The organism is Crateriforma conspicua (assembly GCF_007752935.1).
Classification (GTDB): domain Bacteria; phylum Planctomycetota; class Planctomycetia; order Pirellulales; family Pirellulaceae; genus Crateriforma; species Crateriforma conspicua.
The window spans coordinates 5,730,590-5,788,260 of sequence record NZ_CP036319.1 but is presented as its reverse complement, the minus strand read 5'-3'; the positions used below and the strand labels follow the sequence as shown (position 1 = coordinate 5,788,260).

General features: G+C 56.8%; 40 protein-coding genes (1 of these 40 cut by a window edge). 21 read left to right on the top strand and 19 right to left on the bottom strand.

Annotated elements, in window-relative coordinates; translation table 11 throughout:
* The 5 genes from fabD to Mal65_RS21160 form a co-directional block, all read right to left on the bottom strand.
* Positions 1-768, bottom strand: partial view of an ACP S-malonyltransferase gene (gene fabD / locus Mal65_RS21180; protein WP_145302262.1) — the 5' portion only. It extends 156 nt beyond the left edge of the window; only the first 768 of its 924 coding nucleotides appear in the window; the start codon lies at positions 766-768; its stop codon lies beyond the left edge, outside the window.
* Positions 769-943: 175 nt separating this feature from the next.
* Complete coding sequence (gene rpmF / locus Mal65_RS21175; protein WP_145302258.1) at positions 944-1,126, bottom strand: 50S ribosomal protein L32; 183 nt, start codon at positions 1,124-1,126, stop codon at positions 944-946.
* A 179-nt stretch (positions 1,127-1,305) separates the two neighbouring features.
* A complete protein-coding gene (locus Mal65_RS21170) occupies positions 1,306-2,322 on the bottom strand; it encodes a methyltransferase domain-containing protein (protein WP_145302255.1) in 1,017 nt (338 codons plus the stop codon).
* A 90-nt stretch (positions 2,323-2,412) separates the two neighbouring features.
* Positions 2,413-3,420, bottom strand: a complete 1,008-nt coding sequence (gene aroF, locus Mal65_RS21165; RefSeq protein ID WP_145302251.1) for a 3-deoxy-7-phosphoheptulonate synthase — start codon at positions 3,418-3,420, stop codon at positions 2,413-2,415.
* 139 nt (positions 3,421-3,559) lie between these two features.
* Positions 3,560-7,762, bottom strand: coding sequence for a PVC-type heme-binding CxxCH protein (locus tag Mal65_RS21160; protein ID WP_145302248.1), 4,203 nt, complete (start codon positions 7,760-7,762; stop codon positions 3,560-3,562).
* A 416-nt stretch (positions 7,763-8,178) separates the two neighbouring features.
* On the opposite strand from Mal65_RS21160, the gene Mal65_RS21155 reads away from it, so the two are divergent.
* Entirely contained in the window at positions 8,179-11,265 is a 3,087-nt protein-coding gene (locus Mal65_RS21155) for a carbohydrate-binding domain-containing protein (RefSeq protein WP_196784350.1), read from the top strand.
* A 236-nt stretch (positions 11,266-11,501) separates the two neighbouring features.
* Entirely contained in the window at positions 11,502-12,323 is an 822-nt protein-coding gene (locus Mal65_RS21150; RefSeq protein ID WP_145302242.1) for a 3-keto-disaccharide hydrolase, read from the top strand.
* A 97-nt stretch (positions 12,324-12,420) separates the two neighbouring features.
* On the opposite strand, the gene Mal65_RS21145 is transcribed toward Mal65_RS21150, so the two are convergent.
* Positions 12,421-13,794, bottom strand: a complete 1,374-nt coding sequence (locus Mal65_RS21145; RefSeq protein WP_196784349.1) for a M20 metallopeptidase family protein — start codon at positions 13,792-13,794, stop codon at positions 12,421-12,423.
* Between the two features lie 89 nt (positions 13,795-13,883).
* The gene (locus tag Mal65_RS21140; RefSeq protein WP_165701437.1) at positions 13,884-14,903 is read right to left on the bottom strand and encodes an aldo/keto reductase; all 1,020 of its coding nucleotides are present in this window, start codon (positions 14,901-14,903) and stop codon (positions 13,884-13,886) included.
* Between the two features lie 251 nt (positions 14,904-15,154).
* Between Mal65_RS21140 and Mal65_RS21135 the strand changes: the two genes are divergently transcribed.
* The 4 genes from Mal65_RS21135 to Mal65_RS21125 all read left to right on the top strand — a co-directional run bounded on the left by Mal65_RS21135 (position 15,155) and on the right by Mal65_RS21125 (position 18,535).
* Positions 15,155-16,903 (top strand): carbamoyltransferase family protein, encoded by a 1,749-nt coding sequence (locus Mal65_RS21135; RefSeq protein WP_196784348.1) that lies wholly within the window; start codon positions 15,155-15,157, stop codon positions 16,901-16,903.
* Entirely contained in the window at positions 16,897-17,121 is a 225-nt protein-coding gene (locus Mal65_RS21130; protein ID WP_145302236.1) for a hypothetical protein, read from the top strand. The genes Mal65_RS21135 and Mal65_RS21130 overlap by 7 nt, the downstream gene beginning before the upstream one ends.
* Positions 17,122-17,204: 83 nt before the next feature.
* Positions 17,205-17,381 carry a DUF5989 family protein gene (locus Mal65_RS26695; RefSeq protein ID WP_165701436.1) on the top strand — a complete coding sequence of 59 codons (177 nt, stop codon included), beginning with the start codon at positions 17,205-17,207 and terminating at the stop codon, positions 17,379-17,381.
* Between the two features lie 179 nt (positions 17,382-17,560).
* The gene (locus Mal65_RS21125; protein ID WP_145302233.1) at positions 17,561-18,535 is read left to right on the top strand and encodes a sugar phosphate isomerase/epimerase family protein; all 975 of its coding nucleotides are present in this window, start codon (positions 17,561-17,563) and stop codon (positions 18,533-18,535) included.
* On the opposite strand, the gene Mal65_RS26690 is transcribed toward Mal65_RS21125, so the two are convergent.
* The 4 genes from Mal65_RS26690 to Mal65_RS21105 all read right to left on the bottom strand — a co-directional run bounded on the left by Mal65_RS26690 (position 18,532) and on the right by Mal65_RS21105 (position 25,157).
* Positions 18,532-20,706 (bottom strand): sulfatase-like hydrolase/transferase, encoded by a 2,175-nt coding sequence (locus Mal65_RS26690; RefSeq protein ID WP_196784347.1) that lies wholly within the window; start codon positions 20,704-20,706, stop codon positions 18,532-18,534. The two genes, Mal65_RS21125 and Mal65_RS26690, sit on opposite strands and share 4 nt — an antisense overlap.
* Positions 20,707-20,875: 169 nt before the next feature.
* On the bottom strand, positions 20,876-21,412 hold the full coding sequence (locus Mal65_RS21115) for an O-acetyl-ADP-ribose deacetylase (RefSeq protein WP_145302227.1): 537 nt from the start codon (positions 21,410-21,412) through the stop codon (positions 20,876-20,878).
* Positions 21,409-22,728, bottom strand: a complete 1,320-nt coding sequence (locus Mal65_RS21110) for a DUF1552 domain-containing protein (RefSeq protein WP_145302224.1) — start codon at positions 22,726-22,728, stop codon at positions 21,409-21,411. Before Mal65_RS21110 ends, Mal65_RS21115 begins: the two co-directional genes overlap by 4 nt.
* Before the next feature lie 11 nt (positions 22,729-22,739).
* Positions 22,740-25,157 (bottom strand): DUF1592 domain-containing protein, encoded by a 2,418-nt coding sequence (locus Mal65_RS21105; protein WP_145302222.1) that lies wholly within the window; start codon positions 25,155-25,157, stop codon positions 22,740-22,742.
* Positions 25,158-25,478: 321 nt separating this feature from the next.
* Between Mal65_RS21105 and Mal65_RS21100 the strand changes: the two genes are divergently transcribed.
* On the top strand, positions 25,479-26,021 hold the full coding sequence (locus Mal65_RS21100; protein WP_145302219.1) for a type 1 glutamine amidotransferase domain-containing protein: 543 nt from the start codon (positions 25,479-25,481) through the stop codon (positions 26,019-26,021).
* Positions 26,022-26,083: 62 nt separating this feature from the next.
* Here the strand turns inward: Mal65_RS21100 and Mal65_RS21095 are convergent, their stop codons facing one another.
* Both Mal65_RS21095 and Mal65_RS21090 read right to left on the bottom strand, forming a co-directional pair.
* Positions 26,084-26,848, bottom strand: coding sequence for a hypothetical protein (locus Mal65_RS21095; RefSeq protein ID WP_145302216.1), 765 nt, complete (start codon positions 26,846-26,848; stop codon positions 26,084-26,086).
* A gap of 64 nt (positions 26,849-26,912) precedes the next feature.
* Entirely contained in the window at positions 26,913-29,345 is a 2,433-nt protein-coding gene (locus Mal65_RS21090; RefSeq protein ID WP_390621874.1) for a sodium-translocating pyrophosphatase, read from the bottom strand.
* An 822-nt stretch (positions 29,346-30,167) separates the two neighbouring features.
* Here Mal65_RS21090 and Mal65_RS21085 point away from each other — a divergent pair.
* The 4 genes from Mal65_RS21085 (at position 30,168) to Mal65_RS21070 (ending at position 34,024) form a co-directional block, all read left to right on the top strand.
* Positions 30,168-31,664, top strand: coding sequence for a methylmalonyl-CoA carboxytransferase subunit 5S (locus tag Mal65_RS21085; protein WP_145302210.1), 1,497 nt, complete (start codon positions 30,168-30,170; stop codon positions 31,662-31,664).
* A gap of 49 nt (positions 31,665-31,713) precedes the next feature.
* Complete coding sequence (locus Mal65_RS21080; RefSeq protein WP_145305097.1) at positions 31,714-33,252, top strand: acyl-CoA carboxylase subunit beta; 1,539 nt, start codon at positions 31,714-31,716, stop codon at positions 33,250-33,252.
* Between the two features lie 79 nt (positions 33,253-33,331).
* Positions 33,332-33,619 (top strand): hypothetical protein, encoded by a 288-nt coding sequence (locus Mal65_RS21075; protein WP_145302207.1) that lies wholly within the window; start codon positions 33,332-33,334, stop codon positions 33,617-33,619.
* Positions 33,620-33,637: 18 nt separating this feature from the next.
* Positions 33,638-34,024: an acyl-CoA carboxylase biotin carboxyl carrier protein subunit gene (locus Mal65_RS21070; protein WP_145302204.1), complete on the top strand. Its 387-nt coding sequence runs from the start codon at positions 33,638-33,640 to the stop codon at positions 34,022-34,024.
* Between the two features lie 159 nt (positions 34,025-34,183).
* On the opposite strand, the gene Mal65_RS21065 is transcribed toward Mal65_RS21070, so the two are convergent.
* From Mal65_RS21065 to Mal65_RS21055, 3 genes are all read right to left on the bottom strand, one after another.
* Entirely contained in the window at positions 34,184-35,743 is a 1,560-nt protein-coding gene (locus tag Mal65_RS21065; protein WP_145302201.1) for a sulfatase-like hydrolase/transferase, read from the bottom strand.
* A gap of 21 nt (positions 35,744-35,764) precedes the next feature.
* Entirely contained in the window at positions 35,765-37,138 is a 1,374-nt protein-coding gene (locus Mal65_RS21060; protein ID WP_145302198.1) for a Gfo/Idh/MocA family protein, read from the bottom strand.
* A 63-nt stretch (positions 37,139-37,201) separates the two neighbouring features.
* Positions 37,202-39,403 (bottom strand): DUF5722 domain-containing protein, encoded by a 2,202-nt coding sequence (locus tag Mal65_RS21055; RefSeq protein WP_165701434.1) that lies wholly within the window; start codon positions 39,401-39,403, stop codon positions 37,202-37,204.
* Between the two features lie 212 nt (positions 39,404-39,615).
* On the opposite strand from Mal65_RS21055, the gene Mal65_RS21050 reads away from it, so the two are divergent.
* On the top strand, positions 39,616-41,127 hold the full coding sequence (locus Mal65_RS21050; protein ID WP_145302191.1) for an arylsulfatase: 1,512 nt from the start codon (positions 39,616-39,618) through the stop codon (positions 41,125-41,127).
* 206 nt (positions 41,128-41,333) lie between these two features.
* Positions 41,334-42,662, top strand: coding sequence for a Gfo/Idh/MocA family oxidoreductase (locus tag Mal65_RS21045; RefSeq protein WP_145302188.1), 1,329 nt, complete (start codon positions 41,334-41,336; stop codon positions 42,660-42,662).
* A gap of 174 nt (positions 42,663-42,836) precedes the next feature.
* Here the strand turns inward: Mal65_RS21045 and Mal65_RS21040 are convergent, their stop codons facing one another.
* A complete protein-coding gene (locus Mal65_RS21040) occupies positions 42,837-44,093 on the bottom strand; it encodes a BamB-related PQQ repeat family beta-propellar protein (protein WP_145302185.1) in 1,257 nt (418 codons plus the stop codon).
* Positions 44,094-44,679: 586 nt separating this feature from the next.
* On the opposite strand from Mal65_RS21040, the gene Mal65_RS21035 reads away from it, so the two are divergent.
* The 8 genes from Mal65_RS21035 (at position 44,680) to Mal65_RS21005 (ending at position 55,299) form a co-directional block, all read left to right on the top strand.
* Complete coding sequence (locus Mal65_RS21035) at positions 44,680-46,104, top strand: PQQ-binding-like beta-propeller repeat protein (RefSeq protein ID WP_145302182.1); 1,425 nt, start codon at positions 44,680-44,682, stop codon at positions 46,102-46,104.
* A 15-nt stretch (positions 46,105-46,119) separates the two neighbouring features.
* Positions 46,120-47,184, top strand: coding sequence for an NHL repeat-containing protein (locus Mal65_RS21030; RefSeq protein ID WP_145302179.1), 1,065 nt, complete (start codon positions 46,120-46,122; stop codon positions 47,182-47,184).
* A 10-nt stretch (positions 47,185-47,194) separates the two neighbouring features.
* Positions 47,195-47,446 (top strand): Mtc1 family protein, encoded by a 252-nt coding sequence (locus tag Mal65_RS26685; RefSeq protein ID WP_165701433.1) that lies wholly within the window; start codon positions 47,195-47,197, stop codon positions 47,444-47,446.
* A complete protein-coding gene (locus Mal65_RS21025; RefSeq protein ID WP_196784346.1) occupies positions 47,443-48,087 on the top strand; it encodes a 4Fe-4S binding protein in 645 nt (214 codons plus the stop codon). Before Mal65_RS26685 ends, Mal65_RS21025 begins: the two co-directional genes overlap by 4 nt.
* A complete protein-coding gene (locus Mal65_RS21020) occupies positions 48,084-49,391 on the top strand; it encodes a 4Fe-4S binding protein (RefSeq protein ID WP_145302176.1) in 1,308 nt (435 codons plus the stop codon). The genes Mal65_RS21025 and Mal65_RS21020 overlap by 4 nt, the downstream gene beginning before the upstream one ends.
* Positions 49,388-51,175 (top strand): BamB-related PQQ repeat family beta-propellar protein, encoded by a 1,788-nt coding sequence (locus Mal65_RS21015; RefSeq protein WP_145302173.1) that lies wholly within the window; start codon positions 49,388-49,390, stop codon positions 51,173-51,175. The genes Mal65_RS21020 and Mal65_RS21015 overlap by 4 nt, the downstream gene beginning before the upstream one ends.
* Entirely contained in the window at positions 51,172-53,583 is a 2,412-nt protein-coding gene (locus tag Mal65_RS21010; RefSeq protein ID WP_145302170.1) for an NAD(P)H-dependent oxidoreductase subunit E, read from the top strand. The genes Mal65_RS21015 and Mal65_RS21010 overlap by 4 nt, the downstream gene beginning before the upstream one ends.
* Positions 53,584-53,682: 99 nt before the next feature.
* Positions 53,683-55,299 carry an FAD-dependent oxidoreductase gene (locus tag Mal65_RS21005; RefSeq protein ID WP_145302167.1) on the top strand — a complete coding sequence of 539 codons (1,617 nt, stop codon included), beginning with the start codon at positions 53,683-53,685 and terminating at the stop codon, positions 55,297-55,299.
* A 4-nt stretch (positions 55,300-55,303) separates the two neighbouring features.
* On the opposite strand, the gene Mal65_RS21000 is transcribed toward Mal65_RS21005, so the two are convergent.
* Complete coding sequence (locus Mal65_RS21000) at positions 55,304-56,125, bottom strand: phosphatidylinositol-specific phospholipase C/glycerophosphodiester phosphodiesterase family protein (RefSeq protein ID WP_145302164.1); 822 nt, start codon at positions 56,123-56,125, stop codon at positions 55,304-55,306.
* 520 nt (positions 56,126-56,645) lie between these two features.
* Complete coding sequence (locus Mal65_RS20995) at positions 56,646-57,563, bottom strand: metallophosphoesterase family protein (protein ID WP_145302161.1); 918 nt, start codon at positions 57,561-57,563, stop codon at positions 56,646-56,648.
* Between the last annotated feature and the right edge of the window lie 108 nt (positions 57,564-57,671).

Genomic DNA, 57,671 nt, shown 5'->3' with positions numbered 1-57,671 from the left:
GGTCAACAAGTCGCGAATCTCGTCGGCCTTTTGGTGCGGCGCCGCATCCACGTTGCTGTAGACCGGGATGCGGGTGTCCCGGATCGGCATTTCCTGCAACGCCTGCTTCAGCTGATCCACCGCCGGTGCCATCAGGTCGGTATGAAATGCACCGGCGACACTTAACGGAATCACCTTCATCGCACCGGCTTCGCTGGCCAGCGGTTCCAGCCGAGCCAAGGCCGAAAGGTGTCCGGACGTGGCGATGTTCCCCGGGCACAACAAGTTGGCCGGACGCAGGATCTCGTCGTCCTGGCGGGCGGCGTCACAGACGGCGGTAACTTGTTCTAAGTCCAAGCCGACCACGCTGGACATGCCGCTTTTGACCGCGTCGGCGGCTGCTTGCATGGCCTGTCCGCGGCGCTGAACCAATCGCAGGGCGTCCGCAAAATCCAGGCCGTCGGCGAAACATACGGCCGTGTATTCACCCAGGCTCAGCCCGGCGGCCGCGACGATTCGCTGGGCCATTTCGGGCTGTTCATCGGCGTAAACCTTTGCCGCGGCGATGCCCGTCACGAACAAAGCGGGCTGGCAAAATTCCGTCTGGTTCAGCTTTTCCGCCGGGCCCTCGAAGCAGAGTTGGGCCAAGTCGTAACCCAGGATTTCGTTGGCTTGGTCGAAAAGCTCGCGGGCCAAAGATGCTCGCTCGGAGAGGGCTTTACCCATTCCGGGAACCTGGGCCCCTTGGCCGGGAAACAGAATCCCGACCCGTTGCACGTCGAATGTCACGGCTGCTGTCCTTTCTGTACAGAATCGGCAGAGTCCGATTCTGTCCGTCGACGTCCGGCCACGGCGACGACGGTCCGAAGCACAGCATCAGCCGTCTAGGTCATCGCATTTTCAGCGGGAATGCACGTGTTTTGATCCCACCGTTCGCAGCGAACCGCCGACGTTGATGAAGTGTTTATTCGTCTTTGGGTTCGACCACGGTGCGTCCCATGTAATACCCACACTTGGGGCACATGGTGTGCGTCGGCACGGCCGCGGAACATTGCGGGCAATAAGCGATTTGACGTTTCTTGACACGGTCGTGGCTGCGTCGCTTGCCCGTCCGGCTGTTGCTGTGTTTACGTTTTGGAACGGCCATCGTTGGCGGTCATTCAGAAATAAGGGATGTTCGGTTCGAGCCGCGTAGCTTACGAACGCACCGTGGAATTTGTCAACGCGGCCCGCGGCAATTTCTGGGCCAAGATTTTCAGACCCCGCCAATGAGGGACGAAAGCCGCCGATGTTCCCCGTACCACCGATTCCTTATACGCAAAATTTTCAGTCGGTCCGCTCGGCTCGGACCCCGACCAGCATGCCCAGGTTGATCCGGCTGGCGGCCAAAAAAGTGAACTGCACGTCAGTCAGACCACAGCGTTTGGCCCGCTGGGAACTGGTTTCCAAGTCCCAGACACGGCCGCCATCGGTTTCGATTTCCAGCCGTAAAGCCTCCAGCGTTTCGGCCAAACTGGGCTTGGCCGGGGACGCAAACAGATCGATCACGACCACGCGACCGCCGGGAGCCGCCAAGCCAGTGGCAAATTGCAGCAGCCGGTCGCCCGTCGCTTCGTCATAGGCATGCAGTCGCTGTGCCAGCAGCACCAAATCGTATGTTTCGCCCGCCCAAGGATGCTCCGCTGCGGCCTGATCCATCGGCAATTTGGCGACCTCCGCCGGGTCGGCGGGATGAAAGTCGAACCGTCGGGTCAAGTCGATACTGGCCGCCATGTTGGCCGCTGCCACTTGCGTCGCTTCGTCGTCGACCGCGGTGATCGTCGCACCGACATCGCGAAATGCCATCGCACAACTCCAAACCGCGCTGCCACACCCCAGATCCAAGATTTTGGGCCCACGGGGTTCGTCGGCGCCACCGATGTTCAAGATTTCGGCCGCCTGTATCGCCGAAGCGGTGTGCACCCACTGAGTGGCCGCGGTGGCATCGAAATGGTCGCGAGCGCGAAAGGGCGCCGCATCGTCCCCGCGGATTTTGTCGGCCAACTGACGCCATCGACCGTCGCCGAGATCGCTGTCGTACTGGCACAGCAACTGTGCCACCGGTGCGAGTGCAAAGTCGTCGTCGTACTGCTCGACAATGCCGGTCCGCACCAAGGTGGCTAACAACAAACGAGTCGGCTCCGAGCGCAGATTGAGTTCCTGGCGAAGCTGATCCAGTGTCCGCTGGCCGTCACGTAAACCGTCCAGCAAGCCGACTTGTTTGGCGGTTCGCAACACGTGCGATACCGCATTTAACTGCATCAGTTCCTGGTACTGGTCGATGGTTTGGTCTTGGGCGGACAACGGATTGGCGGCTTTCGGTGGTCAAAAAGATTTGGTTCGACGTTTCGGCGTCACCGACCGGACGGACTGATGACCTCACGATCCGATGCGTTAATCGGCCAAGGCCTTTTGCACCTTTTGAATCCGCCGCATGGTGTTTTCGAACTGGGCGTAATCCTGGCACTGGTATCCGTCGCTGGCGGCATTGGGCGGATCGGGGTGGACTTCGATGATCAAACCATCGGCACCGGCGGCGACCGCGGCGACCGCCATGTCGTGAACCATGTAGGTGTGGCCGGTCCCGTGGCTGGGATCGATGATCACCGGCAAATGGCTTTTCGAATGCAGGTAGGGAACGCTGGCCAGGGGCAAGGTGAATCGCGTGTGGGCTTCGAAGGTGCGGATGCCTCGTTCGCACAGCATCACGCGTTCGTTGCCGCCATCCAAAATGTATTCGGCAGCCAGCAAGAATTCGTCCATCGTGGCCGACGGTCCCCGCTTCAGCAGGACCGCTTTGTCGCATCGACCGACGGCTTCCAAAAGCCGATAGTTTTGCATGTTCCGTGCACCGATCTGCAGCACGTCGGCGTACTTGGCGACCAAGTCGACTTCCTCCGGCGACATGACCTCGGTGAACACGGCCAACCCGGTTTCATCGCGGGCGGTGGCCAGCATCTTCAGCCCGTCTTCTTTCAAGCCTTGGAAGCTGTAGGGGCTGGTCCGTGGTTTGAACGCGCCGCCACGCAGTCCGGTCGCTCCCGCCGTTTTGACCGCTTTGGCGACTTCCACAATCTGTTCTTCGTTTTCGACGCTGCAGGGGCCTGCCGCGACACCCAAGTGCCCGCCACCGGCCTGAAAACCACCGACGGTGATCACGCTGCTTTCGGGTCGGACTTCGCGGCTGGCCAGTTTGTATTTGGCCACCACCGGCATGACTTCGGCAACACCATCACCGGCCTCCAGCGACGGCGCGTCCAGCACACGTTCGTCGCCGACGACGGCGACAACGGTTCGTTCGGTGCCAACGATGACGTTGGCCTTCAGGCCCATTTTTTCCACCCTCGCGACGGTGGATTGGACCTGCGCTTCGGTGGCGCCTGACTTCATTACGACGATCATTTGGGGTGCCTTGGGGATCGATTACCGGAAAAAGGACGTCGCCGACGCCTGAGAAGTTCACGAGTTTGTCCCACGGCGTCGATTCTTCCAACCGGACACCGCACGCAACGGGGCCCGGGTTCTCGGCGATTCCAGGCGACTACGGCAGCGGTACTTGGCCGGGCCCCATCAAATACTTCAGTAACGACCGAACATCGTTATCGGACATCGGTTCCAGTTGTCCGACCGGCATCAAGCTGACATCGGATTCGATCCTTTCCTCGATCTCATCTTTGGGAATCACGACTTGCTGTTCGGCGGTCTGAATGGTCACCGCATCGTCGTTCTCGTCACGGACAATTCCACCGACAATGCGTCCATCCAACAGCAGAAAATTGGTCATGCGATAATCGCGACCGATCAAGGCATTGGGATCCAGAATGTTTTCCAGCCAATACCGCACGTCCGATCGGTTGGCCCCAGTGATGTCCGGTCCGATCTGGCCGCCTTCGCCGAAAAGCCGGTGGCATTTGCCGCAATTGGCCTCGTACAGTTTGCGGCCAAGCCGGGCGTCGCCCGATGCGATCCCTCGCGGCGTCAGGATGGCTTGATAGCGTTTGAACTGCTCCTGCGTTTCCGCGTCGCTGCGTCCGACTTTGCCCCAAACGCGTTCCAATCGTGAAAGCAGATCGCTGTCTGACGTACGTTGGGCAAGCGGAATGATCTGGCGGACCACGTACGCAGGCACCGATCGCGGATCGATATCACCGTCTTCCATCGCCGCAACCAATCGATCGGCGTTGGGGATTCGCGTGACCAGTGCTGAAAGTGCGATCGTTTGCGTTTCAGCGGGGAATTGGTCAAACCGTGCGATGATTTTATTGGCGGACCCGGGATGCGACAGTTGCCCCAGGACGCCCAGGGCCGCGTCGCGGATCGCTGCGTCGTCCAGCAGTCGATGCAGTTGGTCCGCCAGTGTTGGATCGCCCGCCGTCATCAGCGATTGCAGTGCTTGTTGTCGACGCACCACGGGGTTTTTAGTGTCGGCTAAAACTTGCCGAAAATGCGGCAGGACCGTCGTGTCACCCAGTTGGACCGCCAGGTTGCGAGCCAAGCGTTGCACCTGAGCATTGGGGGCGTCGGCGAGCGCGTCCATCGCGGCCGGCCAAGCCTTTGGCATTTCAATGCCGCCCCGGGAGATCGAGGCATCCAGCAAACGCTGCAGGATTGTCAGCCGCAGGCCACGCTGTTTCGGATCCGTCAATCGCATCGTCAACGATTGGCGGCCATCGGCAGTTTCGGCGGTGCGGCGGATGACGAAATCCGGCAAAGGCTTCATCTGGCTCTGCAGCGCGATCTCCAGACATTCGTTCGGGTGATCCTGGACCAACGGTTCCATCGCATACCAGAACAGCCATGGCAGATTGCGGTCATTCGCATCAATCGTGTGCTTGGCAAGGGACCGCAAAATCGGCAAACGGTACTCCGGTGCAAAGTTCTGCGTTGACGATGCGATCTTTCGTCGAACCGAAGCGTTCGGTTCCGTTGACGCGATTTCGGCGATATGCGCAGCGACATCGCGTGTCATGTCGCTTTGCTGTGTTGCGTGGTGAATCGCCCAGCGACGAATCACGGGGTCAGCATCTTGAATCCAGTGATTGATCGGATTGGCATCGGAACCAAGAATCGCACCGGCCAGCCAGACGGCGCGACGTCGGCCTTCAGCGGACGTCATCCGGTCGGGAAGGTTGACAATCTGTTCGTTTGACAGGTCCAAGACGCCATCACTGTGACGCTCCTGCAGGATTCTGGCCGATTGTCTTGCCACAAAGCCATTGGTCCCATCCAAGTTGCGAATCAAATCGCTCGTGTCGGATGACCATAGGTCAAGGCTGATCCCTTGGGCATCGCCATATCGGATTCGAAACAAACGCCCGTTGGTGCGGTCCCAGATTTCCGGATCGCGATGGTGACAAGTCTGAACGTCATGCCAGTCGGACGTGTACAACGCGCCATCGGGACCCACCATGATCCCAACGCCGACTTGATAGTGATCTTGCGCCAGGGCAAAGTCCGGACGATGTCGACCCACGTATCCGCTGCCGTCGCGTTCAACTTTTTCCCGGACGATGCGGTGGCCGTGCAAGTTGTGAAAGAACAGATCGCCACGATACTGGGCCGGAAAAACGTCTCCGTCGTAGATAGCCAAACCACAATGCGCGTGGCCGCCGCCCAGCATGGATGTGTCCATTGCGGCGGGCGGTCGAGTGATCTTGTTTTCACCCCAGTACGCGTGTTCTTGAATTCGTCCGGCGAAGTGCGCGTGGTCGGCGATCGTCTTGATGTCGTCATAGGTGTAGGGATTGAAGTGCCGTCCCGCTTGTCGCTGATATCGACCACCCTGCGATAAGTGATACAGGTGGGGAATGACGCAGGCACTGATGAACCATTCGCCTTCGTCGTTGAAATCCACCCCCCATGGATTGCTGGTTCCGTGGGCGAAAACGTCGAACTCGTGACGCGTCGGATGGTACCGCCACACACCGGCATTCAATCGAACACGTTGATCTTCGGGGGTGCCCGGTTTGCCGACCTTGGAATGCGTGAAGACCCCATGACAACCGTACAACCATCCGTCGGGGCCCCACGTGAAGCTGTTCAAAGTTTCGTGCGTGTCTTGGTGTCCCCATCCGTCCAGCAGGACCACCGGGGCGCCGTCCGGGGTGCCGTCGTGATCGGCGTCCGGAATGAACAACAACTCGGGAGCCGCACCGATCCAGACACCGCCGAAGCCGACTTCGATGGCACTGGCCAAGTTGATGCCTTCGATAAACGTCGACTTGGATTCGAACGTGCCGTCGGAATCGTTGTCGGCGAAGATGACGATGCGGTCCCTGCCCTGCCCCGCCGGCGCTTTGTTGGGATACGTGTGGCCTTCGATCACCCAAATGCGGCCTCGGGCGTCAAAGCACATCGCGATTGGTTGTGTTAGATCTGGTTCACCGGCAATCAGGTCCACCTCAAAGCCTGGTGGAACGATCATGTTTTCGGCCGCCTGCTGTGGGGTGAACCCCTCGACATACTTGGACTGGTCGCGGCCTTCGGCCACCTGCCATTTGGGTTCGGCGGTCATCGCAATGTTGGGGTCGCGCAAGTGAACCGTCAGCCCGTGTTTGCTGCTGGACACAACATCGACCCATGAATCCGCATTCAGGTCGGTGACCAGGACATCGACACCAACGCCGCTGTCATCGTCGATCAGGTGTGGGACGAAATCCACAGATGATTCGGTGCGAACACAGCGGAACCAGACCAAAACCGGGGGCTGTAATCCGCCGATGTCTTTGCCGCGATGAGCCATAAAGCGTTTGCCCGTCACGATGTCTTTGACGCCGTCGCGATCCACATCCGCCATCGCAACGGCGTGCAGTTGGCTGAAAGCGACGCCGTACGGGTTGTCTTGGGACGATTCGCCCATGATGTCGTGTCGCGTGAAGATGTCGCCGCCGCGGTTTTCAAACCACGCCAACCCGTAACCGTGTGCGTGCAGCGACGTCACGATGTCCGCATCACCGTCGCCGTCGACATCGTTGACGCAAATCTGGGAACCACCGGGATAGTTGGCCAAATCGTTCCAACGTTTGGCGGGCCAAAGGGCTTCGGCATCATCGTCGGCGGGTTGACTCCACCAATGACTCTTTCCGATCACGTCCAGCCGGCCATCCCCGTCAACGTCACCGACACCCATGCCGTGGGTGAATCGGTTCGGGCATGCACCTGGCCTTGAAATCGGCGTCCAAGTCCAAGGCTTTGTCGCATCGTCGCCGGATCGGTAATAACCGTATTGGCTGGCATTGCCACAAACAATTTCTGGATTGCCACCGGGGATCAGGTCGATGATCGCGGGCGATTCGTTATCGACCGGCCCCGTGATTTCATGAACCGGCCAATCTTGATCGACAGGTCCGGCGTTCGGGTTGACGTACAGACGCGCGGGCTTGCCAGGAAAGCCGATGACCAGAACGTCGACGGCCCCATCACCGGTCACATCGGCGACGTGGCTGAAGAATTGATCGCTGTAGACCTCCACCGGAAATTCTTTGGCTGGGGCGATTCGAAACCGCTGTTGAAAATCGGGGCCCCGGAAACAAAGCGGGCCGGCGACGATGTCCAAGTGACCGTCGCCGTCCAAGTCGCCGGCCGATGCGCCCTCGGTGAAAAAACGATCGTGGACTTCCTTTCGGTCCCAGCCGTGGGCACCGGCATCGGCCGTCGCATCGTGTCCCGGCGTCATCCATGCGATGATCAAAAGAACGCCGATAACGGGCTGAAGTCCGAACAACAAACGAATTGGAAACGCCATTGCGGGCTCCGTCGCTGCGATAAGGAATGGGGAATAGGGAGGGCCGTGGCATCATTGGTCTTGGCAAGACCAGCGTGTGCACGCGTTCATGCGGGATGTCGGCGTCGTGGTCACGTTTTCGCGCGACACAGGGCGAATCGACGCAGGCGGGAGAAGTCATCTTAAGGAATGCTGACGACAAAGGTGCCATCTTTGCCGATTGAATCGATTGCGAAGGTAAAACAGAGAAGTAGGATGGTGTTGCCCCCGATAGAGGGATCAGGATTCTCACCTTCAGCAGATTTCGAAATCACACGTCCATGAAATCGACATCCACCTTCGGCCGTCTTCTTCGCCGCGTTCTCTCAGGGAAAGGCCCCCAGGTATCGAAGAGCCGGCGCACTGATTGGTCGATCAAGTCGTTGGAGCCACGATTGATGTTGGCCGGCGATCTGGGCCAACAGATCACCATTGTGGCGGCCGGAACGACCGGCGAAGAAACCATGGAATTGCGGATCGACGATCAAGTCGTGCAGACGTGGGAAAACGTCGGCGGCGATCCCGGTGCCGGACAACTGGAAACGTTCACTTATCAAACGACGGGTTCCGTCAGCGCCAATCAAATCAAGGTTGCATTCACCAACGACCTTTATGATCCCGATCAAGGGATTGATCGAAATCTGGTTGTCGTAAGTATGGCCATCGACGGCGACGTGTATCGCTCCGATGACCCGTCCGTTTTCAGCACCGGAGTTTGGTTGCCAGAAGACGGGATTCAGCCCGGATATCGTGAAAGCAATTTCTTGGCGGCGGACGGATACTTCCAGTACCAGGAACCCGATACCACCGCGATCACTATCGATGCGGCGGGCAACGAGAACGACGAAATCATGGAACTTTGGATCGACGACACCAAAGTCCAGACTTGGTCCAACATTGGTGGGAATGCCTACAACAATTCGTTCGAATCTTACACGTACATTTCCGATACCGATGTCACCATCGATCAGATTCGCATCGCGTTCACGAACGATTTGTATGTCAACGATGGCGAAATCGATCGCAACCTTCGCGTCGATCGGGTTTCGATCGGCGAAGACGTTTATCAGACCGAAGCCCCGACGGTGTTCAGCACCGGTACTTGGGAACCGGGGGGCGTGGTTCCCGGATACAAGCAAAACGAATTCTTGCATTCCGACGGTTCGTTCTATTTTGGTGGCGAAGTCCCACCGCCACAGCCTGGCGTGATCTCGTTGGCGACCAGTAACGTCACGGTGGATGAAACCGCCGGGTTCGTCGCGTTGGATGTCGTTCGCAGTGAAGGTACCGATGGCACGATCACGGTCGACTATGCCACGTTCGAAAATTCTGCCGCCGAAGGCATCGACTACACACCGACCAGCGGTACGTTGACTTTCCTCGACGGCCAAAGCGTCGCGCAGATCCAAATTCCAATTCTGGATGATGACCTGGCGGAAAGGGCTGAACAGTTCAATGTCACCATTGACAACGTGGTCGGCGGCGCGACTTTGCTGGCCCCACGCACCGCGACGGTGACCATCGTTGACGATGAAGTTTTGCTGCCCAACTATGACGACTTCGCTGATTCCACTGGTTTGATCATCAACGGCGACGCGACAATCAACTCAGACGAATTGCGTCTGACCCCGGCGACGAATTGGAAAGCCGGCAGTGCTTTTTATGAAACGCCCATCGATCTCAGCAACGATGGATCCTTCCGGTCTGAATTCGGGTTTCAAATCACCGGTGGTTCGTCGGGCGCCGACGGCCTGACTTTCACGATCCAGAATGATCCCGCGGGGGCCGCTGCCATTGGTTCAAACGCCGGTCAATTGGGATACGACGGGATTGCCAATTCGATCGCCGTTGAATTCGATACTTGGAAAAATTCACCGTTCGACATCAGCAACAACCATGTGTCGATCATCCAGGGCAGCGTCCAGAATGCCCTTAAAACGACGGTGGCTGATTTCGATCTGAACGGTGGGTCACGGCTGTACGCGTGGGTCGACTACAACGGCACCAGCGATGTTTTGGCCGTCTATTTGTCCGATCAAAACGAAAAGCCCGAACTGGCCGCCATGAAGACCACGGTCGACTTGGAAACGGTCGTCGGCAATCAAGCCTATGTGGGATTCACCGGTGCAACGGGTGGGTCCAACAACGTGCATCGGATCACTAGCTGGAATTTGGATCAGCAAGATCCCCCTCAAGATCCGCCCACCCAGGTTCCCGATACGCTGGTCGCCGTCGATCAGGTTTCTGGTTTGATTGCCCCCACGGCGATCGACTGGTTGCCCGGTGGTGCAATGCTGATCGCCCAGCAAGGCGGTGTTGTGGACGTGGCGGTCGACGGCGTTTTACAGTCCGAACCTTTCATCGACATTTCCGCGATCGTCAACGGCACTCGGGACCGCGGTTTGTTGGACATCGCCGTCCATCCCGACTTTGAAATCAATCCGTACGTCTATCTGTTGTTCACCTACGATCCACCCGAAGTCGAAGGCAAAACCGGTCTGGCCGGGCCCGATGGCAAAGGCAATCGCGCCGGGCGCCTGATCCGTGTCACGGCGGATCAAACCGAAGGGTATTTGAAGGCGGTCGAAGGAAGCGATGTGATTTTGTTGGGTGCCAACAGCACCTGGCAAAACTTCAATGGCTTTGCCAACAGCACCAACGATTTCGAAGAGCCGCCGGCCGGGGAAGATGAGTGGGGCAACTACTTGCAAGATTTCATTCCCAGTGACAGTGAATCGCATACCGTCGGCAGTCTGGCCTTTGGTACCGATGGCATGCTGTTCGTGTCGATCGGCGATGGTGCCAGCTACAACCGCGTCGATCCACGTGCCGATCGGGTCCAACACGCCGACAGTTTGTCCGGCAAGGTTTTAAGAATCGATCCGATCACCGGCGAAGGGGGCGCCGGAAATCCTTACTTCGAAGAAGGCGTGGATGATCCTAACGCCAATCGAAGCAAGGTTTATCAAATGGGGCTGCGGAACCCCTTCCGAATCAGCGTCGACAGCGAAACCGGCCAGCTTTACGTCGGTGATGTGGGGTGGACCAAGTGGGAAGAAATCAATGCCGCCGGCGCAGGGGCGAATTTTGGTTGGCCGTTCTATGAAGGCGGTAACGGTACCAGTTTGGTGAACAATTCTTATGCAAATACCCCTGAAGGCGAAGCGTTTTTTGCAGAAGACATTCCGGTCGACGCATCTATTTACGCTCTCAGCCACCAGGCCGACGGTATCAACGCGATTGTGATGGGCGACGTTTATCGTGGCGACGCATACGGCGGCCAGTTCGATGGTGACATCTTCTTCAACGACCTTGGCCAGGGGATCGTTCGGCATGCCACGATCAATCCCGATGGCACGGTTGGCGATGTTAACGTTTTTGACACCGGTGCAAACATTGTGGTCGCCCTTCGTCAGGGGCCCGATGACCTGATGTACTACGTCGATCTGGATGACGGTACTGTCGGCCGCTGGGAATTGGCTTGACGAGATTTAGGACTTGCCGGGTCAGCGCTGAAAAGCCTGGGGCCCCACTGGCACCCGGCCACGGCGACCGTTCGGCCGTGTCGCAATTGCCCAATGCCAGGTGTCGTCACGGTGCAAACGTGGCGCACGTTTGGGGGCGACGATTTCTTTGACGGGGGGCCGAGGTACCGGCGACACGCTTCGGCTAAACTACCGAGCACCGTTGATGTGTCCTACCTCCAACTTTTGCACCTTCCATGAAACGTCGATTTTTCAACTCGATCCTTACCTTTGCCGGCTTGGCTGTCATCTCCGCATCGGGTTCCTCGGCAAACGCCAAGGAATACCTGAACGGCATCACTTGGGAAGAACCCGCGGTCGTTACTCCGGGCGTCATCAATTCCGATCCGCCCAGCGACGCGGTCGTTCTGTTTTCGGGTGATGACCTTTCCCAGTGGAAGGTCAACGATTCTTGGAAAGTCGTCGACGGGTGCATGTTGACGGGCAAAGGCAAAGCGGTTTCGATCCCGAAATTCGGCGACTGCCAGCTTCACATCGAATGGTCTGCCCCGACGCCGGCCAAAGGCGAAGGCCAGGGACGCGGTAATAGCGGCGTTTTCCTGATGGATCGCTATGAAATTCAAGTTTTGGATTCCTATGAAAACAAGACGTATTTCGATGGCCAGGCGGGCGCGATTTACAAACAAACGCCTCCGGCGGTCAACGCCACTCGGCCCCCCGGGCAATGGAACACGTACGACATCTTTTGGACCGCGCCAAAATTTGATGAAGACGGCAATTTGGTTTCGCCCGCCTACATCACCGCGATGCACAACGGCATCCTGATTCTGAACCACTTCGAATTGAAGGGCGACACGCCCTACAACCGTCCGCCGAAGTACAACGCCCATGATTCCGAAGGGCCGATCTCGCTGCAGGATCACGGTAACCCGGTTCGCTTCCGCAACATTTGGGTACGCGAATTCACCCCCGCCCAAGGCGAACAAACTCGGTCGCCCTTCATCCGCGACGGTAAGAAAGAAACGCCGATCGAATCGTCAGGCGACGATCAAGAATAGACCTCGGCCATCCGCCCCTGTTTGCGACAGACGCGTGACTGACGACGGGGCGCAGCGTCCGCCATCCGAAAAGGCGACCGGGCAAATTTCGGTCGCCTTACGGTGCCGGTTTCAATAGCTCCAGCGTCGCGGCCGTCATTGTCATAAAGGCGGTGCGGAGCGATTTTTCCGCGTCGGGATAATACTGGCTGCTGTGCAAGCTGGGCGGCGGGATTTCAAGTTTCTCGTATCGTTTCAAACGCGCCGATTCAACGGTCCCCAATCGATACATCAAAATCGGCACGCCCTGTTTTCCGTATCGGCTGAAGTCTTCGCCGCCCATCGATGGTTCACTCGTGCCGACCTGGTCTTTGCCGATGGCGGCGGCGAAAACGTCTCGCATTCGCGCCGCCAGTTCATGGTCGTTTTCCAGCGATGGCGTCCCTTCGCTGCGTGTGACGGTCGGTGCGTCCGCACGAAAACTAGTGGCAATGCTGTTGGCTTTTCGTTCGATGGCCTCCAGTAAATGTTGCCGAACCGCTTCGTCGTAACTGCGGACGGTCAATCGCAAATGACAGTCATCGCCGATGATGTTGTGCTTCGTCCCCCCGTGAATGGAACCAACGGTGATCACCGCGGGCTTGCGAGGCGATATCTCGCGGCTGACGATCGTTTGCAGATCCACGACCAGCATCGAAGCCATGACAATCGGATCAATCGTCGTTTCGGGTGCCGATCCATGACCGCCACGGCCGTGCATCGTGATGTCGACGCTGTCGACATTGGCTTGGGAATATCCGGGCATCAGTGAAACTTGTCCGGCAGGCAGATCATGGCCAACGTGCAAAGCGATCGCGTAGTCCGGTTTGGCGAACCGTTGAAACAAGCCATCGTTCAGCATGGATCGGGCGCCCGCACCACGCTCTTCCGCCGGTTGGGCAATCAGCATCAGTCGTCCCGACCAGTGATCGCGATGCGTGGCCAGAAAATGAGACACCGCCAAGACATTGGTCATGTGGATGTCGTGCCCGCAGGCGTGCATCACCCCGAGCGTTGTTCCATCGCTTTGCGTGACCTTTTGGGTCGATGCAAACGGAAAAGGAGTTTGCTCCGTAACGGGCAATGCATCCATGTCGCATCGCAGCATGACGGTGGGGCCTGGGCCGTTTTCCATCATCGCGACCACGCCGAAACCGCCCACGTTGGTAACGACCATGAAACCATCGTCGCGCCAACGATCCGCGATGTACTGTGACGTCGCTTTTTCTTCGAAAGACAGTTCCGGTGATTGATGCAATTCGCGATAGGTGCGCAGCCACGTCGGGGTGGTTTCGGAAAACCATCGCTCCAAATCGTGCTTGATTCCCGCCACCGCCGGTGTCATGCCCGTTGGTGACAGGGTGTCGTCGGCGATGACAAGTGAACACTGGACGCTGCCAATCGCCATCAGTGACAGCACTAAAAAGATCAACCATGTGCGAATCAAAACCATCGCCTTTTCCACCAAAGTCACCCAGGTCAAACATCGTCGCTGATGTCCGATTGTAGACTCGGTCGGCGGGCCCGGCACGGTTTACGTGATCATGCTCGCATGCAGGGCGGTTTTTCGTGCGGGCTGTCGGCGTAGAAAACCCCGGGTTCCGGGCGGTTTTCGGCGATCGATTGTTCAAAGCGGTGGAAGATGCTTTCGCACCCTTGCGCAAGATTTTTCATCCGTCGAAGCAGCTTTGCGTCGTGCAGATTCTCACCCGCGACGTCAATCTGTTTGGACTGATCGATCACTTTGTCCCAAAGGTCTGGCCAGGACGGTGGAACGGTCGTGACGACACCGGGGAACCCTAACGTAAATTGCAAAGCCATCCGAACGTGTTCATCCGATTCCACCGTTCGGTACCACCATTGCCGTGTCTTCTCGACACCCTTTGGCCAACGCCCATAGCCCAGCGTCTTCATGCCCAGGATCGCTGTGCCGCGTTGGTTGGCAAGTTCAATGATCTGTTTTCCAAAACCGATGGTGTAGTATTCCGCGAAATTGATGGGAAACATCACCGTGTCAAAGTCGAAGTGACGCAACGCACGAAGTGCCGATTTCGTGGTGTGTGCACTGAAACCGATGTGCCTGATCTTCCCCTGCTTTTGTGCCTCCAGGATGCCTTCCATGGCACCGCCAGGACCCAAAGCTTCGACAACTTCTTGAGGCTTGATCAAGCAGTGAAGTTGATACAGATCGAAATAGTCCGTCTGTAACCGATCCAGCGAACGCTGCAATTCTGCCTGCATGCCGGCTTTGTCACGAGCCTTGGTCTTGCAGGACAGCACGTAATCATTCCGGTTCAAGCCTTGCAAACCCTGCCCCATCTTGATTTCACATTCGCCGTCTTTGCCATAAGCAGGCGCGACGTCGAAGTAGTTGACGCCACGTTTGAACGAATCATGTAGCGAACGACGGGCCCCGGCGGCGTCGGTTCGCATCAATGCCAAACCGGGATACGTCGCAATCGAAACATGAATCGGCGTCCGTCCCAATTTACGTCGCGGCATACCGTCAACCGGTTCGCTGCGGTGTGTTGGCGGAACGTCGGCGTCCGGCTTTTGGTTCATCCCCGCCAAATCGTCGGCGCGACCGGCGGCCGATTGGATCGACCCGATTCCCACGGTGGTTGAAACGGAACCTAAAAATGACCGGCGGCGCATGGTGCACCTTCGTGGGTGGGCGGGTTTCGGATTGAGGGAAGACCCCAAAAGCTTGGGGTGTGAATCTTCCTGCCGTCGCGCTGGCGTGTCAAACTATTCTGACGGGTGCGAGCCAATTTGTCGCAGCCAGAGACCAATCATCAGACAGGGCCAACGTATTGACCACGACGCTGGGCATTTCCGCTTTCTTTCATGACTCAGCAGCGTGCTTGGTGCGTGACGGGCGGATTGTTGCTGCCGCTCAGGAGGAACGATTTAGCCGAATCAAGCATGATGCCGGTTTTCCGGAGTCCGCTATCCGGTACTGCTTGGATGCCGCAAAGCTTTCGCCCGGTGATTTGGACCATGTCGTGTTTTATGAGAAGCCGATCCGGAAGTTCGATCGGCTGATGGAATCGTTTCTGGCAACCGCGCCGCGATCTCTGCGTCCTTTCACAACCGCAATGCCGTCCTGGATCAAAGGCAAATTAAATCTGCGAAAAACGCTTCGGCGGCGATTGGACCAAGTTGCGGGCGATGGACGACGGTACGTGGGCAAGATGCACTTTGTCGACCATCATTTGGCGCACGCGGCCAGTGCCGCGTGGACATGCCCCTGGCCCAATGCCGCTGTTCTGGTGTGTGATGCCGTGGGCGAATGGGCGACGACAAGCCTGGGTTGGTCCGACGGTCAGCAAATCCAGTTGACCCATCAATTGCGTTACCCGCATTCGCTGGGGCTGTTGTATTCCGCGTTCACGTATTTCTGTGGGTTTACCGTCAATTCAGGCGAATACAAGTTGATGGGCTTGGCGGCATACGGAACGCCAAAGTATGCCCAGGCGATCGAATCAGAACTGCTGAATGTCGCTTCGGATGGTTCGTTTCGTTTGAATCAAGAGTTCTTTGGGTTTGTCGATTCATTGAAGATGACGAATCAACGATTCGCCGATGTGTTCGATCAAACACCGCGAAGGGCGGATGAACCGATCACGGACTTTCATCGTGACTTAGCGGCATCCATACAAAAAGTTACCGAAGACATATTGTTGCGAACCGCGAATCATCTGCATCGTTTGCACGCTGCCGATGCATTGTGCATCGCAGGCGGTGTGGCCTTGAACGGAAAGGCTAACGGTCGCTTGTTGGTCGAAACCCCGTTTCAGCATCTCCATGTGCCGCCCGCCCCCGGTGATGCCGGCGGTGCCGTGGGCGCCGCGCTGCTGATCGATCGAGCAGTGTTGGACGACGCTGCTGTGGAGGGCCAAGCGGTTTCGCAATACTCGATGCAAAACGCGTGCCTGGGGCCGGTCTATGATTCACAGCAATCCAGTCAAGAGCTAAGGCAAATCGGTGCGAACTTTCGTTCCTTAACGGACGAAGCATTGATCGACGAAGTGGCGCGGCGTCTGGCCGACGGTCAAGTCGTCGGATGGATGGACGGGCCGATGGAATTCGGGCCTCGCGCCGTCGGCCGCAGAAGTATCTTGGCCGATCCACGCGGCGATGACGTGCGTGATCGAATGAATCAAGCGATCAAGTTCCGTGAACCTTTTCGACCTTTCGCACCAGTCGTTTTGGCCGAACGAGTGACCAAATATTTCCAAGTATCGGGCGATTTTGAAAGCCCTTGGATGTCCTTCATTGTTCCGGTCAAAGCCGCGGCCGAAATCGCACCGGCGATCATCCATGCCGACGGCACCGCTCGGGTGCAGACATTGACCCGGGATCAGAACCCTAAGTTGTATCATTTGATCCAACAGTTCGATCGGATGACCGGATGTCCGATGCTGGTGAACACCAGCTTTAACGTGAAGGACGAACCCATCGTTGCCAGTCCCGTCGATGCGTATCGTTGCTTCCAAAAATCTGGGATGGATTGTTGTGTGATTCAGAATCATCTGTTGGACAAACGCGAATCATGTTGAAGTCTTTTGCCCACAAGATGGCGTCCTTCGCCGCCGTCGTTGCTCACGCGGTGACGACCGTGGCGTTGATCGTTGTCTATATGTTGGTGGTTTGTCCGATCGCGCTGTTTCGCAGAATCATGGGCAGCGATCCATTGGGCCGTCGCGACAGAAATCGTCCACAGTGGTTGCCCTGTTCGGTGGACAGTCGGCGTCAGGACTATGATGCGATGTACTGAATCCACCGTTCTTGGGCCGTCATGGGGATCCCGGCGATGCAACGACAGCACCGCACGTGAGTGTCAACCGAAAGAGAAATCGCATGCCCGCCGAAGACAGACCGCCGGCTGATCCCGGATTGATCCGCGAGTTTTGGCAGTTCATCCGGCAGGAGAAAAAGTGGTGGATGTTGCCGATCCTGGTCAGTTTGGCCTTGGTGGCATTGGTGACGGTGATCGCATCGTCACCCGCGGCTCCGTTTATCTATACGCTTTTCTAAACCCGGGGTTGTTCCGATGGTCTCCTCGGTGGCCGTCGTACAATCCAGCGAGGGGGCCAGCATTGGCGGCCGCCAACTCGCACCGCGCCGGTCCGCTGGCTAAACTGTCGCTTTGCCTCGGGTGGTGTGACGTCGAACCCGGGGAACGACCCTCCTTGCTTCCACCCCGTTGAAACGCGATGAAAACCTTCCAATCCAAAACCGCTTCACGCCGTCAATTCCTGGCCGCTTCGGCCGCCTCGGTTGCCGCAGCAACCATGGCGTCACGCGGCCTGGTTCCCTCCGCCGCATTCGCCGACAGTCACGGCGGCGACGCACCGTTCAAGATTTCGCTGGCCGAATGGTCACTTCACCGAACGTTGCGTGATGAATCCAAGTCACTGACTAACTTGGATTTTCCTCGTGTTGCCAAAGAAGAATTCGGTATCGAAGCCATTGAATACGTCAACCAGTTCTTCATGGACAAGGCGGAAGACAAAACGTACTTGGCCGATCTGAAACAACGCTGTGATGATCACGGTGTTAAAAGCCTGTTGATCATGGTTGACCGCGAAGGTCGCATCGGCGATCCCGATGAAGCCAAGCGGAAGGAAGCGGTTGAGAAACACCACAAATGGGTCGACGCCGCGACGTTCTTGGGATGTCACAGCATCCGTGTCAACGCCAGCAGTGCGGGCAGCTACGAAGAACAGCAAAAGTTGGCCGCCGACGGTCTGGCCCGTCTCAGCGAGTACGCCAAGCCGCATGGTTTGAACGTCTTGGTTGAAAACCATGGCGGATTGTCCAGCAACGGACAGTGGTTGGCCGGCACGATCGAAAAGGTCGGCATGGATAACTGTGGTACCCTGCCCGACTTTGGCAACTTCTACATCAAGCGTGGCGACAACCCCGAGATTTACGATCGCTATCAAGGGGTTCGCGAATTGATGCCTTTTGCAAAGGCCGTTAGCGCGAAGTCACATGACTTCGATTCGGAAGGCAACGAAGTCAACACGGACTATTTCAAGATGATGGATATCGTCCTGGAGTTCGGTTATCACGGGTACGTCGGCATCGAATACGAAGGCCGCGAACTGGACGAATTCGAAGGAATTAAACGTACCAAGGCGTTGCTTGAGAAAGTCGCAAGCAAAGTCGCCCAGCCGACCGGCTAGTTTGTCAAACCGTGGGCGGGCTGTGGTTCATCCCACAGCCCGTCGCCGCGGACTTCTTCCAGCATCCGGCGCACTCTTTCGGGATGTTGCCCGGCCATGTCATTCTTTTCCGCCGGGTCGTTCGCCAGATCGTATAAACGCCATCCGTTTTCAGCGATCGCCGCGATACCGGTTTTGGGGCGTCGTTTCTGCGTCGGCGGATAATTCACCAGTTTCCATCGACCGCGTCGGATGCCGACGGAGGTATCGCCTTCGGAACTGGCCCAGTAAAGGTATCGATCTCCACCTGCCGGGGTCTGACCCAGCAGGGCCGGCAAGTAGCTGACCCCGTCAATGGATGCTGGCGGGTCGACACCTGCCAGATCGCAGGCGGTCGGCAAAAAATCCCAGAAAGCGGACGGCCAGTCACTGGTGCTGCCCGCGACAATCTTCCCCGGCCATCGAGCGATGAAGGGGACCCGAATGCCACCTTCGTGCATCGAACGTTTCGCCCCTTGTAGAACGCCGTTGCTGTCAAAAAACTCTTCGTCGTGACCACCCTCGTGGTGCGGGCCGTTATCCGATGTGAAGATCACCAACGTGTCTTTGGCAATATCTTTTTCGTCCAGCAAGTCGAACAATCGCCCCATGTCGCTGTCCAAGCGGCCAATCATCGCTGCGAAACCCTTTTCCGGATTCGGCCAAGATTCGTTGGCGTAAACACCATAGTCGGGAACTTCCATTCCATCGCCATGAACGCGTCCGGCTTCATTATTGGCGTGGGGAATCGTCAGGTGCATGTGCAACAAAAAAGGGGCCGATGCATTGCGGCGTATAAATTCAAAAGCCTTTTCCACCATCACGTCGTGGCTGTAGGTCATTTTGTCTTTCGCCACGCGGCCACGGCCGTTGGGAATGTCATCAATAACGTTTCCTTTCAAGGTGACGATGCGATCATTTTCCCACAGAAAAGCCGGATAGTAGTTGTGAGCGTTGGACTGGTTCATGTATCCGAACCAGTAATCAAAGCCGTTGTTGTTGGGATGCCCGGCGTTATCAATTTCATCGGGCGTATCGACGTTTCCCAAAGCCCATTTGCCCACCCCGCCCGTCGCGTAACCGGCGTCTTGCAACAGTTTGGCCACCGTGATTTCCGAACCATTCAGGTCGCGGGACGCGTTGCCAATCAGTCGTGTGTGGCCGACATGCTGGCCGGTCCAAAGCACCAAACGCGAAGGCCGGCAAACGGTATGCCCGGCATAGTGATCGGTGAAACGAATGCCCTCAGCCGCCATCTGATCCAGGTTCGGGGTGCGGATTTTCGATTGTCCATAACAGCCCAGATCACCGTATCCCAAGTCGTCCGCCATGACGTAAATGATGTTCGGACGTCGCGTTGCCGATTGCTTTTCGTCCGCAGCCTCACCTGCCTTTTGGCGTCGCTTCATGATCCCGTCGAGTTTCTCAGCTTCTTTCTTTAGCACGTCGTCCGAAATGCTGGCCGGCGTGACCTCCGACCGCTGCAGCGATTCTTCGTCTGGGATGGCTCGCAAATAGATGTTGCGAAACCACACCGGATCGCCATGGTCCTGAAGCCATAGTTTCCCATCACGATCGGAAAGATTGCCGCCGCGTTTGCGCAGCAGATCGACATGGAACTGCCATCGCGGATCTTCGTAGTCAAAATCGATGACCTTCACACCGTTGCACCAATGCTGAATCACGGTGTCCTTGCAGACGATGCGGCCGGTATTCCATTGACCGGCCGCGCGTGTCACATCACGCGACGGCTGCATACAAAAGTACAAAGACGCTGCGCTAGTTCGTGGGTTCGCTCCATCGCGATGCGTGGTGTTGTCCAGGATTTGGTATTCGTACTGGCCGGGCCGATAGTAGATGCCGCTGTTGCTACCTTTGGCGACCTTCCATTCGAATCGTAACTCGAAATCGTCCGGCAGCGGTCCGTCTTGATAGGTCAATGGTCCGCCCGAACCTTCACGAGCGACCACCCCGGAATTGATCGACCAATTTCCCTTGTGCGACCAACCGTCCAGCGAATCATCGGCCAAAAGAGCGGTGAATCCGGCCGGTGGTTCGTTCGCGTATCCCGCCGGTGTCAAACCGGCGACGCTGATCAAGGTGGTCAGAAACGAAAAGCCGAATCGTAGCGTGAAGGAGCGTATCAATCGCATGGCGGGGATCCAATCAGTGATGAAGGCGGGGGTGGGAAAGGCACTGTTAGATAAAAGCGAATGCATCGTCAAACCTGCCGCCGCAGTGGCGACGCGGCGATGCATCAAGACGTCGGCGGCCTGGCATTTCTGCGGACGGACTGGACGAACCGACCGGCGTGCGATTGGTTTATTCCGCTCGGACCTGTTTCAATTCTTTCGTCCACATTCGGTGCATGATATCGTCAAACGCGACCAGCGTAACGCGTTGAATGCCGGGTTCGGAAAGCACTGCTCGGTGGACGGCGCGAACCGAAATCGTTGCCGCTTTGTCGATCGGAAACCGATAGGCACCGCAACTGATTGCGGGGAAAGTCAAATGCGATAGACCCAAGGAAGCGGCGATCCAGATCGCACGTTCATAGCAAGACACCAGTTGCTGATGTTCGTCGTGATTTCCGCCGCGATAGATGGGGCCGACGCAATGAATCACATGCTTGGCGGGCAGACCGAACGCGGGTGTGACGCGACAACCGCCCACGGGGCAGCGTACGTTGGGTTCAATTTCAGGTAACTGTCGACAGGCTTCGCGCAGTGCTGTTCCGGCGACACGGTGAATCGCACCATCGACCCCGCCGCCGCCCAGTAGGGTTGAATTGGCTGCGTTGACAATTGCATCGCATGATATCGTGGTGATATCGCCGACTACGGTTTCGATGGACGTCATGCGTTTGCCTGAGTTTCCAGTCCGCGAATTCCAGCGGACACGCTGCTGCCGAATTGATCAATTTCGATGCCCACGCCTTGGGCGATACCAACGAACAAGTTGGCAAGCGGTGTGTTTTGGTTGGGATCGTGCGCGACGTATTGTCCGTGCCGATATCCGCCACCGGCGACCAAGATCGGCAAATTGTGCCAATCGTGCGAGCTGGCGTTTCCGAGATTGGAACCGTAAACGACGGTGGTCTGATCCAGCAGGGTACAGTCGCCTTCTTGGATATTCCGCAGCCCACCCAGAAAATTTGCGAATGCAGCGAATTCGGCCTGCTCGATCAGTTTCAATTCTTCGATTTTTGCCGGGTCTTTCCCGTGATGGGATAAGCCGTGCCAATCGCTGGCGACGCCGGGAATCTTGGGTGCAGCATTCAAGCCGCTGATTCCAAAAGTAATGGTTCGCGTGCTATCGGTTTGCAGGGCAAGCGTGATCATGTCGTACATGGCCGATTGACGCTCAATTGCCATCAACTTGTCACGGATGTCGTCCGGCTGTTCCGCGTCAACCTTGGGTTTGGGACGCCGAACCCAACCTTCCGATTGTGTCAGCCGGTGTTCCAGTTCACGCACGGACTGAAAATACTCTTGCAGCTTGTGTCGGTCGTTTGATCCCAACTGTTTTGCCATCGTGTTGGCACTCTGGGTGACGGTGTCCAGGATGCTGTGTCCTCGACGTAGCCGAGCGATCTCTGATGCGATTTGTTGTTCGTTTCCTTGCAGAAACAGTTCGCGAAACAACTGGGATGGCGACATGGATCCCGGAATCGGGACACCGCCGGATGTCCAAGAAAGGGATCGCCCCGATGTTGACAACGCTAAATAGGGAAAGCGTGTCTGCATTCCGATTCGCTGTGCGATCAATTGGTCGATCGAGATCGTGTTCTTGAATCCGGCTAATCCGGGGCGTTGGGCCGACGTCAGGAATGTCAACGATGACGCATGTCCGTTGTTGCCCTGTTGTTCGGGATGCGAAAGTCCGGAAAACAAGGTCACCTGGTCCAAGTGATCCCGAAGCTGTTTTAGGTAGGGCGTGTTCGGCTTCAGAGGACCCGGTTCGGCAGGGAACAAGAACGGGGCATGGAACCCCAGTCCGGCACAGATCCATACCGAACGCTTGGGCGGCGAACTGGTATGTGTTTCCCCGGCCGACACGCTTTCCTGCATGCATTCCAAAAAAGGCAGGCTGATTCCCACCGCACCCCAACCACGAAGTAGTTGGCGTCGATGAATACGCTTCACGCGTGAGATGTTGTTGCGGCGGGATGACATGGTTGGAAGCTTCACTTGGTTCGAAAAAGTTCGCTGGCGACAACGCTGTGAATCAGCGAACGAAATCCGTATCCGCTGTTTCGCGTTGAATCAACGATACGATCGATTTCTTCGCGATCCGAAAAACCGGGTTCCCGTCCGATCGCGAACGTCAACAGTTTCTCGACAATGGTTTGAGCAATGCGGCGGTCATTGGCGGCAACGATCTCGCGGAATTGGACAAAGCTGTCAAAGCTGTCGCCTTGAACGGTTTGTCCGCTGGCATCGACCGGTTGAGCCAAACGGTATCGGACCGATCGGCCGTCGACCTTGCGATTCACGCGATCACCTTCGCCCAGGCTGCGGTATCGCGTCCGCCACCCGCCGACCGGATCAAAACACTCCAGTGCGAATCCCGGCGGGTCAATGATTTGATGGCACGCCTGACACGACGCCAAGTCTCGGTGTTTGTCCAATTGTTCCCGCAGCGTCGCGGCGCCGCGGATGTCAGGTTCCACCCCGGGAATGCCTGGTGGCGGTGGCGGAGGGATCTGGCCCAAGATCCGTTCGGTAACCCATACGCCACGGACGACGGGCGAGGTGTTCGTGCCGTTGGCACTGGATTTCAAAATGGAAGCATGTGCCAACAATCCACCGCGAACGTCCGACGGGTTCAAATGCACCAGTCGGATTTGCGGGCCGCCGACATCGGGGATCTCGTAGTGTTTCGCCAAGCGTTCGTTCAGCATCGCAAAGTCGGGATCGATCAACTGGCCGCTGGGCAAATCAACTCGGATCGCATGCCGCAGAAACTCATGCGTTTCGCCCTTCATCGAATGCAACAAATAGTCGTCATACTCCGGAAATAGACGCTCATCGGGATTGGTGAATTCGATTTCTCGCAAATTCAGCCACGCGTCGGCAAAGTCTTGAATGAAACGATCACTGCGTTTGGATTCCAGCAACCGATCCACCTGGCGGCGTCGTTCATCGGGATCGCTTAGGCGTCCGTCGTCGGCAGCCTTTCTTATCGAAGCATCCGGCGCGGTCCGGTTCAGAAAGTAGGACAAGCGTGTCGCGACGGCGTGGTTATTCAGCTTGCCACCTGGTTCGACGAAGTACAAGAAATCAGGCGAACACAAAATTCCTGACACCGCCGTTCGCAACGCCTGCTCGATCGAAGCGCCGCGGTCACGTTCGCTGCGATACAGATCGAAATACAACGCAACTTCATCGTCGCGGACGGCGCGGCGGAACGCCTGTGATGCGACTCGTCGAACCGCTTCGTGAACTTCTTGGTCCGGATCGTCACTGACAATTTCAAAGGATGCCCGGTAACCGGAGCGAAGCCGATGCTTTGGATTGCTGGGGGGGATCTCACGGCGGTCCATTTTGCCGAAAATCAGCCGATGCCCTCGGCTGGGGAACTCATCCACCAAGGGGCCGACCAAGCTGACGTTCTTAATGGCCAGGCCTGGTCCCTCGTAATCGTCCGGGCCGGACTTTCGAATGTTGTACTGACCGGTATCCAAGCCCCAGGGAGTGACTTGGATCATGTACCGTTCATCGATCCATGCTTCCAATTGAATCGTGGTCGGTGGGCCGGGCGGAAAGCTGACATAGCCGTAGGTCGGTTTCTCCGAGCCACGTTGGAAGCTGGTGCCGCCGATGTGAGCAGTGATCGGCTGGTCGGATTGGTGGGCGTATCCGGTGACTTCGATTCGGTATCGCCCGGGTGTCTTCACGCTGGTGCCACGCAGCATGCCGGTGGGGTAACCAAAGTCATCAAAAAAGACGACTGCATTGTCGTCCAGTTTCTTCCACACCTTGCCGATAAACTGATCGCCTTCGCGTGAATCCGCATAGTTGGCGTTGATCGTTTCCGTGGGCGTGGGTGTGCTGGATTTTGCGATTGCGGCATCCACGACGGTGTCGGCCGCGTCGATGTACTGACGCAAATGGACACTGGAGATGCCAAGCGCGTGGCCCACCGTATCAAAACCGTGCGACTGGCCGTCTTCGGGCAATCGATCCATCAAGTTGACGTGAGTCCCGAACATGTCGTTCATCGTGTTCTGGTACTCGCGGCGATTCAGGCGTCGTAGCGTCGCGCCGTTGTTTCGACGATGTTGGGCTCGCAGGATTTCACCCAGTGGCTGCAACAGCGCCGCGCGATCCCGGCGGGGAATCGTGTCATAGTCGGCCGGCGGCATTTCGCCACGATCGATGCGGTCGTGGATCCGAACCCAGATCGCATGATTCGCGGCGTTCGAATCGTTGAGCGTATCGAGGTCGATGGCCAAGCCACCTTCCTGAGCACCCTCCATGTGACAGTCGGCGCAGAACGACTTAAGAAATGTCGTTGCGTCATCGGGTAAAGTCAGCACATCGGATTCTGTTGCCCGACTGTCGACGCCAAAGATGGAACCCACCGCAATCAAGCAAGTCATCCAGCATAGGCAACGGCAGCTCAATACTCGGGGCGTCACAAACGTTCTCCGCCGGGGAAGCAAGGATCATCGTCGGGGGGCGTCAAGCAGCCGACGACGCGCCAGTATATCCGCCGCATCGCTCAGATGGCGGTTTTCCAACGGGCCGCTCGATCGCGGGGGCGATGTCGCTGCTATGGGCAACGCTTGATCGTCAGCGATGCGATCCTTTAGGCTCCTTCGGCTGATCTGATTCCGCGGGACGCGTGCCAGCGACGGCTGGTCATTCGCTGTCCCGGCATTTTCTGCCCCCTTCTTTCGATCCAGGACATCCACGGACGTATGAACGATTTTCCACTAAAGGGCCGCCGAGTCCTGTCGCTTGTCGGTGAAATCTACGAAGACCTGGAGCTATGGTATCCCAAGTTGCGGCTGATCGAAGCCGGAGCGGACGTGGTTGTTGCGGGCCCCGATGCAAATGCCCATTACAACGGAAAGCATGGCTATCCCTGTACCAGCGACGCCGCCATCGCCGACATGAATTCCGATGCGTTCGACGCGTTGTTGGTTCCGGGCGGATTCATGCCCGACAAGTTGCGTAGAGACCCGGTGGTGTTGGACTTGGTGCGTGCGTTTGACAAATCGTCCAAACCGATCGCCGCGATTTGCCACGGCGGTTGGATCCCGATTTCCGCTGGGGTGTATCGGGGTGTCTGCGTGACCGGGTCGCCGGGTATCAAAGACGATCTGGTCAACGCCGGGGCGATCTACGAAGACGCGGCGGTTGTCGTCGATCGTCACCACATTACAAGCCGACGCCCCGATGACCTTCCCGAATTCTGTCGGGCGTTCATCGAGGCGATCGCGAATCAATCGTGTGAATAGCCGGCGGGTCCCGCAGCACGGAAATCCAACGATTGGTTCCGTGCTGTTGACCCAAAGGCCCGTTAACCCATGGTGGCCGAACGCCACCACTTGTGGTGCTTCTCTTCCAGTTCGTCGACGCTGGGATACGCGTATTGCTTGATCCCGGTCGAATCGCCCACATAAAAGCCGCTGGCAATCGTGCGATAAAACGCGGTCAACGGTGGATCGCGATCGACCGTCTTGGCGAACTTGGCCGGCTTGTTGGTGATTTCATCCAAGCAGTCTTCGATGTGAGCCGGATTGTTGTAAGGCAGATAGCCTGCCAAACGACCATCGCTGTCCCTGGCCACTTGCGTTTCGGCGAAGAAAATTCGCGGGACGCTGACCGGGTTGGCTGAATCGGTGATCTTTTTGGTGAACTCCAGGGGATCCAATTTGGTCACGATGCGAGGTGTCAAAGGACACAATTCCGCATACATGAATGCTTCGCTGCGGCTGGCCGGTGCCTGATAGTCTTGGCTGTCAAGCGATAGCACGCGACCATCACGGGTGGTCAGGTGCAACTGCCCATAGGCTTCCAGCGGAACATGTTCCATGACGCGATACACGCTCATGTATTTACTGCGTCGCGGTTGCCCGGAACTATGCGGCACGCAGCGTTCTTCCAATTGTTCCAAATTCAGTTCACTTGAACGGAACGACGGATCCAATTCAAAGAAGACCACGTTGCCGAACGTTTTCTTCCGAGTCCCGACGGCCATGTAAGCGCCGAATTCTTCGGCCGATAGGTGCGACGCAACAAGAGCTTCGTGACGATAGCACATCAGATAAAGGTGGATGTCCATGATGATTTTGTCTGCAATGTGAATTGGGGTTGTTAGTAATCAGGTTTTCATTCAAGCCGGGCGATCAATTGCCCATGCCTAGGTAGGCACCGATCAGCGGCGCGAACTTCACAACCAATCCCGCAAAGACAATGCTGACCATGTTCATCAGCTTGATCAGGATGTTTAGCGAGGGGCCCGTTGTGTCTTTGAACGGGTCGCCCACCGTATCGCCGACAACACTGGATTTGTGGGCTTCGGAACCCTTGCCGCCGTGTTTGCCGGTTTCGATGTACTTCTTGGCGTTGTCCCAGGCACCGCCGGCGTTGCTCATGAACACTGCCATCGCGTAACCGGCACACAGACCGCCCACCAGCAATCCCATCACGCCGCCGACGCCCAAGACCAGGCCGACGCCGACCGGAACCAGCACGGCCAACAAAGACGGACGCAACATTTCCTTTTGGGCACCCGATGTCGAAATCGCCACGCAACGTGCGTAGTCTGGTGTTCCCGTGCCGTCCAGGATGCCAGGGATTTCGTCGAATTGACGGCGAACTTCCAACACCATTGCCATCGCAGCGCGACCAACGGCTTTCATCGTCATCGCTCCGAACACAAAGACCATCAAGACGCCCAGGAACACGCCGACCAATACCTTCGGGTTCATCAGGGTGATCTTGTAATAGTCCATGTAGGCTTCGAGACCTGCCGGCGGCGTCGCCGCAATTCGTTCTTTCAAACTGGCATCGGCGGGAAGTTCGCCCTCGGTGTGATGGCCGATCGCCGCGCCGGCGTGGTTGACGACCACGTGAACCGGTTGGTCGTCGACCATGATTTCAATAGCGTTTTCCGAGTTGCTTTCGATCGCGCTGACGGTGTAGTGATCGTTGTGATTGCCATCGGTGGCATCGCCACCGGGCAAGAACATGCCGTACTTGCCGTGACCGAGCGGTACGATCGTGAAATCTTCCGTTTCGCTGTCCATCACTTCATAGGCTGCCGCAACTTCGCGGTGGATACCCACGCGAACTTCTTCGACATAAGCGGCCAGCAAAGCCAGCGACGTCAGCGCGGCTGATCCGATGGCAAACCCTTTACCGATCGCCGCGGTCGTGTTGCCCAGCGAATCCAAAGCATCGGTGCGTTCGCGGACTTGTTTGGGCAAGCCCGACATTTCAGCGTTACCGCCGGCGTTATCGGCGATCGGGCCGTAAGCATCCGTCGCCAGTGTGATTCCCAGTGTCGACAACATGCCGACCGACGCCATGCCGACGCCGTAAAGTCCCATGACCAAGTTTTCAAAGCCATCGCACGCTGCAAAGGAAACCAGCATGCCAAGACTGACGGCTACGATCGGAATCCAAGTCGACAGCAGTCCGGTGGCCACGCCGTCGATGATCAGTGGGCCGGTGCCGCTGACCGCTTGGTCGGAAATGCCTTGCGTCGGTTTGTATTCGGCACTGGTGTAGTATTCCGTTCCGTATCCAATGATCAGACCGACGATCAAGCCGGTAGCCACTGCGATCACAACACCCCAGCAAACGCTGGACGGCAACAAAATCGGCATGATGATCATGGCAGCGATCAAGACCATGCCGCTGGAACCCCAGATTCCTTTGTTCAATGCCATCATCAGCTTTTTCATGGATGCACCTTCTTCGGTGGCGACCAAGAAAATACCTGCCAACGAAAGCAGAATTCCAACACCGGCCAAGACCATCGGGGCACCCAGGAAGGCCAATTGCGCCGAGATTTTGTCGGCAAAACCCTCCGGAACGCCGCCCAGGCTGACGGCGGCCACGCCCAGTGCCATCGTTGCCAAGATCGAACCTGCGTACGACTCGTAAAGGTCGGCACCCATACCGGCCACGTCACCAACATTGTCACCGACGTTGTCGGCAATCGTTGCGGGGTTGCGGGGATCGTCTTCGGGGATACCGGCTTCGACTTTACCGACCAAGTCGGCACCCACGTCAGCAGCTTTGGTGTAGATCCCACCACCGACACGAGCAAACAGCGCTTGGGATGACGCACCCATGCCGAAACACAACATCACGACGGTGATCGTTTCAAGACTCATCGGTTGGCCGCCGAACACGACGTGGTGGAACTTGTACAAATACAGGAACCACAGGCTGATATCCAGCATTGCCAGTCCGACCACGGCCAAGCCCATCACGCTGCCGGCGCGAAAGGCAATCTTCAGGCCACGGTCCAGCGATTCGCTGGCTCCCTGCGCCGTACGTCCCGACGCGTTGGTGGCGGTCTTCATGCCGAAGAATCCGGCCAAGCCCGAAAAGAAACCGCCGGTCAGGAAAGCGAATGGAACCAAGCGGTGTTGGACTTCCAAGCCGAACGCCATCACTGCCAACAGGCTGCTGACGACGATGAAAAAGACGATCACCACCATGTACTGACGTCGCAGATAGGCGTAAGCACCTTCACGGACGTACTTAGCGATTTCCTTCATGCGGTCGTTGCCTTCGCTTTGTTCCATGATCCATCGATAGAACATGAAAGCGCTGACCAAGGCGACCGTGGCGGTGATCCAAGTCAAGTGCCACCACAGCGGCAACGGGCGAGACTGGTCGAGAGCGGTTTCGACAATCTCGCCGGTGGCCTCAGACCCTGCCGCCGCAAGCGGCGGCAGTAACCAGTTGGAAAAAATGTCGGGGATGGAAGGAAGTACATGCATGATGGGACCTCGGGTTCCTGCGTGTGGAAGGGGGATAGATGACAGGCAGTCGACCGTTGGGCCCGACGCGACGGTTAGGGCAGCCATCGTTCTGGGCCGAAGGGATCGCGGTCTTCGCGATGCATCGGAGCTTACCGATTCAACTTTTGATCTGCTACGCAACAGCACACTCAAAACAGTCCGATGTGTGCGAGTGAGACGATTTGTCATCAGCTAGCAAACGCGTCGGCCATGAATCGCCACAACTTCAACGCGCCGATAGGTTTTGGAGCGGTCTTGATGCCGCCAAGAACGGGTGTCTACCGGACAATCTGTCGCTGAAGGCTGGGAAAATTCCCCGCACGCATTCACGAGATGCCGATCGGTTCAGTACCATTCGACTCGTTCCATCCGGCGACCGAGCTTTCATCGGTTTTGAGTGCCTCTGCGACACAGTGGCACACTTTGGTTTTCGGTGGGACACGGTCAGTGTGGCGATTTGACGCAAATGGTTCTGCCGACCCGAACACAAGGTCAGCGCCTGAGTGACAGATCTCGACACATCGCCGAAAACGATTGTCGCAAACGCGATGCGTCGCCGAAGCGAAGTTGACGACCTTTTCGCTCCAACAAACTCAAGCTATACGCCGAGGAGATTTCCCGATGACACGTCACGTGGATGTCACGGAATTGGTACTGCGCGACGGGCACCAAAGCATTTTGGCGACCCGTATGGCGCTCGAAGACATGGTGCCGATCTGTGAGGAAATCGATCAGGCCGGTTACTGGAGTGTCGAATGCTGGGGCGGGGCGACGTACGACTCCTGCATCCGCTTTTTGAATGAAGATCCTTGGGAAAGATTGCGAACGTTTCGCAAACTGTTGCCCAACAGCCGCCTGCAAATGTTGTTGCGGGGCCAAAACTTGTTGGGCTATCGCCACTACGAAGACACGGTCGTCGATCGGTTCGTGGACAAGTCGGCTGAAAACGGTATGGATGTCTTTCGCGTTTTCGACGCTCTGAATGACATCCGGAATCTGAAGCGTGCAATGGAAGCGGTTCGCCGTACGGGCAAGCACGCCGAAGGCACAATTTGCTACACCACCAGCCCGCTGCACACCAACGACCATTTCGTCGAAATGGCGAAGCGTTTGCAGGACATGGGGTGCGATTCGATTTGTCTGAAAGACATGGCCGCCCTGCTGAAACCGCAGCCCGCCTACGACATCGTCAAGGGCATCAAGGAAGCGTGTGGCGATGACATGCTGGTGCACGTTCACGTGCACAGCACCACCGGTGTCACCTTGGTCAGCCTGATGAAAGCGATCGAAGCCGGTGCCGACATCGTCGACACCGCGATTTCCAGCCTCAGTTTGGGACCGGGCCACAACCCGACCGAAGCTTTGGTCGAGATGTTGGAAGGCACCGGTTACACCACTTCGCTGGATAAGGAGCGGTTGAAGAAAATCAAGCAGCACTTTGCAAAGATTCGACCCCGCTATGCCGAGTTTGAATCGAAATTCATCGGTGTCGAAACCGACATCTTCGACAGCCAAATCCCCGGCGGCATGATTTCCAATATGGAAAGCCAACTGGCCCAACAAGGCGCCGCGGATCGGCTGCAAGAAGTGCTGGAAGAAGTGCCACGTGTTCGCGAAGTGGCCGGTTTTCCGCCACTGGTCACTCCGTCCAGCCAGATCGTTGGTACACAAGCGGTGTTCAACGTTCTGATGGGACCCTACAAAGCGCTGACGGGTGAGTTCGCAGATTTGATGCTGGGATATTACGGCGAAACCATCGCACCTCGCGATCCCAAGATCATCGAAGCGGCCGAAAAACATGCCAAGAAGTCATCCATCACCAAACGTCCGGCCGATTGTTTGAAACCGGAATGGGATGAGCTTCGCGACAAGGCATCGGCACTGGACGGATTCGATGGTACCGACGAAGACGTGCTGACCTATGCAATGTTCCCGCAAGTGGCACCGGGGTTCTTTTCGACCCGTGGCGAGGGACCAAAGAACCTAAGCAAAACCGCCGAACAGGTCGCCGAAGAAAAGGCCAAAGCCGAAGCGGCGAGGAAAGGCATCAAGTCCGAAGTCAACTATGAAGTCAAGCTTTACGGGAAGACCCATAAAGTTTCGGTAGAACCCGTTTAGTCCATCCCGCAAAGGATCCCAAGCAATGACGGCGAAAGATAAAAATACAATGGATGACTTGGTCGACGACCTGCGGCAGCGTCGTGACACGGTCATGCTGGGTGGCGGTGAAAAACGCCTCGAAAAACAGCGTGATCAAGGCAAGATGACGGCACGCGAACGGGTGGACAACTTGGTCGATGATGCCAGCTTTGAAGAATTCGGCATCTTTGCCGAACACCGCCAAACCCAATTCGGTTTGGGCGGTCGTGTCATCCCGGCCGATGGCGTGGTGACCGGTGCCGCATCCATCGATGGGCGTCTGGTTCACTTGGCCAGCCAAGATTTTACGGTGTTGGGTGGTTCCGCCGGCGAGGTTCATTCGCTGAAGGTCGCCGATGCGATGAAGCGTTCGCTGAAGACGGGCAGCCCGTTCGTCTTCTTGAACGACTCCGGTGGTGCCCGGGTCCAAGAAGGCATCGATTCGCTTTCCGGCTACGGACAAGTGTTTCGATCCAACGTGTTGCTTTCCGGTGCCGTGCCGCAAATCAGTTTGATTTGTGGTCCCTGTGCCGGTGGAGCGGCCTATTCGCCGGCGCTGACGGATTTTGTGATTCAAACTCGCAAAGCCCAGATGTTCATCACCGGGCCCCAGGTGATCAAACAGGTGACCGGCGAAGAAATCACCGCGGAACAGCTCGGTGGTGCCGATTCACATATGATCCACTCCGGCGTGGTTCACTTTGTCGCCCGGGATGATGCGGATGCACTGCACATCTGTCGTCGTCTGCTCAGTTTCCTGCCGTCGAATAACTTGGAAGATGCCCCCATCGTTCCCTGTGACGACAACTTGGAACCCAACCCCGAGCTGAACAACATTGTGCCCGTCGATCACAAGGCCGGTTACGACATCCGTGCGGTGATCGCCGAAGTCGTGGATCGCAAGGACTTCTTGGAGGTCCAGGCCGGTCACGCGACCAACATGGTGGTCGGTTTCGCTCGAATCCTGGGACGAACCGTCGGGATCGTCGCCAACCAGCCGATGGTGCTGGCCGGTGCGATCGACAACCATGCCGCTAACAAGGCGTCACGGTTCATTCGGTTCTGCAACGCATTCAATATCCCATTGGTCACCATGGTCGACGTTCCCGGTTATCTGCCGGGCGTTGAACAGGAATACAACGGCATCATTCGAAACGGTGCCAAGTTGTTGTTCGCCTATTCAGCGGCAACCGTGCCCATGGTTCAGCTGATTTTGCGGAAGTCCTACGGAGGTGCCCACGTCGCGATGTGTTCACGTGATATCGGTGCCGATGCCGTGTTCGCTTGGCCGACCGCCGAAGTGGCCGTGATGGGTGCTGAAGGCGCCGTGGAAATCGTGTTCCGCAAGGAAATGGCCGAGGCCGAAGACCCGGTGGCACGCAGGGCCGAATTGATTGCGGAATATCGCGAAGCGTTTGCGTCGCCGTATGTTGCCGCTGGTCGCCGGTTGGTCGACGATGTGATCGAACCGGCCGACACGCGAAAACACATCGCGCGTGCGTTGGAATACTTGCGAAACAAGCGAGACCAGCGTCCGCCGAAGAAGCATGGCTTGATTCCGCTGTAGGACGCCTTGCGGTCACACCGGTGTGGCCGTCTGGCACGTCCATCCGTCCAATGCGTTTCCAACTTCGGAATTCTATGTCATGACCGACGATCAAAAGAACAACGATGAAATTGTCGCGATGCTGAAGTCGTTGCGGCAAGACATCCAGGGACTGCAGTCGCGGGTCGCATCGCTTGAAAAGGCGATGGAATCCGTTGAAAGCAGCAAGCCCCCAATTGACGAACAACGGCTGATGATCATCTCCAGTGCGATCGCAGCCTACTTGGGTGTTAAACCACAGATCCGCCAAATTCGCCTGATCAGTTCCAAGACTTGGGCACATCAAGGTCGGGCGACCATCCATGCTTCTCACGCCTTGGCACGTTAATTCATCAGGGAGATTCCAGTGAAACTAAAGATCAAAATTGATGGTGACGTGTACGAGGTTGAAGTCGACGTCGCCGAAGAAGAATCCCCGCAGCCGGGGTTTGTTCCGGCCAGCGAAAGCTATCAAGCACCAGGCGTCGCTCCGCCGGTAGCACCACCGTCCGGCGGTGGTGGTCAAGTCGTCGAAGACGAAAGCAAGGTGTGCCGCAGCCCCGTGTCCGGCGTCGTGATCCGCGTGCCGGTCGAAGTGGGCGAAGAAATCGAACAGGACCAAGAATTAATGGTCTTGGAAGCGATGAAGATGGAAACGGTCATCACCGCACCCATCGCGGGAAAAATCGCCAAGCTGAACGCTGAAGTCGGCGGCAGCGTCAAGGCGAACGATGTGTTGATTGAATTCGAGTGATTCTTTGACCATCGATCGATCCGCGAGAAACGATCGCTAAATCAACCAAACACCGTGGCGTGCACCCACACGCTGCGGTGTTTTTCGTGCGCATCGATGCCCTGCCCTGCTCCGCCAAATCGCGTGTCCCATGATCGATCTGTGTTCCGCCGGCGTTGATTAGGGAAGCCCTGGAGCCCTGGGCCAATCGGCTTCGGAAATCCAAGGCGGCTTATCACGGGTTTCCCACAGCCACCGATTCGGATCGGCATGCGGATTCTGCGTCGGGATGGGAGCACCCGCGTTGCGAATCCAATCAATCAAGCGCTGACGAAGCTCATTGACCAGTTCAGGTCGCTCCGGTGCAAGGTTGTGCGTTTCGGCAAGGTCCGCTTCCAAATCGTAAAGTTCCGTTCGCTGCCCGGTCCGATACTGGCCCTTGGCGTCCACATGATCGCCGAAAAACTCAATCAGTTTCCAACGTCCCCGGCGAATGATGGCTGCCGGCGTGGCACCCCATCGAAGATCGTATAGCGGCATGTACCAACAGAGATCTCGCGTCGGTGCGATGTCACCTTGCAATACGGGCATGACGTTCAGGCCGTACAGGGTCACGCCGGCGTCAGTGCCAAGTTGCGATCGATCGACATCCGCGGCGGCTAAGAATGTGGTTAGCCAGTCGGTCACCTGGACGGGCGTGTCAATCGTCTTCCCCGCCGGAACGGTTCCCGGCCAGCGAACCAAGCACGGAACTCGGATGCCGCCTTCGTAAACGGATCCTTTGCCGGCACGCAACGGATCGCTATCAAACTCCTCCTTGTGGACAAGCATTGGTTGGCTACCGTCAAGCGGCTGATCGTTCCATTGAGGCAATGCAAGCTGGGTGTCGACACCACCGTTGTCCGAAAGAAAGACGATCATCGTGTTGTCCGCCTGCCCGGACGCCTGCAAGTGATCCAGGATTCGCCCAATGGAAAGGTCCAGGTGCTCGATGGCGGCAAGGTAGGTGGCATTGTTCATGCCTTCGGCGGGATGTCCGGCATTCAAATACTTTTCTACAAGCGGAACGGGCGCGGAAACTTTGCCATGAAGGGTGTGGTGGGCCAGGTAGAAGAACCACGGTCCTTCGTCGGAATCATCCATGAATCGAATCGTCTGATTGGTCAGATGATCGACCCACTTGTCGCCTTCGTTTTGGCTGCCCGGACCCGGTGACGCGACGAAATCGAACCCGAATTGATCCGCGGATTCCGCTTTCAAGTAGGTGTAGTGACCGTGTTCGTTGTTGGTCAAATGCCACTTGCCCGCCATCCCTGTTCGGTAACCGGCGCTCCGCAGCCAGTGTGGCATGTGGCAGCTTTCCGGATCCAAGCTCTCACGATACAGCGGTTCGGTCACCGGCGCAAACGGTGTTCCATACCAGCCGATGACATGCCACATGCCGTTGCGCGGTGGAGACTGGCCGGTCAAAAGTGCCGCGCGTGTGGGAGTGCACTGGGGCGTGACGTAGGCCGACGTCAATCGCACTCCTTCGGTGGCCAATTGATCGATCGCAGGTGTCGACACCAAAGTGCCACCGTAACACGACAACGATGAACAGCTTTGGTCGTCGGTCAAGATCAGCAAGATGTTGGGACGGTCGTTTTCGGCGGCGCAGAAATTGGTTGCCGCCAAACAACACAGACACACCGCGATCAATCGTCCCGCCGGAAAACGCAGGCACCGCGAAAGCAAAATCATGATTGTAAACCCGAACGACTGCTACACATTTTCCGGCACAACGAAGGGTTTTCGCGATGGTCGGGAAACCAATTGGTTGGCCTCCGCATCATCAACGAATGTCTCCGTTTTCGGGTCGAAATGGACCGTGCGGTCGACGCGATAGGCGATGTTGGCCAAGTGGCAAAGCGACGACGACATGTGCCCTTGAAGAATCTCCGCCGACAAGTCCTCGGGATTGCGTGATCGCAGACTTTTGATCCAGTTTTGGAAATGCGGCAGGTCGGAAATCGGGCTTCCCGGTTCCGACGCGTGTGGTCCAAGTTCTCGGTCACGCCCCAGGAACGTGTAGTAGCTGGAATAGTCGGGGAAGATCATGGTCCCTTCGGAGCCGAGGAAAATCACACCAACGGGAAAGTCTTTCTGCACAAACGGGTACTTGTCGCGGAAACCAGCTTCGGCGTTGGTGTACCAGTCGCGGACCGCGAACTCGATCATTCGGCCATCGTCCCACTTCATCGACGTGGATAGGACACCGGGTGTTTGGGCGCTGCTGTCATGGACTTCCTGTTGCATGAAGTTGGTGCCCACCGACGATATCTGATTCGGATGATCGTCGATTTTGAGTCCCCAGCGAATGATGTCCATTTGGTGAACGCCCTGGTTCCCGATTTCGCCGTTGCCGTAATCCCAAATCCAGTGCCAACGACGAAGTTGGAAATTACTGAACTCGTGGACCGGGGCGGGGCCGCACCAAGCATTCCAATCCAATCCATCCGGGACCGGACGCGGCGCGTGCTGACCAAGATTGCCGCGGATCTTGTAGGCGATCCCTCGAGCAAAATAGACCTTGCCGATGATCCCGTCGTGCAATTGTTGAATGCCTTCGACAATGTTTTCGGATGAACGACACTGGGTGCCGTGCTGGACGATGCGGTCATACTTTCGGGCCGCCTCCACCATTTTCCGGCCTTCGAAGATGTTGTGTGAACCCGGCTTTTCGACATAGGCGTCTTTCCCCGCTTGGCAGGCCAAGATGACACACAGCGAATGCCAGTGATTCGGGGTCGCAAAGGTCACCGCATCGATGTTCGGGTCATCGAAGACACGACGCATGTCGTCATAGGCTTCGATGCGATGACCGGCCCGTTCGCTCCATGCCAACTGTGCCGACTTTCGGGCCCCTTCGTTGCAATCACAGACGCCCGCGAATTCGACATTCGCGGAGGAATCCTTTTCAAGTTCCACAAAGCTTTTGCCGTGCGCGTTGGAACGCCCACCCATGCCAACCACGGCGATCCGGATCTTGTCATTCAGGTTTCGGCCGCGGACGACCGCGGGGGCGGACGCCGCGCCGACCGCGAGCGTCTTCAGAAGGCCGCGACGGGTCGGTTTGTCATTGGGTTCATGCGTCATCGTGATCGCTCCGTATCAAATGAATCTTAGAAAGTGGGGGGATGGTTTCAATGAACGTGGGCTTCAATGATCTGGGCTTGATGGTTGCCAGAGGTGCTGAAAAGTCTGGCGAAGTTGCAATTCTGCTGGGGTGCCCAGGGCTTGGTAGGTCGACCAAGCCGGCTTTTCCGGACCCAGCGGATGCCGCTTACTGCCCAAGCCACGCAAACCCAGTCGCAATCCACCTTCATTCGGATGGTCGATGGGGCGGTGATAGTCGAAAGCGATGATCGATCGTAATTTGCTTAGTTGCTTCCATGTGTAAACCAAGGCGGCACTTTGGCCTTGCAAGCTGGCGTCATCGCTTTCAGGGGCATGAAAACCTTGCTCGCTGCAAATGACCGGTCGAACGCGACCGGATGAATCCAAACATTCGGGCTGGCTTAAGAATCGATCGAGTACCGAAAGGTTCTTGATCGTGATCAACGGCGTGTCGAATGAATCGGTTGGCAAGTCATCATTCCATGTGTCCGATTCCCACAGACTTTGTGGGTAAGGATGGTAGGCGACACCCCAGGGGAAATCGCCTTCGGTTTGACCGTGTTTTTGCAACCACTGCAGCATCGCTTTGGGGGCATAGGTCTTGTTTTCTTGGCAATCCTGGGCGTTCCAGCGATGCGTCAGTGAAATGAAGACGCGGGCATTGATGTTGAAGTCACGAACCGCGGAATCAACGATCCGCATCGAACGGACGTAATGATCCATGAAGATGTCCATGGGCTGGGGACCCATGTTGGTCCACTGCCACCCATAGTCCACTTCGTTATGTATGATCCAGTGATCAATGGTGCCGGCATCGGAATTGGATCCATAACGTTTGCCCAGTTCAATGACGACGGCGCGATAGGCCTGTGCGTTGGCTTCGTCGATCAAGTTCGGCATTGCATAGGTGCCCGCCGGATCGGCGTCAGGATGAACTAGTGGGGCGGTCGGCGAATTGGGAATAAGCAGAATGCCCGCCAATTGAATCTTGGCTTTCGATAGATACGAAACCGTGGCATCCAGTCGCCGAAACCCGGCTTCGTCCAATCGATAGCTAGCGTCGTCTCCATTGCCGACTCGCCGCACGAGTGAATTCATGTTGATGTTGATGCTTCCGTGTTGCAGCCCCAATTCGTCAAGCATCGTCATCGGAAACCGCGTCGTCAGGCATGTCAGCCCCTTTCGCACTTGGTGGTCCTGCTGCGCCGGTGCCGAAGCTTCCGAAAGATCGGGTGCAAACCAGTGGGCGGCGGACATCAATGTGAATGACTCGGTAGGCTCGTGTTGCCGAACAAGCTGAAAGCGATCGCCCCACTGCGCTGCGCGACCGGCGATTTCATTGGGAATGCGACATGTGAATGACAGTCCGTCTCCGCTTTTTTGAACGATCCATCGATTGGCCAGTTCGTTCTGGGACGGCGGAAGGGCTGTGACCGAGTAAAGGTTTCGACGAATCAGAAAGATGCATTGATCGGCGATGTCCATCGCAAACGTTCCTTCCACGCGGATCGCATCTGGTTCGATGCTGATGTGATCAATGCGTGCCGGCCAACTGCGTTGGTGGTAACTGCGGATGGACGCAGCCAACGCCTGTTGTGCTTTCTTCTGGCGATCGGATTTCCTGCGAATGGCCAACTCGCGGTCCGACATGGGACGCGTTTGTAATCGTCGGATTTTGATATGCCGGTCGGCACGCGTTCCCAGGTCGATTCGGATTGCCGAAGTGTCCGTGCTGTTCGTGTTCTCGCGTTGCAGCTGGTCTAGGTTGACCGCGTATGGCATCCAGCCTTCGGCTTTGGCAAAAGGTTCCAGGTCGATCATTCCCACCGCACGAGCCGGAAGGCCCAGGTGCGCTTGAACAGACGCGATCCCGTCTGGGCAGAAATACTCCAAGCCCAGCATCCAATCGGTTTGCAATTCGGGACGCGAGGGAAGCGAAAGCCAAAAGTATGGATCATTCCCCGTCGTTTGGATGACTGCAACGCCGTCTTGAAACGTAAGATCAAGATCATGCCACGTCCTGATCAAACGGTTCGCATCCATGGTTTTCGTGACACCTGACCGTTCCCATGAAGCATGTCGTGTTTCGTCGGGGCGATCACTAATCGGCGTCGGGGGTTGGCACCACGCGTTCGCGCCGCAGCAAAACAACAGACTTAGCACATAGGTCAACATGCGGGTCCGAGCATCGGCGGTGACATGCCAATACGGTCGAATCAAATCAATCATTGTTGACGAAAGCATCAGTGCGGCTGGGACGATAGGTGGGCCGTGGGGTGGGTTCCTGATTGTATCCTGGCCCACTTGGCTTTGCGCGATCGATGACCCGGTCAGCTACAATCGAGCAAAACGCAGGTGTTGCTGTTGATCGCGGTAACGACGATGGTCAGCAAGCGAGCGTCACTGATCAGATTGTTGATTGTTGGCGGTATCGAAACCAAATTGAGATTTTTCGAATGAACCATAGATGGATGATTGGTTTGGCTGCTTTCACGAAATCGGCAGCCGGGCATTCCGGTGACGCAATCCGATCGGTGGTTGCCACCGGCATTGTTTGTGTGCTGATTGGCGGTGTGTTTGGCAACGCAGTGGCGGACGAATCGCGTCGTCCCAATTTGATCTTCGTGCTCAGCGATGATGTCGCTCAGGGTGATCTTGGCTGCTACGGACAACAACTGATTCAAACACCCCATTTGGATCAGATGGCGGCCGAAGGTACTCGATACATGCAAGCCTATTGTGGTACCAGCGTGTGTGCCCCCAGCCGATCGTCATTTTTTACCGGCCTGCATTGCGGCCATTGTCCGGTCCGCGGCAACTACGAAATGCCACCGGAGGGACAGTTTCCATTGCCTGACGAAACGGTGACGATTGCCGAGGTGGCCAAGGCCGCCGGCTATGCGACGGCAACCTTCGGGAAATGGGGCATGGGATTTTTCGACACGACTGGCAGCCCGATGAACCAGGGTGTGGACCACTTCTATGGCTACAACTGCCAGCGACACGCGCACAGCTATTTTCCGACGTATCTATTCAACGATGACCAGCCGTTTCGTTTGCCCGGCAACGATGGGCGGACGGTCGGTCAAACGTATGCGCAAGAATTGATTCAGCAAGACATGATCCGGTGGGTTCGTGATCACGCCGACCAGCCATTCTTCTTGTTTTACGCGGTGACTTTGCCGCACGGCAGAAACGAAATCGATGATCTTGGGATCTATGCGGCTAAGCCGTGGAGCTTGAAGGAAAAGTCCTATGCGGCCCAGGTCAGCCGGTTGGACAGCGACATGGGACAACTGTTGTCTGTGTTGAAAGAGAAAGGGATCGACGATGACACGTTGGTGTTGTTCAGCGGCGATAACGGTTCATCGTTCAGTCCCGATTCCGCCATGGGAAAACGATTTGAACAAGCGTCCAACGGTTTGCGCGGATTCAAGCGTGGCATGTACGAAGGGGCGCTCCGCCAAGCGGCCATCGCTTGGTGGCCCGGCACCGTGCCCGCCGGTCGGGTGACCGATCAGCCTTGGGCGTTTTGGGATGTGATGCCGACCTTTGTTGAAATGGCCGGGGCGGAACCACCTGAGGGGTACGAAACCGACGGGCATTCGCTGGTGGACTTTTTGCGCGGCGGCGACGCACCCAAACGCGATTACTTTTACTGGGAACTGCACGGCGGTCGTCCGATCCAGGCGGCGAGGTTCGGTGACTGGAAAGCGGTACGTCTGGGGGTGGATCGCCCAATTGAGATCTATGACTTGGCCCAGGATCCCGCCGAATCAAACGATTTAGCCGAAAGTCGGCCGGATCTCGTAGCGAACGCCGCGGAAATTTTTTCCGAAGCACATCGCGAAAGTCCTCATTGGCCGCTGAGTGGAAAAACGCAACACCGGGTGGATCGGGAAAAAGCGGCTTGGCAGATCACCCGACGCCGGAACGCGGAAACCTACGTGCCGGATGCGGCTCGCTAAGTCGTTCGCTACCGCCAACGCGTACCACCCAGTCGCGTTTTCTTGGTTAAACTAGTGGGCCTAGGCGACCGATCGTAAATTCAGTCCGGTGGAATCCATCGGGCGAAGCACCCAACAGCGGACGCGCCAGGCTGAAACCCGCTGGCGTGAACGATCGCGTCGTGGCAAACCCACCTTTCTTTCCTTCCCGTTGAAAGACCCCTGTGATGACCAAAGATAACGCATCCAAATCGTCGGATCGGCGATCCTTTTTGAAGACCACCTCGGTCGCCGCAACCGGAGCCGCTTTGGCCGGCTCGGTGGCACGCACCGCGCACGCGGCAGGTCTGGACGAAATCAAAGTCGTTTTGATCGGTTGTGGCGGTCGCGGAAGCGGTGCCATCGTCAACCTGTTCAACACCGAAGGCAACGTCAAACTGGTTGCCGTCGCCGACGCTTTTCCGCAGAAGGCTGAAGGTCTGCTGAACTCGCTTCGCAAGCGTAAACAGTATGCCGAAAAGGTCGCAGTGACTCCGGAAAACATTTACACGGATCTGAACGGTTACAAGGCCGCAATGGATGTTGAATGCGATCTTGTTGTGATCGCGACACCGCCCGCCTTCAAGCCGCAGCAATTTGAACATGCGGTCAAGAAAGGCCGGCACGTGTTCATGGAAAAACCCGTCGCGTCCGATGCACCCGGCGTCCGTCGTGTTCTGGAGTCCGTCAAGGAATCCAAGAAGAAAGATCTGTTGGTCGCGATCGGATTGCAACGACGTCACCAACCCAACTATCTGGAAACCGTTCGTCGCATCCACGATGGTGAAATCGGCGACGTGATCTCCCAGCAAGTTTATTGGAACGGCGGCGGGATCTGGTACCGCAACCGTACCGATGATCAAAACGAAATGGCGTTCCAGTGCAACAACTGGTACCACTTCAACTGGCTTTCGGGCGACCAGATTTGTGAACAACACATTCACAACCTGGACATTGGTTGCTGGGTCAAGGGTGAATACCCGGTCGAATGCAACGGCATGGGCGGTCGTGGGCAACGAATGGACGGTGATCCCACCAAGTCACAGATCAACGATCACACGTTCTGCGAATTCACCTTCGCCGACGGCAGCAAGATGTTCAGCCAAGGTCGTCACCTGAAAGGTGCTTGGACCCACGTCGGCGAACATGTGCAAGGTTCTAAGGGAACGGCCGACCCGAGTGGTTGGTTGGCGGGTGCGAACGAGTGGAAGTTCGATGGCCCGAATCTGAACGGCCACCAACAAGAACAGCACGATTTGATCGCTGCGTTGATGCGAGGCGACATCTACAACGAAGGTGAATACGGTGCTCTGTCCACGTTCACCGCAATCTTGGGCCGCGAAGCCTGCTACAGCGGCAAGGTTTTGAAGTGGGACGAGTTGCTGGAAAATGGACGCAACTTGGCACCCAACATCGACGATCTGACCCTGGAATCACAGGTGCCGGAAAGTGCACGTCCCGACGATGAAGGACGTTATCCGATTCCGGTCCCCGGCAGCTATAACCCGTTTGCCTAATTACGTTTCTTGAATGCGTTTGAAACCGAACGCATCAGGATCAATCGAACAAAAAACCCCGGTCGCATCCGATGCGACCGGGGTTTTGGTTTTTAATTCGTTAGGTGAACCGATCAGGCGATGCCAGCGCTCGAGAACCGGTGACCGATGGCATGCTGCTGGGAATCCCGTTGATCACTGCAAGCAATACAGTGCATCGTTGCTCCGCACCAGAATCTCGGATCCTGCCGGCACGGGACTGGCGTTGACGCGGCTGTCATCCAAGGCATCGTTGTGTTGAAGCATCTGAAATTCCGGCTTCGCGGCGATCACGAATGTCCCGCTGTCGCGGGTCACGACATAGTATTGGTCTTCCGCCAACAGCGGTGATCCGTACACGGTGCCGGGGCGAGGTGACAGACGTTCGCGATAGACGATATCGCCGTCTTCGGCGTTCAAGCAAAACGCCAAACCGCTGCGCTCATTCAGAAAATAAAGATGCCCGTCGTGATAGACCGGCGATGGAACGTTCGCGCCCGCACGTGCTTCCCAAAGCGGTTCGACATCGCCACGTCCGCCTGCTTTGACGGCGACGGCGGTGTTCCGACGGCCGCCAATGGCATACACGACTCCGTCATGGCTGATGGGCGTTGGACAGATATAGTCGTCGACAAAGGGGCACGTCCAAAGCGTCTTGCCGGTGGCCGGATCAAATCCACGCAAGCGACCTTTGTCGGCGAGTACCAACTCCTGGGGGCCCGATGCGACATCGACCAACAATGGGCTGCTCCAAGACCTTTGGACATCATCGACACGCCAGGCTTCGGTTCCGTCGCTTTTGTTCAACGCGACCATGCTGCTGCTTTCCACGCTGGCGTTGACGATCACCAGATCGTCAAACAACACAGGGGATGTTCCTGATCCCCATCCATGAACACCGTCGCCGACACTGACTTGCCAACGTTTCTGACCGTCTTTCGAAACGGCTGCTACGCCGGAGCGTCCAAGGAAAACGTAGATGTCTTGGCCGTCGGTGACTGGCGTCGATGATGCATAACCATGCAACGCTTGGAAGCCTTCGAACGGTTTGTCACCACCATCGGATGGAAAGTCAACGGTCCACACGTGATCGCCGGTCGATCGACGGTACGCCGCAAGATGTCGTGATAGATCCTGGATGTTGCCTGGCGAATCTTCGTCGATTCCGTATCCGTCGTAGTACGTCACGACGACCAAGTCATCCAAAACGATGGGACAAGAACCGCCTGGTCCTGGAAGGTCCGTTTTCCATCGAACCGAAGTGGCCGCATCCCATTGAACAGGCAAGGAACCTTGCGAAGTGGTCGCCGAACCATCGTCGCCGCGGAACTGTTGCCAGTCGTCGGACCATGCCAACGCACCGTGAAACAATAGGATCCAAACGCCAAAGATACGTGGGAATGTTCTGGACATGAGGGCTGCTGTGGAAGGAGGGCGTTAAGGGGGGCGGAAGACAAATGACCGAAGGCAAACTTGCTTTGCAATGCTTCCGCTGTCGTCTCGGTAGTGATTGATCATACCGAGACGCGACCGCACGTTGTGTATCGGAAATGCACCGTTTTGCAGTGCGTCGTATCGTCGCGGATCGTAGGTGCGAATTCTCAAAACACCGCGATTAGCGTGCTTTCAACGCACAGCCCGTTGCACGTGCGACTGTTCGTCTGTGGCACACGTTGCGACGATCCGCCCATAATCGCCCGAAAGATAAGACAGCGGGAAGGATCACCGCCGAGCGATTCGAATCGAGTCCTGGAATGTCAGGATGTTCCTGGTCTCCGGCGGAATCGTGTTGCACCCACAGCGGAACTGGAACCGTGAAACCATGCATTCAGTTTATCGAACACGTTGACAACGGTCGGACGTCGAAATGCGCTGACCGTGGGCTTGAAATGCGGTCGCCGACGCGCCGATCGCATGCCTTCGATGTTGCACGGCAATGGTTGTGGGGTCAAAGCAACGTGTCGCTTCGTCAGTCCTTCAGTGATTTCAAGGCGGAGACATGAAAGCCTCCGCCGTAGATCGTGGAACGTTGGGCTTGGTGGCTCTAATCGCCGTTGTCGTTGCTGTTGGATGGATCAGTGTCCGGCCAACGCAGCAGGTCCGCATGCGATTGCCGGGACAAGACGGCGCACCCGCGACGGTCAGTCTAAAAAGTGATGCTGTCGCCGTTCCGATTCCTGGGCAACCGGTTGCGGGTGCCGGTGTGGCGGGCGTGACCGATGGAACGTGGATGGGATTCCGCGGGCCGAATGGTGGCAATGTCGTCACTGAAACACCGACACTGCGGACCGACTGGACGTCTGATGGACCGGGCAAGCAATGGGAAATCACCTTGTGTGAAGGATACGCCGGTGCGGCGGTTTCCAACGGTCGTGTGTACGTGTTGGACTATGACGAGACGGTTCAATCCGATGTGCTGCGCTGCTTGTCGTTGGCGGATGGACAAGAGATTTGGCGGAACAGCTATCCGGTCCCGGTGACGCGAAACCATGGCATCACACGAACCGTCCCCACGATCGCCGGCGGGTTGGTCATCACGCTGGGGCCCCGATGTCATTTGGCCGTTTGGGATGCAAGCACGGGCAAGAATCTTTGGCTGAAAAGCTTGGTGGCTGATTACCAGGCTGTCGAACCCCGCTGGTACGTCGGGCAGTGCCCTTTGGTGGATGAAGGAAAGCTGATTCTTGGTGTGGGCGGAACCGCATTGCTTGTCGCTTTGGATATCAAAACCGGCGATGTGATCTGGGAATCAGCCAATCCGCGTCAGTGGGAAATGACGCATTCCAGCGTTGTGCCAATGAACGTCGGCGGAACACACATGTACGTCTACTGCGGCAGTGGCGGGATCGCGGGAGTGGACGCCGATTCGGGAAAGATTCTGTGGGACACGACATCCTGGCCGGTCCAATTCGCCCACGCCCCATCGCCCCTGGTGCTGCCGAACGGTCGATTCTTGGTGTCCAGTGGTTACGGATCCAAGGTCGGTGCAATCTTGTTCCAGGTATCCGATACCGTCGATGGCGTCGACATCGTGAAGGAATTCACTCCCAAAGAATTCAATTCCGAACAGCAAACACCGATCGTGTACCAACAACACATCTTTGGAGTTCGCAAACGAGGTGGCGGCGTGTTGGTCTGTATGGATTTGGATGGAAACGAAGTTTGGTCCAGCGGGCGGGATCGATTCGGGCACGGACCTTATCTGATTGCGGACAACAAAATTTGGTTATTGGATGATCATGGCACGTTGACGGCGGTTCAAGCCAATACCAAATCCTACGAACCCATCGCGCAGGCCGAGATCTTTCCCGATGGACATGACGCTTGGGGGCCGATGGCAATCGTGGATGGAAAATTGATTCTGCGTGAAATGACTCGGATGGCGTGTTTGGACCTTCTGCCGGCATCCGAACCTCAGAACTAAACACGGGACAAAGTGATGAATCGAATGCATGCTATCCCGATCGTTGTCGCGACCATCGCGATCATCGGTGCTGCAGGCTACTTGGTGGTTGATCGACGCGTTAATCCCGACATTCCGGGCTCCGCGTTTCAGCTAGATTTGGATCCACATCTGCGTCCCAACGCTGATTCATTCGAGTGGAAACAGGTCCGAGAGATTTCATTGGCGTTGCAGGACCCCATTGCGATCGAGGTTTCCAGTGCCGACTTCATTCTGGTCCTGGGGCGTCGATCGGATCAGCAAGGCGACGTGGTATGGATGGATCAGAATGGCAAAGTACACGGGGCAATGGAACTGTCATTCGTTCCACAATGCGCGACAATCGATTCCGCTGCGTCCGGCGAAGTGCCATCGATTCTGGTGGCATCGGCCAACCAGGTGCATCGCGTCGATTTCGCATCACGTCAAGTGACACCGTGGGCTTCGATGTCGGCCGACGCGATTATCACCGCCATCGCGATGTCCGATGCCGGTGTCTATCTAGCCGATGCGGGGCAACGTTTGGTTCATCATTTTGATCATTCCGCGGGGCTGATGAACCAATGGAATGGATCTGATCGAGTTCCCGATGGACGGCGTTTCAACGTTCCCAGCAATCATTTCGAATTGCTTTCCTCCGACGACGGTTTGTTGTACGTCGTCAATCCGGGGCTTCATCGCGTGGAGACTTATTCGTCGGACGGGAAGTTTGAACTGGCCTGGGGCGAAAGCGGTGTCGATGTCGAAAGCTTTTTCGGTTGTTGCAACCCCGTCCATTTATCCCGTCTGCCCGACGGCCGGTTCTTGACCAGCGAAAAAGGCATCCCGCGCATCAAGGTCTATACCGCCGATGGGCAGTTCGATGGATTGGTGGCCGCGTCGGAGGACCTGCAGGTGGATTCCAGTCGCTTGGGCGATCCACGTACCGACATGACGCCGGCCATTTTCGACGTCGCATCAAACTCCGCCGGCGAAATCTTGGTTCTCGATCCGCTGCAGCACTGTGTCCGCGTCTTTGCCCAGGCACGCATGGCCGACGATTTGGAACTTGCAGGCAACTGAGATGATTCCCATGAACGATCCCAAACGGCAAACGAGCAATCATCCGAACAGGCGATTCATCGATCGCCGGGAATGGTTCCGACAATGGATGCGTGGTGGTACGACGTTGGTGATTGCACTGATCGCGTACTTTCTTGTGCAGCGAAGAATGTCGGGACGCTGTATCGACCAGGGAACGGGCTGTGACCAGTGTCGCTTAAGCGTGGCATGTCAGATTCGCCAACCGTCGCGGTCGGATTCACGTCCAAGGAAGCAACGATGATGAACGCGGATCATCGCGAATCACGGCGTCAATTTGTCGGTGATATGACTCGGGCTGTCGGCGTTTTGGCGGTTGGTGCCGTTGCCGGGGGAGTGGCCGGACGCTCAGCGGTCGGACAAGAAATGCGTTGGCAGATCGACCCGGATCGCTGTGTGGGATGCAGCCGATGTGCAACCGAATGCGTTCTGGATGAATCCGCGGTCAAGTGTGTTCAGTGCTTTGACATGTGTGGGTATTGCGACATCTGCACGGGTTACCTGGACCCCAACTACACCGCCGTCGACACGGCCGCGGAGAACCAACTTTGTCCGACTGCGGCCATCGAACGTCGATTCGTTGAAGAAAAAGCGGGCCAGAAGTTTTACGAATACACCATCGACCCCGAAGCCTGCATTGGTTGTGGAAAGTGCGTGAAAGGCTGTGCGTTGATGAACGGTTCGCTGTACCTGCAGGTCATGCAGGACAAATGCGTGAATTGCAACGAATGTGCGATCAGTCGCGCCTGTCCCACCGAGGCATTCCTGCAAGTCCCCGCCGAACGGCCGTATCTGTTGAAACGCCAGGCACAGGAATTGTTGACCAATAGGCCGACACCGACGAATCAATCGAAGGCCCTTCTGCATCAGGTGACGCTGCGATGATTCAAACGGTGTGTGTGGCGGGCATTTGTGAATCGTCGGCGGCGTTGTGCGGATTCATGCTGGGAAATCTGATTCCGACGCCCCAGTTTTCCGATCACGCGATTCCGGTATCGGAACAACCGGCAGCCAGCGGTTTCTGGTGGGAGTGCCTGGACTTGGGGCTCCTTTTGGTCGCGCTAGTCCTCGCCAGCTATTTCGCCCTGGTCGTTCGATCGCGTCGGTCGCTGTTTTGGTTGTCCGCATTTTCGTTGGTCTGGTTCGGATTCATTCGTCAAGGCTGCGTTTGTTCGGTGGGTTCGGTACAGAATGTTGCCTATGCGATGACCAACGCGTCTTATGCCGTTCCGCTAACAGTGATCGGGTTTTTCTGTTTGCCGATTCTGTTCGCTCTCTATTCTGGGCGTGTCTTTTGCTCGGGCGTCTGCCCCTTGGGGGCGATCCAAGAAATGGTGGCTGTCCGAAACGTTCAAATCCCCAAATGGATCGATCATGGTTTGGGTTTGGTGCCGTGGATCTATCTGGGAGCCGCGGTCATCTTTGCAGCCAGCGGAGGCATGTTTTTGATCTGTCGTTACGATCCGTTCGTCGGCTTCTTTCGATTCAACGGAAATGCCGGAATGATTCTGTTCGGAACGTTCCTGCTGCTTGTCGGTGTGTTCGTCGGAAGACCGTATTGTCGCTTTCTTTGTCCGTACGGTGCGTTGTTGTCCGCGTGTTCCGGAGTTTCGCGATCGAACGTGCGGATTCCACCGGGCGACTGCATCCGTTGCGGGCTTTGTCGGGACGCTTGTCCCTATGGTGCGATCGAGCCACCTACCGAAACGGCCACCGATCAAGAGGCTGTTTCGGGGAAACGACGTCTGATGATTGTCTTCGCCGCCACCCCTGTGCTGATCATTGGCTTGGCAATTGTGGGCTATCGCCTTGGACCAGCTCTTTCGGGCTTGGAATTCGATGTGCAGCTGGCAAGTCAGTTGCAGCATGAAGCGGTTGATCCCCAGTGGCCAACCAACGACGCCAGCGATGCTTTTCGCGCCGCACAGGGCGACGCCGATCAGTTGTTATTGGACGCGGTTGCAACACAGCATCGGTATCGCTACGCCGGTGTGGGGCTTGGCGTTTGGATTGCACTGGTCGTCGTTGGCAAATCGGTTTCTTTGTGTCGCCGTCGACAACAAGACGAATTTGTTGCCGATCGATCGGCATGCGTTTCCTGTGGGCGTTGCTTTGAATATTGTCCCGTCGAACATGCCAAACAAGGCGTCGTGGGATTGCCAACGATTCAGGGGGAACATCGTCCATGAATCTGTTTCAACTGTTCTATCGAAACCGCAACGGATTATCGGTGGTTGCCACCTGGTTTCTGTTGTTCGTCGGAGTAGCGTTGTTCTTCGATTTCGGCGGTCGAATCATCGACCCGTATAGCGATTCGACGTTGCAGCAATTGAAACTTGAATTGCGTGAACAACCCAATGACGATTCGCTAAAACAGCAGATCCGCCAACGCGATCAACAGGTACGACAACAGTATTTTCGTCGAAAGGCGTTCACTTGGTGGGGCGCGCGTTTGTGTTTGGTCGGTGCGGTGATCGTCTTCCTGGCATCGCGGCGTTTGGGACCAATGTCCGACCCATCGCAAATGCAAATTCGGAGTGGTGATCCAGAACCAAGTGACTTTCATCGCAAATCCACCTGGGGCATGTCCGCTGTCACCGTTCTGGTTGCGGCGTGTCTGATGGTGGCGGTGTTGTTGCAAAGGAATGGCCAACAAGACCTGTCAGCGGCCCTCGCTGCGTCACGTGCGATCGAGGATTCTGCTGTCGAACGCAATCAAGCCGACGGTGGGGAGGCTGCCACCGCCCCTCCCGAGATCCAGAGTGTAATGGCGTCGGTTTCGGCTGAAGAATTTGCGAGCAACTGGTATCGATTTCGTGGGCCACGGGGTGATGGAACCAGTGCAATGTCGTCCTTGGATTTTCGCTGGGATGCAGATACCGGCGAAGGCATCCTGTGGAAGGTGCCGGTCGAATGTCCCGGTAATGGATCCCCGGTGGTGTGGGGTGACCGTGTGTTTTTGGCGTCGGCGGACGAAACGCGACGTTGCGTCCAGAGCTTTTCGGTCACCGATGGGACGCTGCTTTGGACGAAAGAGGTGGAGCATCCGGATCCCACGCGTCCCGCGGTCGAAGTCAGTGAAGACACGGGGTACGCCGCGTCGACGATGACCACCAATGGCCAGTTGGCCTTCGCCATTTTCGCGGATGGCTTGTTGGTGGCACTGGATCGTGATGGCAATGAAGTGTGGTTAAGGGATTTGGGCCCACTGGAAAACATCTATGGGCACGCTTCTTCCTTGGTGCTGTCGGGTGATCGATTGATCGTGCAGTTGGACCAAGGCAGCAAGTCCGACGATGCATCACGAATCGACGTGTTGGACGTTGCCACAGGCGATGCGGTTTATTCCATTGCACGAGAGGTGCCCGCGTCGTGGTCGACCCCGATCGTCGCTAATCGAGACGGACAGGATGTTTTGATTGCTTGTGCCGATCCTTGGGTCATCGCCTACAACCTGAGCGATGGATCCGAACGCTGGCGTTGTGCAGCACTTCGTCAAGATGTCGGTCCGTCTCCTGTTTTTTCGGACCAGCACGTGATTGTGGCAAACGAATCGCCCGGAGCGACGGCGGTTCGTTGGGGAGGCACTGGGGATGTGACGGAAACGCATGTCGATTGGACAGCGGAATTCAGCATTCCGGATACAACCAGCCCGCTGATCGTCGGCGACCTTGTCTTGATGCTGACGTCCTATGGAACCCTTGCGGCATACGATGCCGACAGCGGTGGCGACCCCCTATGGGAGACCGATTACGAGGACAATTTCCAGGCTTCACCCACGTGTTTTGGTGACGACGTCCTACTGGTCGGTGAAACAGGATTGTGCTGGACGGTTCGTCCCAGCGAAGACGGGTGCGAAACAATCACGGAATCGAATTTGGGCGAAGATTGTGTGACCAGCCCCGCCGTCGCCAACGGAAAGATCTTCCTGCGAGGTCGTGAACACCTTTATTGTTTGGGACTCCAGTCATGAGTGCGGTTGTCAAGGAAACGGTTGGGGCGGATTCGCCAACGACGGACGTGGATTTGACCTTCGTCGACGATGCCGTGCGGCGCATCGGACGGACACCGGATGCCGTCGTTCCGCTGCTGCAGTCTATTCAAAAACATTATCGCTATCTGCCATCGTCGGCGCTTGAGCGTGTCTGTGAATTGACCGATATCACCCCCGCTTCGATCGCCGGAGTGTCCACGTTTTATACCCAGTTTCGGCATCGGCCGATGGGACGCCATCACGTTCAGGTTTGCTGTGGAACGGCATGCCACGTGAAGGGGGCCGATCTATTGATCGAAACGCTTCGAACTGATTTGAGGATGGATCCGACGCAGGATACCGATCCAAATCAACAGTTCACGATTGAACCGGTGGCATGCTTGGGATGTTGTACCCTTGCACCGGTGGTACAAGTCGACGACCAAGTCTTCGGGCGGCTCGCACCTGCCGAAGTGGCCAAGAAGGTTCGATCAGTCGACACCAGAGTGTCCGGACCAAAGACCTCGATTGCGATGCCGCGTCGTATGCCCGAGGGTGCCGGCGAAATTCGCGTCGGCTTGGGGTCATGCTGTGTCGCGCAGGGCAGTCGACGCGTGTTCGACAAAGCCGCCGCGACTGCGTCTGAGCTGGGCGTGGATGCCAAAGTCAAAAGCGTCGGATGCGTCGGAATGTGTCACCAGACGCCGCTGCTGGAAGTCTGCAAACGCGACGGGACGACCGAAACATTCGCACGAGTCGTTGAATCGGACGTCGATCGAATCTTGCGTTCAAGCTTTCCGCGAAAAAGCTGGATTTCACGATTCGCATCGGCTGCAAATCACCTGTTGGATGTCGTTTACGAAGGACAGCCGCCGTCCGACGACGCGACGACACCGCTGGAAACCGAATGTGGTCCGGTTTGCGATTTTCTGGGACCGCAGAAACGAATCGCCACCGAAAACAGTGGTGCCATCGATCCTTTGGATCTTGCGGAGTACAAACGGTTCGGCGGTTTTCAATCGTTGCGACGCTGTGCTCACGAGCGTTTGCCGCAAGAGATCATTGACCAGATTCGTGTGTCTGGATTGCGAGGGCGTGGGGGCGGCGGCTTTCCATCGGCTGCGAAGTGGCAAATCGTTTCGGACACGCAATCCGACCAGAAGTACGTCATCTGCAACGGGGATGAAGGCGATCCCGGCGCGTTCATGGATCGTATGCTGCTGGAATCCTTTCCCTATCGCGTGATCGAAGGATTGGCGATCGCCGCGCTGGCTGTCGGGGCTCGGCAAGGATACTTCTACATCCGCGCGGAATACCCACTTGCGGTGACGCGTATTGGCGAAGCGATTGAGCGGTGCAAGGAAGCGAAAATTTTGGGGCCGAACATTCTGGGAAGCAATCATTCGCTGGAATTTGATATCAAAGAGGGCGCCGGTGCGTTCATTTGTGGTGAAGAAACCGCGCTGATTCATTCGATCGAAGGCGGTCGTGGAACGCCGCGTTTACGTCCGCCCTACCCTGCCCAGTCGGGACTTTGGAAAAAGCCCACGTTGATCAATAACGTTGAAACCCTGGCAATGGTGCCATGGATTCTGCGTCACGGCGGCGAACAATACGCGTCCGTGGGAACACCATCCAGCAAAGGAACCAAAGTGTTCGCGTTGACCGGAAAGGTGCAACGCGGAGGGCTGATCGAAGTCCCGATGGGAATCACGATTCGCGAAATCGTAAACTCGATCGGTGGTGGTGTCCCCGAAGGCCGGACGTTCAAAGCGGTGCAGGTCGGCGGCCCATCAGGTGGATGCATTCCTGCAGAATTGGCCGACACGCCGGTGGACTATGAGGCATTGCGTGGTGTCGGCGCGATCATGGGAAGTGGTGGTTTGGTTGTTTTGGACGACACCGACTGCATGGTGGATATCGCCCGGTACTTCCTGCGGTTCACCCAGGACCAGTCATGCGGCAAATGTACGTATTGTCGTGTGGGGACCAAGCGTTTACTGGAGATCCTGGATCGCATGTGCGAGGGGAAGGGAAAGAAGGCTGATCTGGCCACCTTGGAATCGCTTTGCGAAAGCGTTTCCCAAGGCAGCTTATGTGGACTTGGTAAAACCGCCCCCAATCCCGTTCTTTCGACGCTGAAGTATTTCCGAGATGAATACGAAGCGCACCTTCGTGGCGTGTGTCCCTCGGGGCGATGCAAAAACTTGATCTCATACCAAGTTCAAGACAATTGCATCGGATGTACGCTTTGCAGCCAACAGTGCCCGGTGGATGCGATTCCAATGACGCCCTATCGCATTCACTCGATTGATGACAGTCGATGCACACGATGTGACGCGTGTCGAACGATCTGTCCCGAAGATGCCATTCGAATTGTGTCGGGCCCGAAAGGTGAATCGCGATGACAAACACTGGCACTTGTTTGATCGACAATCCGGTGGTGACTTCATCGAGACGTCGGTCTTGGGAACACGCGGTGCAAACAGCGATGCAGGAGATTAGGGATGCCAACGATACGCATTGATCAGACGGATGTTGTGGTCGATCCCGGCACGACTGTCCTGGAAGCTGCCCTGTCGGTTGGGATCGAAATCCCCACGCTGTGCTATCTGAAGGGCTATGACCCATCGGCGTCGTGCCAAGTCTGTCTGGTGCGTGATGTCGCGACCGGGCGGATGGTTCCCAGTTGTGCCACCGCTGCGACGGATGGTCTGCAGATCGAGAGTGAGTCGGATGAAGTCCACGCGGCGCGCCGAACGGCACTGGAATTGTTGCTTAGCGAGCACGTGGGGGACTGTCTGGCGCCGTGCCACTTCGCCTGTCCCGCGCACATGGACATTCCATTGATGCTGCGTCAGATCGGTGATCAGGAATGGTCCGCAGCGATCGAAACGATCAAGAACGACATCGCGTTTCCAGCCATTCTGGGACGCATTTGTACCAAACCGTGTGAAAAGGGATGTCGAAGAAACGCTGCAGATGACCCGGTCGCGGTGTGCCAATTGAAGCAAGTGGTTGCCGATAAAGACTTGGCGACCGGTGACGGTTATCAACCCGAACCAACAAACGCATCTGGGAAACGCGTTGCCGTCATTGGCGCCGGTTTAACCGGTCTGTCGGCAGCCTACTACCTGACTCGGCTGGGGCATCAATGCCAAGTTTTAGAGAAGGCGTCGCAGCCTGGTGGTCGGCTGCACGCATTGGGGGGCGATGCTTTGCCGCCAGCGGTTCTGGCATCAGAGATTCAGCGAGTTCGTCAGGTCGGTTTCGAATTGACCTGTGATCGAGCGGTCCAGTCGAAGGATGAATTTGAGAACCTGTTGGAAGACTTTGATGCGGTCCTCGTGGCTTGGGGCGAAGACCAGATGCAGGCGGCACAGCAGTGGGGATTAAAGACGAACCGAAAAGGCATCCAGGTGGACCGTGCGACCTACGCCACGGATGTCGATCAGGTATTTGCTGCGGGAAACGCCGTTCGTGGAAACGCACTCTTTGTACGCAGCACGGCGGACGGGAAAGAAGCGGCTGTTTGCATCGACCAGTACCTGACCAAGGGAAAAATGACGGGAATTTCTCGAGCGTTTTCATCTCGGATGGGCAAGGTCGCACCTCAAGAACTGGATCAGTTTGTACAAGACGCCGGGCACGCACCGTTGGCCACGGCACAATTGGTGGTGGACGAATCGACCGGCGGTGTGGATTCCGTCACAGCCGCCAAACAGTCCGGCCGTTGTCTGGCTTGTGGGTGCGTGGCCCACGGCAACTGTCGATTGGAACATTGGGCATCGATATACAATGCCGACCCGGGACGATTCGGGTCTCGTCAAGCGACTTACGAAGTGGTTGGCCGCGGTGGTGACGTCTTGTTCGAACCCGGGAAGTGCATCAAGTGCGAGTTATGCATTCAGATCGCTTCAAAATCCAAGTCAGATCTTGGGCTGTCATTCGTCGGTCGTGGCTTTGATGTTCGCGTCGGCGTTCCGTTCGACCGTTCATGGGAAGATGCCGTTCACTCGGTCGCCCGGGAATGCGTCGATGCTTGTCCGACGGGTGCCATCTATTTTCGCTGGCGCGATGTCGATGTGGTGGATTTGGGCGAATCAAAGACGGAATCCGAATGAACAATCATTCGAACGACGGTGCCGATTCCTGAGATGCCAGAAATGCTCGCAAGCGTGCCAAGTGATCGGTGTTGATCAAGTCGACGTCCAAGTCGACAAGAACTTGCCAAAGGTTCTGGTCTTCGGGAGTGGCCCAGAATCGGAGCACGCGACCCGCACGATGAGCCTTCGCAACGATTTGCCGCAGCTTTAGTTTGTCGGCATCCGCGATGGGCCCTGCTCCCCGATAGGCGAAGTGACTGGTCCAGCGATCACTGATCATTGGCATCAGGTGGGCTGGCATGTCGGAATCAAGATCACTCAGCCGACCATCAATTCCGGCGTAACGCGTCGATTGTTCGGACATCATTTCGATGGGGCGGTTGCCGCTGATAACAACGCTGATTGCACCGGAGACTTGCTTTCCGTCTTTGACGTGAGTCAACATGGAAGCGTACTCGGACAACAATTCATGCAGCGCCGCATAGGTCGTTTCGCCATCGTCTTTGATGTCGACCAGCAGGATGAATTCGATGGGTTGCTGATAGACCGATCCTTGAAATTTCCGGACGCGGCGACTCAGTGGATCCAGATACATTGACCTCAGCGTTCGCTCGGGTCTGATTTGATCGGCTTCGTGGGCCACCACCAAGTCACCATCGCGCAGAAAGATGTCCGCTTCCACGCTGCGAAATCCGTTGGCCAGGGCATCCGTCAACGGCTGTGGACGCGTGTAATCGTTGTGGGAATGTGCCGCCGGATAGACACGGTCCGGCGATTGCGATTCGGCGTTCGGTGACGTTCCGATCAAGGCAACGCACCACGACAAAATCAATCGAGTTTTCATCGAACAGTCTTTGCTTCATGAAATGATCACATGATGTCACTTTACCGACAAAACACGCGGTTGATGACATCGATCGGCACCATAGCGGTTGCCGATTGGATGTGCGATCGGGCGCGGATGTTCACAAGCTTTTTGACTGTTCGGTGATGCCACACGCGGTTGGGCACGAGCGGGTCGCCAAAGGCAACTTGTCGTTTGTTGAAAGAGAACATGCGAGTCGTGTCACCGGCAACCCACCACCCGATGTTCCAAGGCATCCGAGTGATGACGCGACGAGTTTTCGTCCGGTGTGATCATGACGGCGTGGGTGAACAGAAAACAGATCCACGCCGAATGCATCGAAACGCACGCGACCGACTCGAATGAGCCATTCAGACTAATTGCCGCTGCGATGTTTCATGGGACGACCCATGGGCGAACATGGCAAAAATACTGTGGCGTCGGCCACCACGTGACGGTTTGGAACGATTAGGCGGATCGCGAACCGCAAGTTTCCGAGCAGCGTTCTAGCCAAACGACACTAGCCCGTGATGATCGACCGTGATCGGATCTGCGGAACGATCACGTCCGACGAATCCTGTTCCGCTTCGGCGGGAGGAGCACCCACCCAGTGACTCGACCGGCCTTGGATTGTGACTTGTCGTTTTGAAAGATTGACGACCATGGTGGCAAACAACGGATCTGCGTAGCTGACCCATTTTCGTGGTCCTCCCACCCAATGATACGAGGCCGAATTTACGTGCATGTATGGGATGCCGCTGATCTCCAGCAGTTGGTCAATGTGCGTGTGTCCGTTCAAGCACAACACGATTTTGCGACGGTGAGCTTCAAGAATTTCACGAACAGCATCGGCATTGTCGACGGCAGCCCGCCCCGCAAGCGGTTGGTGACAGCAAACAAAGACGGGCCGGTCGGCGTCAGCCAAACTTTGGTCCAGCCATTCCAGTTGCTCGGGCCCGACGTAGCTTGGGTATCCACCATGTTGATCGTGTGTCGGAGAACCCTTGTCATTGCCGTCCAGCACAAGCACGCACAGGGGGCCAACGTCATGACGGTAAAAACGCCGGGGGATTCCCCACGATTCGACACAGGTATCGGGCGTATGTCCGAAATCCAGATCGTGATTTCCGATCACGTGAATCGGGTGTTTGGTGATCTGGTTGAACGAATCGACCAACCGCTGATGGCGTGGCTCGGGAAAGGCAAAATCGCCCAACTGGATCAGCGAATCGGGCGACGCTGTGGACATTCGGTCCAGAAACACACCCAGGCGATCTTGAGCATCTTTCGCCAACCCGACGTGCGGGTCGGCGATCAATCCAAAGGTGACCGGGGGACCGGCAACCGGTATTTCGGACAAGGCGGATGATGCAATCGTGATGCCGCCGGCCGCAAGCATGGGGAACAATCGACGCCGCGAGAGTGCTGGGAACTGCATGTGTTGGAAGCTCTTCGTCTGGGAAGGATCGGCGCGTTGATCACGACGACATTGGAGGTCGTTCTGAGTTTGTCCGCTGCCAAATGACGGAACAACGACTTCTTACGC

Excerpts from the sequence above, each read along its gene's own strand:
- rpmF (WP_145302258.1), bottom strand. The coding sequence starts at position 1,126 with ATGGCCGTTCCAAAACGTAAACACAGCAACAGCCGGACGGGCAAGCGA.
- aroF (WP_145302251.1), bottom strand. The coding sequence starts at position 3,420 with ATGATCGTCGTAATGAAGTCAGGCGCCACCGAAGCGCAGGTCCAATCC.
- Mal65_RS21160 (WP_145302248.1), bottom strand. The coding sequence starts at position 7,762 with ATGGCGTTTCCAATTCGTTTGTTGTTCGGACTTCAGCCCGTTATCGGC.
- Mal65_RS21155 (WP_196784350.1), top strand. The coding sequence starts at position 8,179 with ATGTTGGCCGGCGATCTGGGCCAACAGATCACCATTGTGGCGGCCGGA.
- Mal65_RS21150 (WP_145302242.1), top strand. The coding sequence starts at position 11,502 with ATGAAACGTCGATTTTTCAACTCGATCCTTACCTTTGCCGGCTTGGCT.
- Mal65_RS21145 (WP_196784349.1), bottom strand. The coding sequence starts at position 13,794 with ATGGTTTTGATTCGCACATGGTTGATCTTTTTAGTGCTGTCACTGATG.
- Mal65_RS21140 (WP_165701437.1), bottom strand. The coding sequence starts at position 14,903 with ATGAACCAAAAGCCGGACGCCGACGTTCCGCCAACACACCGCAGCGAA.
- Mal65_RS21130 (WP_145302236.1), top strand. The coding sequence starts at position 16,897 with ATGTTGAAGTCTTTTGCCCACAAGATGGCGTCCTTCGCCGCCGTCGTT.
- Mal65_RS26695 (WP_165701436.1), top strand. The coding sequence starts at position 17,205 with ATGCCCGCCGAAGACAGACCGCCGGCTGATCCCGGATTGATCCGCGAG.
- Mal65_RS21125 (WP_145302233.1), top strand. The coding sequence starts at position 17,561 with ATGAAAACCTTCCAATCCAAAACCGCTTCACGCCGTCAATTCCTGGCC.
- Mal65_RS26690 (WP_196784347.1), bottom strand. The coding sequence starts at position 20,706 with ATGCGATTGATACGCTCCTTCACGCTACGATTCGGCTTTTCGTTTCTG.
- Mal65_RS21115 (WP_145302227.1), bottom strand. The coding sequence starts at position 21,412 with ATGACGTCCATCGAAACCGTAGTCGGCGATATCACCACGATATCATGC.
- Mal65_RS21110 (WP_145302224.1), bottom strand. The coding sequence starts at position 22,728 with ATGTCATCCCGCCGCAACAACATCTCACGCGTGAAGCGTATTCATCGA.
- Mal65_RS21105 (WP_145302222.1), bottom strand. The coding sequence starts at position 25,157 with ATGACTTGCTTGATTGCGGTGGGTTCCATCTTTGGCGTCGACAGTCGG.
- Mal65_RS21100 (WP_145302219.1), top strand. The coding sequence starts at position 25,479 with ATGAACGATTTTCCACTAAAGGGCCGCCGAGTCCTGTCGCTTGTCGGT.
- Mal65_RS21095 (WP_145302216.1), bottom strand. The coding sequence starts at position 26,848 with ATGGACATCCACCTTTATCTGATGTGCTATCGTCACGAAGCTCTTGTT.
- Mal65_RS21090 (WP_390621874.1), bottom strand. The coding sequence starts at position 29,345 with ATGTTCTATCGATGGATCATGGAACAAAGCGAAGGCAACGACCGCATG.
- Mal65_RS21085 (WP_145302210.1), top strand. The coding sequence starts at position 30,168 with ATGACACGTCACGTGGATGTCACGGAATTGGTACTGCGCGACGGGCAC.
- Mal65_RS21080 (WP_145305097.1), top strand. The coding sequence starts at position 31,714 with ATGGATGACTTGGTCGACGACCTGCGGCAGCGTCGTGACACGGTCATG.
- Mal65_RS21075 (WP_145302207.1), top strand. The coding sequence starts at position 33,332 with ATGACCGACGATCAAAAGAACAACGATGAAATTGTCGCGATGCTGAAG.
- Mal65_RS21065 (WP_145302201.1), bottom strand. The coding sequence starts at position 35,743 with ATGATTTTGCTTTCGCGGTGCCTGCGTTTTCCGGCGGGACGATTGATC.
- Mal65_RS21060 (WP_145302198.1), bottom strand. The coding sequence starts at position 37,138 with ATGACGCATGAACCCAATGACAAACCGACCCGTCGCGGCCTTCTGAAG.
- Mal65_RS21055 (WP_165701434.1), bottom strand. The coding sequence starts at position 39,403 with ATGCTTTCGTCAACAATGATTGATTTGATTCGACCGTATTGGCATGTC.
- Mal65_RS21050 (WP_145302191.1), top strand. The coding sequence starts at position 39,616 with ATGAACCATAGATGGATGATTGGTTTGGCTGCTTTCACGAAATCGGCA.
- Mal65_RS21045 (WP_145302188.1), top strand. The coding sequence starts at position 41,334 with ATGACCAAAGATAACGCATCCAAATCGTCGGATCGGCGATCCTTTTTG.
- Mal65_RS21040 (WP_145302185.1), bottom strand. The coding sequence starts at position 44,093 with ATGTCCAGAACATTCCCACGTATCTTTGGCGTTTGGATCCTATTGTTT.
- Mal65_RS21035 (WP_145302182.1), top strand. The coding sequence starts at position 44,680 with ATGAAAGCCTCCGCCGTAGATCGTGGAACGTTGGGCTTGGTGGCTCTA.
- Mal65_RS21030 (WP_145302179.1), top strand. The coding sequence starts at position 46,120 with ATGAATCGAATGCATGCTATCCCGATCGTTGTCGCGACCATCGCGATC.
- Mal65_RS26685 (WP_165701433.1), top strand. The coding sequence starts at position 47,195 with ATGAACGATCCCAAACGGCAAACGAGCAATCATCCGAACAGGCGATTC.
- Mal65_RS21025 (WP_196784346.1), top strand. The coding sequence starts at position 47,443 with ATGATGAACGCGGATCATCGCGAATCACGGCGTCAATTTGTCGGTGAT.
- Mal65_RS21020 (WP_145302176.1), top strand. The coding sequence starts at position 48,084 with ATGATTCAAACGGTGTGTGTGGCGGGCATTTGTGAATCGTCGGCGGCG.
- Mal65_RS21015 (WP_145302173.1), top strand. The coding sequence starts at position 49,388 with ATGAATCTGTTTCAACTGTTCTATCGAAACCGCAACGGATTATCGGTG.
- Mal65_RS21010 (WP_145302170.1), top strand. The coding sequence starts at position 51,172 with ATGAGTGCGGTTGTCAAGGAAACGGTTGGGGCGGATTCGCCAACGACG.
- Mal65_RS21005 (WP_145302167.1), top strand. The coding sequence starts at position 53,683 with ATGCCAACGATACGCATTGATCAGACGGATGTTGTGGTCGATCCCGGC.
- Mal65_RS21000 (WP_145302164.1), bottom strand. The coding sequence starts at position 56,125 with ATGAAAACTCGATTGATTTTGTCGTGGTGCGTTGCCTTGATCGGAACG.
- Mal65_RS20995 (WP_145302161.1), bottom strand. The coding sequence starts at position 57,563 with ATGCAGTTCCCAGCACTCTCGCGGCGTCGATTGTTCCCCATGCTTGCG.